The 55,613-nt window shown below is 59.4% G+C and carries 60 protein-coding genes (1 of these 60 running past the window's edge); 27 read left to right on the top strand and 33 right to left on the bottom strand.

The genetic code is table 11. The features are described from left to right. From FHT29_RS00300 to FHT29_RS00210, 19 genes are all read right to left on the bottom strand, one after another. On the bottom strand, positions 1-1,812 hold the 5' portion of the coding sequence (locus FHT29_RS00300; protein ID WP_168598962.1) for an AAA family ATPase. Its footprint begins 330 nt before the window's first position; the window shows 1,812 of its 2,142 coding nt (coding positions 1-1,812); the start codon lies at positions 1,810-1,812; its stop codon lies off the left edge, out of view. Continuing rightward, entirely contained in the window at positions 1,812-2,384 is a 573-nt protein-coding gene (locus FHT29_RS00295) for a DNA cytosine methyltransferase (protein WP_246702963.1), read from the bottom strand. Before FHT29_RS00295 ends, FHT29_RS00300 begins: the two co-directional genes overlap by 1 nt. Before the next feature lie 11 nt (positions 2,385-2,395). Further along, the gene (locus FHT29_RS00290; protein ID WP_168598960.1) at positions 2,396-2,770 is read right to left on the bottom strand and encodes a DUF6511 domain-containing protein; all 375 of its coding nucleotides are present in this window, start codon (positions 2,768-2,770) and stop codon (positions 2,396-2,398) included. Between the two features lie 223 nt (positions 2,771-2,993). Next, entirely contained in the window at positions 2,994-3,935 is a 942-nt protein-coding gene (locus FHT29_RS00285) for a DNA methyltransferase (RefSeq protein ID WP_168598959.1), read from the bottom strand. Beyond that, positions 3,932-5,314, bottom strand: coding sequence for a helicase-related protein (locus FHT29_RS00280; protein ID WP_168598958.1), 1,383 nt, complete (start codon positions 5,312-5,314; stop codon positions 3,932-3,934). The genes FHT29_RS00285 and FHT29_RS00280 overlap by 4 nt, the downstream gene beginning before the upstream one ends. A 50-nt stretch (positions 5,315-5,364) precedes the next feature. Beyond that, positions 5,365-5,580 carry a hypothetical protein gene (locus FHT29_RS00275; protein ID WP_168598957.1) on the bottom strand — a complete coding sequence of 72 codons (216 nt, stop codon included), beginning with the start codon at positions 5,578-5,580 and terminating at the stop codon, positions 5,365-5,367. Further along, a complete protein-coding gene (locus FHT29_RS00270; protein WP_168598956.1) occupies positions 5,577-6,296 on the bottom strand; it encodes a hypothetical protein in 720 nt (239 codons plus the stop codon). The genes FHT29_RS00275 and FHT29_RS00270 overlap by 4 nt, the downstream gene beginning before the upstream one ends. Before the next feature lie 65 nt (positions 6,297-6,361). Continuing rightward, entirely contained in the window at positions 6,362-8,149 is a 1,788-nt protein-coding gene (locus tag FHT29_RS00265; protein WP_168598955.1) for a DEAD/DEAH box helicase family protein, read from the bottom strand. Beyond that, positions 8,149-8,385 carry a hypothetical protein gene (locus FHT29_RS00260; protein ID WP_168598954.1) on the bottom strand — a complete coding sequence of 79 codons (237 nt, stop codon included), beginning with the start codon at positions 8,383-8,385 and terminating at the stop codon, positions 8,149-8,151. The genes FHT29_RS00265 and FHT29_RS00260 overlap by 1 nt, the downstream gene beginning before the upstream one ends. A gap of 41 nt (positions 8,386-8,426) precedes the next feature. Then, entirely contained in the window at positions 8,427-9,080 is a 654-nt protein-coding gene (locus FHT29_RS00255; RefSeq protein WP_168598953.1) for an NERD domain-containing protein, read from the bottom strand. Further along, a complete protein-coding gene (locus FHT29_RS00250; RefSeq protein ID WP_168598952.1) occupies positions 9,080-9,979 on the bottom strand; it encodes an oxidoreductase in 900 nt (299 codons plus the stop codon). Before FHT29_RS00250 ends, FHT29_RS00255 begins: the two co-directional genes overlap by 1 nt. A 301-nt stretch (positions 9,980-10,280) precedes the next feature. Further along, positions 10,281-10,562: a hypothetical protein gene (locus FHT29_RS00245; RefSeq protein WP_168598951.1), complete on the bottom strand. Its 282-nt coding sequence runs from the start codon at positions 10,560-10,562 to the stop codon at positions 10,281-10,283. A gap of 4 nt (positions 10,563-10,566) precedes the next feature. Beyond that, complete coding sequence (gene dnaN / locus FHT29_RS00240; RefSeq protein WP_168598950.1) at positions 10,567-11,631, bottom strand: DNA polymerase III subunit beta; 1,065 nt, start codon at positions 11,629-11,631, stop codon at positions 10,567-10,569. Positions 11,632-11,691: 60 nt separating this feature from the next. Further along, the gene (locus tag FHT29_RS00235) at positions 11,692-12,333 is read right to left on the bottom strand and encodes a hypothetical protein (RefSeq protein WP_210255342.1); all 642 of its coding nucleotides are present in this window, start codon (positions 12,331-12,333) and stop codon (positions 11,692-11,694) included. 226 nt (positions 12,334-12,559) lie between these two features. Continuing rightward, positions 12,560-13,375, bottom strand: coding sequence for an ATP-binding protein (locus tag FHT29_RS00230; RefSeq protein WP_168598949.1), 816 nt, complete (start codon positions 13,373-13,375; stop codon positions 12,560-12,562). An 11-nt stretch (positions 13,376-13,386) separates the two neighbouring features. After that, the gene (locus FHT29_RS00225; RefSeq protein WP_168598948.1) at positions 13,387-13,743 is read right to left on the bottom strand and encodes a hypothetical protein; all 357 of its coding nucleotides are present in this window, start codon (positions 13,741-13,743) and stop codon (positions 13,387-13,389) included. Positions 13,744-13,809: 66 nt separating this feature from the next. After that, positions 13,810-14,385: a hypothetical protein gene (locus FHT29_RS00220; RefSeq protein ID WP_168598947.1), complete on the bottom strand. Its 576-nt coding sequence runs from the start codon at positions 14,383-14,385 to the stop codon at positions 13,810-13,812. Further along, positions 14,385-14,687 (bottom strand): hypothetical protein, encoded by a 303-nt coding sequence (locus FHT29_RS00215; protein WP_168598946.1) that lies wholly within the window; start codon positions 14,685-14,687, stop codon positions 14,385-14,387. Before FHT29_RS00215 ends, FHT29_RS00220 begins: the two co-directional genes overlap by 1 nt. After that, the gene (locus FHT29_RS00210) at positions 14,684-14,953 is read right to left on the bottom strand and encodes a helix-turn-helix domain-containing protein (protein WP_168598945.1); all 270 of its coding nucleotides are present in this window, start codon (positions 14,951-14,953) and stop codon (positions 14,684-14,686) included. The genes FHT29_RS00215 and FHT29_RS00210 overlap by 4 nt, the downstream gene beginning before the upstream one ends. Positions 14,954-15,063: 110 nt before the next feature. Here FHT29_RS00210 and FHT29_RS00205 point away from each other — a divergent pair, with 110 nt between their 5' ends. From FHT29_RS00205 to FHT29_RS00140, 14 genes are all read left to right on the top strand, one after another. Beyond that, complete coding sequence (locus FHT29_RS00205) at positions 15,064-15,687, top strand: hypothetical protein (protein ID WP_246702962.1); 624 nt, start codon at positions 15,064-15,066, stop codon at positions 15,685-15,687. Positions 15,688-16,304: 617 nt separating this feature from the next. Continuing rightward, the gene (locus FHT29_RS00200; RefSeq protein WP_168598944.1) at positions 16,305-17,018 is read left to right on the top strand and encodes an XRE family transcriptional regulator; all 714 of its coding nucleotides are present in this window, start codon (positions 16,305-16,307) and stop codon (positions 17,016-17,018) included. Positions 17,019-17,109: 91 nt separating this feature from the next. Continuing rightward, a complete protein-coding gene (locus FHT29_RS00195; RefSeq protein ID WP_168598943.1) occupies positions 17,110-17,478 on the top strand; it encodes a hypothetical protein in 369 nt (122 codons plus the stop codon). A gap of 127 nt (positions 17,479-17,605) precedes the next feature. Continuing rightward, positions 17,606-18,472: a hypothetical protein gene (locus FHT29_RS00190; protein ID WP_168598942.1), complete on the top strand. Its 867-nt coding sequence runs from the start codon at positions 17,606-17,608 to the stop codon at positions 18,470-18,472. A gap of 55 nt (positions 18,473-18,527) precedes the next feature. Next, positions 18,528-18,797 (top strand): hypothetical protein, encoded by a 270-nt coding sequence (locus tag FHT29_RS00185; protein ID WP_168598941.1) that lies wholly within the window; start codon positions 18,528-18,530, stop codon positions 18,795-18,797. Continuing rightward, positions 18,794-19,276: a hypothetical protein gene (locus FHT29_RS00180; protein ID WP_168598940.1), complete on the top strand. Its 483-nt coding sequence runs from the start codon at positions 18,794-18,796 to the stop codon at positions 19,274-19,276. Before FHT29_RS00185 ends, FHT29_RS00180 begins: the two co-directional genes overlap by 4 nt. Further along, positions 19,273-19,491, top strand: a complete 219-nt coding sequence (locus tag FHT29_RS00175; protein WP_168598939.1) for a hypothetical protein — start codon at positions 19,273-19,275, stop codon at positions 19,489-19,491. Before FHT29_RS00180 ends, FHT29_RS00175 begins: the two co-directional genes overlap by 4 nt. Further along, positions 19,488-19,742 carry a hypothetical protein gene (locus FHT29_RS00170; RefSeq protein ID WP_168598938.1) on the top strand — a complete coding sequence of 85 codons (255 nt, stop codon included), beginning with the start codon at positions 19,488-19,490 and terminating at the stop codon, positions 19,740-19,742. Before FHT29_RS00175 ends, FHT29_RS00170 begins: the two co-directional genes overlap by 4 nt. Beyond that, positions 19,739-20,083, top strand: coding sequence for a hypothetical protein (locus FHT29_RS00165; protein WP_168598937.1), 345 nt, complete (start codon positions 19,739-19,741; stop codon positions 20,081-20,083). The genes FHT29_RS00170 and FHT29_RS00165 overlap by 4 nt, the downstream gene beginning before the upstream one ends. Further along, positions 20,080-20,433: a hypothetical protein gene (locus FHT29_RS00160; RefSeq protein WP_168598936.1), complete on the top strand. Its 354-nt coding sequence runs from the start codon at positions 20,080-20,082 to the stop codon at positions 20,431-20,433. Before FHT29_RS00165 ends, FHT29_RS00160 begins: the two co-directional genes overlap by 4 nt. A gap of 187 nt (positions 20,434-20,620) precedes the next feature. After that, entirely contained in the window at positions 20,621-21,772 is a 1,152-nt protein-coding gene (locus FHT29_RS00155; protein ID WP_168598935.1) for a site-specific integrase, read from the top strand. Between the two features lie 682 nt (positions 21,773-22,454). Next, positions 22,455-23,396 (top strand): site-specific DNA-methyltransferase, encoded by a 942-nt coding sequence (locus FHT29_RS00150; RefSeq protein WP_168598934.1) that lies wholly within the window; start codon positions 22,455-22,457, stop codon positions 23,394-23,396. Positions 23,397-23,420: 24 nt separating this feature from the next. Beyond that, on the top strand, positions 23,421-25,163 hold the full coding sequence (locus FHT29_RS00145; RefSeq protein WP_168598933.1) for a DGQHR domain-containing protein: 1,743 nt from the start codon (positions 23,421-23,423) through the stop codon (positions 25,161-25,163). Between the two features lie 230 nt (positions 25,164-25,393). Next, positions 25,394-26,458, top strand: coding sequence for a D-alanine--D-alanine ligase family protein (locus FHT29_RS00140; RefSeq protein ID WP_168598932.1), 1,065 nt, complete (start codon positions 25,394-25,396; stop codon positions 26,456-26,458). Between the two features lie 99 nt (positions 26,459-26,557). Here the strand turns inward: FHT29_RS00140 and FHT29_RS00135 are convergent, their stop codons facing one another. Beyond that, a complete protein-coding gene (locus FHT29_RS00135) occupies positions 26,558-26,905 on the bottom strand; it encodes a CAP-Gly domain protein (protein ID WP_168595298.1) in 348 nt (115 codons plus the stop codon). Positions 26,906-27,145: 240 nt separating this feature from the next. On the opposite strand from FHT29_RS00135, the gene FHT29_RS00130 reads away from it, so the two are divergent. The 4 genes from FHT29_RS00130 (at position 27,146) to FHT29_RS00115 (ending at position 31,235) form a co-directional block, all read left to right on the top strand. Beyond that, positions 27,146-28,306 (top strand): four-carbon acid sugar kinase family protein, encoded by a 1,161-nt coding sequence (locus FHT29_RS00130; RefSeq protein ID WP_168598931.1) that lies wholly within the window; start codon positions 27,146-27,148, stop codon positions 28,304-28,306. Next, a complete protein-coding gene (gene pdxA, locus FHT29_RS00125; RefSeq protein ID WP_168598930.1) occupies positions 28,303-29,319 on the top strand; it encodes a 4-hydroxythreonine-4-phosphate dehydrogenase PdxA in 1,017 nt (338 codons plus the stop codon). The genes FHT29_RS00130 and pdxA overlap by 4 nt, the downstream gene beginning before the upstream one ends. A 312-nt stretch (positions 29,320-29,631) precedes the next feature. Continuing rightward, positions 29,632-30,105: a VOC family protein gene (locus tag FHT29_RS00120; protein ID WP_168598929.1), complete on the top strand. Its 474-nt coding sequence runs from the start codon at positions 29,632-29,634 to the stop codon at positions 30,103-30,105. Positions 30,106-30,485: 380 nt separating this feature from the next. After that, positions 30,486-31,235, top strand: coding sequence for a metallophosphoesterase family protein (locus tag FHT29_RS00115; RefSeq protein ID WP_246702961.1), 750 nt, complete (start codon positions 30,486-30,488; stop codon positions 31,233-31,235). Positions 31,236-31,304: 69 nt separating this feature from the next. Here FHT29_RS00115 and FHT29_RS00110 read toward each other — a convergent pair whose 3' ends face one another. The 5 genes from FHT29_RS00110 to FHT29_RS00090 form a co-directional block, all read right to left on the bottom strand. Next, positions 31,305-34,457 (bottom strand): efflux RND transporter permease subunit, encoded by a 3,153-nt coding sequence (locus tag FHT29_RS00110; protein WP_162740636.1) that lies wholly within the window; start codon positions 34,455-34,457, stop codon positions 31,305-31,307. A gap of 21 nt (positions 34,458-34,478) precedes the next feature. After that, positions 34,479-35,633: an efflux RND transporter periplasmic adaptor subunit gene (locus tag FHT29_RS00105; protein WP_047555121.1), complete on the bottom strand. Its 1,155-nt coding sequence runs from the start codon at positions 35,631-35,633 to the stop codon at positions 34,479-34,481. A 61-nt stretch (positions 35,634-35,694) separates the two neighbouring features. Then, positions 35,695-36,303 (bottom strand): TetR family transcriptional regulator, encoded by a 609-nt coding sequence (locus tag FHT29_RS00100; protein WP_047555414.1) that lies wholly within the window; start codon positions 36,301-36,303, stop codon positions 35,695-35,697. A gap of 231 nt (positions 36,304-36,534) precedes the next feature. After that, positions 36,535-37,014 (bottom strand): hypothetical protein, encoded by a 480-nt coding sequence (locus tag FHT29_RS00095; protein ID WP_047555120.1) that lies wholly within the window; start codon positions 37,012-37,014, stop codon positions 36,535-36,537. A 115-nt stretch (positions 37,015-37,129) separates the two neighbouring features. After that, the gene (locus FHT29_RS00090; protein WP_034483104.1) at positions 37,130-37,561 is read right to left on the bottom strand and encodes an OsmC family protein; all 432 of its coding nucleotides are present in this window, start codon (positions 37,559-37,561) and stop codon (positions 37,130-37,132) included. A gap of 375 nt (positions 37,562-37,936) precedes the next feature. On the opposite strand from FHT29_RS00090, the gene FHT29_RS00085 reads away from it, so the two are divergent. Together FHT29_RS00085 and dgoD are read left to right on the top strand one after the other, a co-directional pair. Next, on the top strand, positions 37,937-38,731 hold the full coding sequence (locus FHT29_RS00085) for a FadR/GntR family transcriptional regulator (RefSeq protein ID WP_168598928.1): 795 nt from the start codon (positions 37,937-37,939) through the stop codon (positions 38,729-38,731). Positions 38,732-38,762: 31 nt separating this feature from the next. Next, positions 38,763-39,911: a galactonate dehydratase gene (gene dgoD, locus FHT29_RS00080; protein ID WP_037200032.1), complete on the top strand. Its 1,149-nt coding sequence runs from the start codon at positions 38,763-38,765 to the stop codon at positions 39,909-39,911. Between the two features lie 324 nt (positions 39,912-40,235). On the opposite strand, the gene FHT29_RS00075 is transcribed toward dgoD, so the two are convergent. The 6 genes from FHT29_RS00075 to FHT29_RS00050 all read right to left on the bottom strand — a co-directional run bounded on the left by FHT29_RS00075 (position 40,236) and on the right by FHT29_RS00050 (position 44,475). Then, positions 40,236-40,952: a Bax inhibitor-1/YccA family protein gene (locus tag FHT29_RS00075; protein WP_037200031.1), complete on the bottom strand. Its 717-nt coding sequence runs from the start codon at positions 40,950-40,952 to the stop codon at positions 40,236-40,238. A gap of 22 nt (positions 40,953-40,974) precedes the next feature. Then, complete coding sequence (locus FHT29_RS00070) at positions 40,975-41,745, bottom strand: anti-sigma factor (RefSeq protein WP_037200028.1); 771 nt, start codon at positions 41,743-41,745, stop codon at positions 40,975-40,977. Continuing rightward, positions 41,732-42,271 carry a sigma-70 family RNA polymerase sigma factor gene (locus FHT29_RS00065; protein ID WP_037200026.1) on the bottom strand — a complete coding sequence of 180 codons (540 nt, stop codon included), beginning with the start codon at positions 42,269-42,271 and terminating at the stop codon, positions 41,732-41,734. Before FHT29_RS00065 ends, FHT29_RS00070 begins: the two co-directional genes overlap by 14 nt. A gap of 64 nt (positions 42,272-42,335) precedes the next feature. Further along, positions 42,336-43,259, bottom strand: a complete 924-nt coding sequence (locus FHT29_RS00060; RefSeq protein ID WP_168598927.1) for a bestrophin family protein — start codon at positions 43,257-43,259, stop codon at positions 42,336-42,338. A 132-nt stretch (positions 43,260-43,391) separates the two neighbouring features. Further along, complete coding sequence (gene msrA, locus FHT29_RS00055; protein ID WP_047555102.1) at positions 43,392-44,144, bottom strand: peptide-methionine (S)-S-oxide reductase MsrA; 753 nt, start codon at positions 44,142-44,144, stop codon at positions 43,392-43,394. 121 nt (positions 44,145-44,265) lie between these two features. Then, positions 44,266-44,475 carry a SlyX family protein gene (locus tag FHT29_RS00050; RefSeq protein WP_047555093.1) on the bottom strand — a complete coding sequence of 70 codons (210 nt, stop codon included), beginning with the start codon at positions 44,473-44,475 and terminating at the stop codon, positions 44,266-44,268. A gap of 235 nt (positions 44,476-44,710) precedes the next feature. Here FHT29_RS00050 and FHT29_RS00045 point away from each other — a divergent pair, with 235 nt between their 5' ends. Genes FHT29_RS00045 through FHT29_RS00025 form a run of 5 tightly spaced genes read left to right on the top strand, consistent with a single transcriptional unit; the run spans position 44,711 to position 49,747 of the window. Further along, positions 44,711-45,547, top strand: a complete 837-nt coding sequence (locus FHT29_RS00045; protein WP_047555090.1) for a metallophosphoesterase — start codon at positions 44,711-44,713, stop codon at positions 45,545-45,547. After that, positions 45,544-46,707 carry an ABC transporter ATP-binding protein gene (locus FHT29_RS00040; RefSeq protein WP_047555087.1) on the top strand — a complete coding sequence of 388 codons (1,164 nt, stop codon included), beginning with the start codon at positions 45,544-45,546 and terminating at the stop codon, positions 46,705-46,707. The genes FHT29_RS00045 and FHT29_RS00040 overlap by 4 nt, the downstream gene beginning before the upstream one ends. Then, positions 46,700-47,623, top strand: a complete 924-nt coding sequence (locus tag FHT29_RS00035; RefSeq protein WP_047555085.1) for a sugar ABC transporter permease — start codon at positions 46,700-46,702, stop codon at positions 47,621-47,623. The genes FHT29_RS00040 and FHT29_RS00035 overlap by 8 nt, the downstream gene beginning before the upstream one ends. Next, entirely contained in the window at positions 47,620-48,456 is an 837-nt protein-coding gene (locus FHT29_RS00030) for a carbohydrate ABC transporter permease (protein ID WP_047555078.1), read from the top strand. The genes FHT29_RS00035 and FHT29_RS00030 overlap by 4 nt, the downstream gene beginning before the upstream one ends. A 25-nt stretch (positions 48,457-48,481) precedes the next feature. Next, entirely contained in the window at positions 48,482-49,747 is a 1,266-nt protein-coding gene (locus FHT29_RS00025) for an ABC transporter substrate-binding protein (protein WP_047555076.1), read from the top strand. Between the two features lie 69 nt (positions 49,748-49,816). Here the strand turns inward: FHT29_RS00025 and FHT29_RS00020 are convergent, their stop codons facing one another. Further along, positions 49,817-50,800 (bottom strand): substrate-binding domain-containing protein, encoded by a 984-nt coding sequence (locus tag FHT29_RS00020; RefSeq protein WP_047555413.1) that lies wholly within the window; start codon positions 50,798-50,800, stop codon positions 49,817-49,819. A 250-nt stretch (positions 50,801-51,050) separates the two neighbouring features. Between FHT29_RS00020 and FHT29_RS00015 the strand changes: the two genes are divergently transcribed. Next, a complete protein-coding gene (locus FHT29_RS00015; RefSeq protein WP_047555073.1) occupies positions 51,051-51,971 on the top strand; it encodes a 3-hydroxyacyl-CoA dehydrogenase in 921 nt (306 codons plus the stop codon). A gap of 192 nt (positions 51,972-52,163) precedes the next feature. Here the strand turns inward: FHT29_RS00015 and FHT29_RS00010 are convergent, their stop codons facing one another. Further along, positions 52,164-53,750, bottom strand: a complete 1,587-nt coding sequence (locus FHT29_RS00010; RefSeq protein ID WP_037200010.1) for an aldehyde dehydrogenase (NADP(+)) — start codon at positions 53,748-53,750, stop codon at positions 52,164-52,166. A gap of 257 nt (positions 53,751-54,007) precedes the next feature. Between FHT29_RS00010 and FHT29_RS00005 the strand changes: the two genes are divergently transcribed. Beyond that, positions 54,008-55,522 (top strand): mechanosensitive ion channel family protein, encoded by a 1,515-nt coding sequence (locus FHT29_RS00005; RefSeq protein ID WP_037200009.1) that lies wholly within the window; start codon positions 54,008-54,010, stop codon positions 55,520-55,522. The last annotated feature ends 91 nt before the right edge of the window (positions 55,523-55,613 follow it).

Genomic DNA, 55,613 nt, shown 5'->3' with positions numbered 1-55,613 from the left:
CTCATCCACGCCGATCTGAACCGACTTCATGGTGAAGGCCAGGACATCACCGTCCTCACCGTCGTTGGTGCCGTCGCACACCAACCGGTGCTTGGCGCCATCCTTCTTGACCATGAATGACGCGTCGACCGCGCCGTCTAGATCGATGGCGCCTTTGCCGCGCTCACCGCTCCACGCGCTGTGGTGGATCGCCGTGACGTGCGCTTTCGTCTCGGTGAGGATCTCGTCGCAGGACTGCACGAACCGCGTCATGTCCTTGCTGGCGTTCTGATCCCCGCCACCGAAGACACGGGTCAGCGTGTCGATGATGACCCAGACGCATGGCAGGCCGGTGATTGTCTCAGCCTCCCGAATGGCCGCGATCAGGTCGCGTGCATCCTTCAGGTCCTTGGTGAAATCCAGCCGGCCGCCAACAACGAGCAGCGGCACGTCGTGAACGTCATGGTGCTGACGGAAAGCCATCATGCGCCGCTCGGTCAGCTTCTTGCGCTCGGCCGCGACATAGACAACGAGGCCCTGCTTGACCTTTTTGCCGTGCCAGTCCATGCCTGCCGCGATATGGCAGGCGATGTCAGTGACAATGACGCTCTTGCCTGTGCCTGGCAGGCCGGAGATCGTCGTGAACTCGCCAACACCTAGCCAGCCCTTTAGGATCGTCTCTTTGGGCTTTCCTTCCTCGATCTCATCGAACCACGTCAGCTCGAATCGCTCACGCTTCTTTGGCTGCGGTTGTGTGGTGGATGCCGGCTCGCCGATAACGACGGGCTCAGTGACAGCTGGCGCAGCGGCTTTAGCTGCCTCCTTGGCCTTGGCGCGCTCGACGAACGCTTCCACGGCCGCAGGATCTGACCCGTTGTCGTTATCATGCGCCCGCTCTGGGATCTGCCGCGGCGAATTGGCTGTCTTGTCGAGGCCGCGCTTTATCTTGTCCAGACACTTGCGCTCGCCATCGGTAGCAACGAGGCCATTGGCTTGAGCGGCGTCAATGAGGCCCGCTTCAGCTTCGCTGCGGCTTAGGTGGCCGGCCGCCACGAGCTCGCCGATGGAACATGCGCTGGCGAACAGCTGCTGCCCACGCTGCCCCTTTGGCGACGTCGACAACTTGTCGAGCTCCATATCCATGGCGCGCGCCGCGTACCGCGCTGCTCCGTTGTCTTGCGGCTGGTAGGTGTATTCCCTCGGCTTGGCTTCGACAGCAGGCGCAGCCTTCGTGATGACCAGATCAATAAGCCACGCCGGCGCTTCGGCGAACTCAGGCAGCCCGTCGCCGTCATGGTTGATCCATTCATATCGGCGGCCGTCGGCCATGACGCTACCAGGGCCGACAATATAGCCGCCGTCGCCGCGAGTATCTACGCCCGGCGCAAGGGCGGCACGGTTACGGACACCATCGACATGCTTGAAAATGATGTGCGTCCCGCCGTTGGCAGTGCTGGCCCGCGCCGTGTCGGGCAGTGGGCCGTGGACCGCTTCTTGCTCCGCAAGCCATTTGTGGCCGTCACGGTCGCCGTGCCGATCGAGATCCAGCACCCACCCGCCAAGTTTCTCGCCCGTCGGAATGCCGATCACAGCGGCGGGGTGGCGCTCGTTGAACCATATATCAATGATACGGCTGGACCGGGTCGCGTCTTTCAATCCAAAGGTGGTGTACGGTGCCTTTTCGGCGAACTCGATAATTTCGCCCGTGGCATAGTCTACGCCTTCCGATGCTGCTTCACGGCAGGGAAATACGGGAACGCCCGCAGCAATATAGCTACGGGCGACGTCAACCGGAGTGCGGGACGTAGTGGGTGTTTTGAATGGCTGTGGCATTATAGTGCGGTCCTCCGCATTGCTAGGTCAAGCTCCGGAACGTTGTCGTTGGCTGGCATAAAGCGCTGGATGCGGCGTCCTAGCCATGAGAACTTCGGCACAGCCCAGCTATTGCCAAGCGCCTTGTAGCGCGGGCCGTCGGCAGCCATCAGCCACCAGACGCCGTCGATCTTTTCCCACATGTCCTCTGGACGAGTGCGCGTGATACGGCGCGCTTTGTAGCTTCGCATGGGAATGCGCGTGTAGCCGTCAGGGAAGCCTTGCAGTCGCTCGCATTCAGTTGGTGTGAGGCGGCGTACGGCGCTAGTGAGGACGGCAGGATAACCCTGCCCTGGCTTGCCGCCGCACAGGATATCAATACGTCCCAAGGTGGTTACATCTATCTTGGTGAAGTCGCCAAGGTTCGGCACATTTGGATAGTGGTGTCCCAGGACAGCGGACGGAAACTTCTCGATTTCCGAGAAAGCGATAGCCTGCCAGCCAAGCTGCATCCATGCGCGGCTTGCCGCCTCAATGCCGGAGCAGACGGATAGGAAGCGAAGATCGTGGTGGTTGTCATTCGCATGGTGCATGATGGCTCCCATCAGAACGGCGCGCTTTTCAGCGCCTCCCGAAGTCCGCGGGCGCAGCCCTCCCACGCAGCTTTGACAAGCAATCGCTGATCAAGCTCGTCGTAATGCGCCAGGTCGGTCAGGTTGCCTTTGGACTCGATGAACTCGCCCACGGCATCAACGCCGGCGTCGAGTGCCGCGAGCTCGTAGTCATCAAGGCGACGGATTTTCTTGTAGTCGTCGATCGCCACGATGCACCTCTTGCATAAATATTGGGGGTCGCCAGGTTTGTGGTTGGCGCCAATCGCCACGGCACGCATGCCGCAACAAAAGCACGTCGTGGGGTCGCCGATGGCGTCGACAGTGGGTGTGAAAGGTACGGCGGCCTTTCCGGGTAACTTGGTCATGCCGCCACCGCCTTCCTAATCCACGCCAGCACTCGAAGCGCCGGGTAGCTCGACAGCCGACGGCCGTCTTCTTTCACTTGCAGCAGGTTACCGCGCGGAAATCCTGGAGGGGGCCTGAATCCCTTCGGCGTCACGAGAGTTACGCAGGCATCCTTTTTAGGCCAGCCGAATTTACGAGCAGTGTCGAGGCTCGCATTGCAGGTTGCCTCCATCTCTGTCGGGCTCATGCAGCCACCTGTTCCGGCTCATTGTCATTAGCGGCAAATAGGTCCTCGCCAGGCTTCGTCGCCGCAGCCTCGCCTAGGTTCTTCACGGCCTGGCGGAAGTAGTTCGGATTGAGTTCCGTCCCGACAAACCGTCGACCCTGCTGCAGGGAAACGTACCCTTCCGAGCCGATGCCCATGAACGGGGAGAAAACCACGTCGTTGGGATTGGACCACATCCGCAGCGCCCGCTTCGTAATATTGAGCGGCATGGGGCAGAGGTGCTTTTCGTCCTTGTCGGAACGCGCCACCTTCACATTTAGAACGTCGGTCTCTGGCAAATCCTGCTTGCTGAAGTTCCATACCGGCGAAGCGTGGTCCTGCCATTCTTCGACGGGAAAGCTCTCTTTGGTGTGCGTCACTGGCGCGACTTCGTCGCCGTCCTTGGCCCACTTGCGGAATACCAGCAGATATTCCGGCATGCCCATCCGGCTGAAGGTGCTGTCGGCGCGCAGCGTCTTCCACAGCAGGCCATGCGCCTTCGTCTTCTGCATCTCGCGCACTGGATCACGCCAGATCGTGACTCGGGAATGGAAATCCCAACCCTCTTGGATATGCAGACGGGTGCAATCATCAGAGAATGGGCGAAGGCCGGCCGTACCTCTGGCGCTGCTGTTTTGGTAGTAGACGAGATCCTTGACATGGATGGCGGTCAGTCGGCCGGGACGCGTGACACGCAGCTTCTCGCGGACGAGATAGCGGTACTGCTCGAAAAACTCGTCATCGCTGGCGCAGTTGCCCATGTCTGCGACGCTCTCGGAGTAGATGTAGAGCGACGAGAACGGCGGGGAGTAGACGCTGAAGTCGATGCTGTTATCGTCCAAGCCGGTCGTGAACGGCACACAGTCGGCGTTGTAGGCGGCCCAATTCTCGCCGGTGGCTTGATCCAAAACCTTCGTCATGCGGTAGCTCCTCTCATCCATGTAGGCAGTTTGATTTTCTTCGTCGGCTGGTAGTCGATCTTGACCTGCCGGCTTTCGTGCGCCCTGCGCATCGCGGCATACATCTCGACTTTCATCTGCTCGTGATCGCCGCTCTTGCGGTTGATGACGTCCCAAATCGCACGCTCCGTGTCGGCAAGCGCGATATGAACGTCGACCGGTCGTTTCTGCCCGAACCGGTAGCAGCGGCGGATTGCCTGGTAATAGGCCTCATAGCTGAAGGACAGGCCGGCGAACGCCATGCGGGCGCAGTGCTGCCAATTCAGCCCGAAGCCCGCAATGCTCGGCTTGCTGATCAGCACGCGGATATTGCCTTCGCTGAAGCCGACAAGACGCTCTTCTTTGACCGTGTCCGTCATCGATCCGCGGACTTCGATGGCGCCGGGAATGCGCTGCATCAGTGCGTCAGCCTCATAGTCCGTATCGCACCATACGATCCACGCCTCGCCGCGCTCTTCGTTGACGCGATCGGCGATCTCGGCGGCGCGAGCTTCGGCCGTGAGTCTCTTCTCTTTGTGGATCGCCGTGGCGCTGGTGTCCGGAATGCGAAAAAGCCGATCGCCGGCGTCGATCGAGATGTCTGATTTCACCACGTGCCGGAACACATTGAGCGGCGGCAGCTCAAAGCCCTCATCGGAATAGCCAAGGTCGGATGGCTTGGAAATGCACCGCGCCCAGCTGGCCACCCAATTCCAATATGGCTTGACGGCGTGGCCTTTGAGACGATAGCGGCCCATATTGTTCTGATCGGCGATAAACCAGCGCGTCAGCATCTCGTTGGAATTCATGACGCCAAGGAACTGCGAGTGCTGGCCTAGCTCCATATGATCGTTGGGCGCCGGCGTCGCGGTGCAAGCCAGCCGGAACGGCGTTGCATTCCACATCGCCATCATCTTGCGCGTGGTTTGGCCCGTGAAATTCTTGATGATGCTGGATTCGTCGAGCACCACTCCTGCGAAATCGCTCGGATCGAAATGCTCAAGCTTCGCATAGTTCGTGACGTTGATGCCTGGACCTATTTCGCTTCGATCGCGAACGACGCGGGCATCGTCATAGCCGAACTTCTTCGCCTCGCGCACGTGCTGTGGAGCAACGGCAAGAGGCGCCAGCATCAAGATAGGCTTTCCGGCGTGCTCTGCCACGACGCGCGCCCATTCCAGCGCAACGAAGCTCTTGCCCAGGCCAGTGTCAAGGAAAGCCGCGCCTCCGCCGACGCCAAGCAGAAACTCGGTGACGTCGCGCTGATACGGAAACATGTCGCTGTGCAGTGACGGAATATTCGATAAGCCGCGAAGCGGCGCGTCGGCGCTCTTGCGCGCCAACAGATCGGCGTACGTCATCTTGTCTCCTCGGACTGTGGTGGTGTTCCGCGCGTTGGTGGCGCGCTGTGCTAAACGATGCGTAGAAGCAGAGCCTTGATATCGTCGATCGATTTAGAGGCCTCGATATCGGCTATAAGCTCTTCACGCATGACAATGCGTTTGGCTTCTAGCATGCCAATGCCGCGTTCCTCGCGCATCTTGCGGACACGGTCGGCCGCACTGCTCGTGGCTAACTCTGCCTCGACGCGAGTTTCAAATTCATCACCCCACAAACCACCGGTCATGCCGCCCTCTTGTCTTCAGTGACAGAAAAGCCAGGCACTGCACGCGCGCCGCCGCGCACAGCTTCATCGGCCATCTTCTGCGCCAGAGCATTGAATTCGCCCGGCGAACGCGCAAAAGCCCAATCCAACGCCTTTTCTGCGTCCTCAAGCGTTGCCACCCATACCGTTCGCAGGCCGGTTCCGGTCGTCGTGGCCTTGTCCCACCGACGCGCCGTCTTCTCCAACCGCTTCGCCTCGGCAAGTTGCTCCTCTGCCTCCTCACGTGCTGCAAGGTTGCCGCTGCTGGCGCGCATGGCTTCGTCAGCCGCCTTGCGGGCTGCCTCGGCAGCTGCAGCGATTTTGTCAGCTTCAGCCTTCTTCTCGGCCGCGACTTTCGCGCGCCACGCCGCCAATAGGTCGCCGAGCGCTGATTTGCCCAGATCGACCTTGCCGCGCTTGGCCTGGATGTATGGGTTGAACTCGTCCTGAATGGCCTTGATTTGATCGTCTAGCGGCTTTTTCTTCTCGACGCGCAGCTCGTCAGCCTGCTTCCCGAGCTCGTGCAGGCCGTCATACAGCTTGGTGATTGCGTCGTGCATCGCCTCATCGGTGATCGGCTCGCCGTCGGCCCAATTCTTGGCCTCGTCGTATAGATCGTCGATCTGCTGGAAGATGGCTTCATGGGGCGGCAGGTTGTGGTCTTTGCCGGCGATGGCTGTGGGGTCGAAGTCGGTCATGGCGTCTCCTCGATCATGGTGAATTGGTAGCCTGAAGCTGGTGTAAACTTACAAATTTGTCAACGTCAGAATGGTATGTCGTCGTCCATTTGCCGTTCCCAATCGGCCATGCCACGACGCTCGACGTTGTCGTTGGCAGGAGTCGGCACATTGTCGTTGGCCGGCCTTGTTGCGCCGACGCGGTAATCGACGACGTTCCAAAACTTACCGGACGGCTCAACGCTGATCTCGTCGGTGTCGCGCAGTTCCCCTTGCCGTTCCAGCCACTCCAATGCTGTTTTGGGGAATGGTCGACTACCACCATGCGCGTTCCAAAACCTATCACTGTCCGACCTGGCTCTTCCACCGGCCGCCGGCGCGTACCATTTGTTGATGGCAGTGTAGCCTGTAACAAAAACCGTCTTTACGCTGTCGGGCTTTCCGTCCTTGCCAGGGTGATTCAAAAAGCGCCTATCAGTCACGCGCCGCCAATCCTCTTCAGCAACCGTGCCCAAGATAGCGACATCCGTTGGCCGGGCCGTGAACTTCGGCTTCTCCTCAAACACAAACTGATAGTCGCAGTTCGGGCAGATTCTGGCGCTAGCGGCGCATATTTCCTCACAACCAAACTTTCCGGTCGGATCTGCTACATCTGTCGGGCAGATCTTGATTGGTGGCTCACCGGTTCCGCTGCCTGGCTTCTTGGGCTGCACGCAATCGACCGGGCCGTGTCGCTCGATATTCCCAGCAAAGTTCATGTACCGGCAATTGGGCTTCGAACCGCGTGCAATAGCGGCCTTTCTGCCATCGGCGTCCGTCGCGTCCGGATTGAAGCCAGCCGGCCAAACGACGCGAGTGCCGCGGACGGCGCGCTGCACGTATCTGTTCGTGGATTCGGTCGGCGCCATATCGGCGACGAGATCGATGCAGGGAATGTTCGTGCCCGTCGACAAGACATTGTCATTTGTGCAGCCCCATAGGCGGCCGGCCTTCAGGTCAGCGATAATCCTGCGGCGTTCGGTTTTGGGGGTCTTTCCGCTCAAGACTTCGCATAATTTGCCGTGGGCGCGAATTTCATCGCGAACGTGGGTTGCGTGGTCGATGCCATTGCAGAAAATAACGGCTGTGCGGCGATTTTCCTCCTCGGCATAGCGCATGATTTCGAGAACTGCGGCCCGCGTCAGCTCTTCTTTGTCGGTCGCCTTGGCCAGATCTGACTTTTTGAAGTCGCCGCCAAGTCGGTGTACACCGGCCATGTCGTACTTCACGTCACTCGGCTTGCTGGTCAGTCGACTGAGGTAACCGTCTTCAATCCCCTGCGCCAGACTGTAGGTGTAGACCACAATATCAAAAAGGCGGTCATCGCCTTCATCAAGGCGGCCTGAATCCAGACGATACGGCGTGGCTGTGAAGCCAACCAGCTTCATGTCGGGATTGATTTCCATGAGCGCAGCGATAAGCTTGCGGTACATGGTATTATCATCGTTCGGCACAAGGTGGACCTCATCAATAATCATCACATCGATGTGGCCGATTTCTCGCGCCTTATCCCAGATCGTCTGAAGCTGGGCGAATATAACCTGTGATTGCCGATCGCGGCGCCCAAGGCTGGCGGCATAAATTCCAGCGTTTGCGAACGGGCACATCCCTATAAATTCTTTGAAATTGTCTCCGACAAGTTCCTCGACGTGCACGCACGACAGAACGCGCATGTCCGACCATCCTTCAATAAGGCGCTTGATGACCATAGCCATCGTGCCGCTCTTGCCAGAGCCACCTGCCATATCGACAAGAGGATGACCCGGCTCCTCGTTCCAATAGTTGAAAATGGAATCGACGGCCTCGACCTGATAATAACGTGGATTGAATGGCATCAGGCGGCCCTTCGCATGCCGCCAAAGATTTCAATCTCGATCGACTGAGCAACCATGTAAGCAATCGTGGAACGCGCTTCGTCGGTTAGACCATCATGCGCTTGGATCTCCCAATAAGCGCCTCCCTGCGGCGTTCTTGACCAGATGAATGCCTTCTCCAAAAATGAAATGTCTTCAAGTGCACGGCGCGCGTGATCAACTCTTAATTGCATATGGTCAAAGTCATAGAGTGCCATTTGGTCTCCTCTTGTGGTGTGCGGTCAGGCGTTGGTGGCGCCTAAGCCGATAGTCTCATGGGATTGTTGTCGTTTGCTGGGATCGGTGGATCTGCCTCGACACAGATGCGGGTGCGCAGGGCCGTGCAAATCGCGTGCGTGATCTGTTCTCCGGTCAGGTTCCATCGAATTCGGTCGATCGACTCATCCATGTCCAACTTGCTGATCGACTTGATGCCAATGCGCCGTAGAATGGCATGAAGCTCATCGCGCCAAAGCATCCGGATAGCCTCTGGTGGCAGACAGAACGTCGGCTTTCGATATCGCGCTTGGTTGTGCCACCTCTCTCCGCAATGGATGTGGCCGCTGCGTTGTGCCTTCGGATAGATCCAAACAGTTGCGCCTCGCGCCTGATCAGGCGGAAAGGCTTGGCCTCTCAGATCCACGACGAACTTCTCGTGAAGCGCTGCGAAAACGAACGGCGTCACGCCGCGCATAGCTTTGATCTGATCCGGCAGGCGATCGAGCTTGTCTTTCGCAGATTTGATCTCCACGGCAACAAGTCGATCGACGCCGATGGCCAGGACGTCTATTCGATTGCCAAAGCTGCAGGTGTTGATCTCATGAACGATTCTGCAGCCAGGAATCATGAGCCGCAACATTTCGACAACTGGCTGTCGAATTTCAGCCTCTGCGCTAGATCGATATGCTGGCATCAGCCCACCTCCGCTTGTGTTGCGCCGTCGACGTATGTCGTGCCGTCTGGTCTGCGATAGGTGATCGTCTCGTTCTCTTGGTCGACTTCTACCTGCTCAAATCCAGCGAGCATGCTTGGAATGAACAGATGAGCCGGACAGCCGGCGTCTTGCTCCGCGAGCGACAACGGTTTCTGCCAGCGCGCACAATCCCATCCGGCATTGCCGTCCATCAGCGGAGTGCTGTGGAGGCAAGACCGGCAGTGAGCACGCGGCATCATATCGCCCCAGCAGACGGCGGCCTGCCTGCAGAACGCACCGCGGAAGTCGTCACGCTTGGTGCAAAGCCGTGACGGCGGCTCTGGCATGTTGATGATTCGCTCGATCCTAGCTACGGCGCGCGCCGCATACTCAAAATCGTATTCGACGCGCTCGAAATGCAGATCCTCGTCGTTCTTGTTCGACATCATGTAGTAAACGCGATCGATGCCGAGGCCGTGCATATAGAATTGGAAGGTGGCGTAGTGCTCCGGCTTGCCGATCTTTACGCCATGCTTTTTGACCTTGGCGAATATCTCCTGTTTGGCTGACTTGCATTCGACGACGTGCTCTTTCTTGGGCGCTTCCAGCAGCCCTAGAGCGCGGCCGTCTATCTTGCCGCGCAGATGTCCACCGCAAGCGCGCACTCGGTCCTGCTCGCCCCAGACGTTCACGCCTACCATTCTGAGGAGATCTAGGAGGCGTTCTTCCTCTATGTTGCCTCGTTCGAAGATGCGCCGCTTCTGCCATGTGATGACTTCAGGCACAGACGCGCGCCGAAAGGCCAGCCAGACGGCGCGGTCGCATTCCACGCCGATGTCGCCGGCAGGAACGCCGACGGACTCCCACTCGTCGTGACCAGCTTCGAGGGCTTCCTGCACAGCGCGGAGCGTGGATGGCGTGACCTTTGGGATAGGTGCCATTATATGCCGGCCTCCCGTGCCAGCATCCTGGCAATGGGATTTCTGGCTGTCAAAAGGCCGCCTTGCATATCGAGGTACGAGCCGTTGGCCTGAAGACCTCCCCCGAACTCTAGATCGTATTTTTCCGACTCTGACCATCCGCACGCACAGCCGTAGGGGCCGTGGATAACGCCGACGCCGACATCAACACTATCGCGCCAGGCACCATCGCCGCACCGAGGGCATATGCCCTCGGACATCATTGTCTCATGAACTTTGGTCATGCCGCCACCTTGAGAGCCATAGCCAACTGGTAGGCAGACTCGCAAGCTGCTTTGCTCTTCCAGCTAGGCAAGAACTCACGCTCGAGCGCGGTGATGCCATCATTGATGCGGCCCGATCTGATCATGACGATGGCGGACAAAACCACGTCGCGTGGACTTCCGGAATGGCCGATTCTCTCGGCCATATCCAAAATCTCTTCGTCGGTCAGCGCCTCGACGATCTCATCCATTTCGACGTCGACGCTGACCGATATGCTTTTGCGGGGGTGCTTTGCCATTCGCCTAGACTCGCATCGGCATGCCGACGAGCGTAAGCCCCTCAAAGCAGGCAGAGGTGAAGAGCCCCGGCGAGCCGCTATCGGCGAGAGCAATCGTGACCTGGCCGGATGGCATCGCGCCGAACATGTCGCGAAGATACGCGGCATTGAAGCCGATCGATATTGGTTCGCCGCTGTATTCTGCCTCTATTTCGTCGGTCGCGCTGCCCGAATCCGGATTGCTGACGGTGAAAGTAACTGAGCCCGGCGCGATGCTCAGCTTGACAGCACGACCGCGCTCGCTGCTAACCGTCGACACGCGATCGGAAGCCTTCATGAACTCGTCTCGATTCACCGAAATGAACTTGTCGTTGCTCTTGGGGATGACACGCTCGTAATCCGGAAACGTTCCGTCGACCAGTTTCGACGTCATGACGAAGTCACCGGCCGTGATCCGGATCTTGGATTCGGAAACTGCAACGGTGACGGTGCCTTTCGGCAGAAGGCTGACGGTCTTGCGCGGAACGATGACGCCGGCGAAGATTGGACCGGCGTCGCCCACGTTCTTGGCAAGGCGGTGACCATCAGTCGCTACCGCGATCGTGCTTTCTTCCGTGCCAATGAAGAAGACGCCATTGAGGTAATAACGCACCTCTTCGCTGGATATTGCGAATGAGACCGGCGCGAAGAATGCCGCAAGGTCGATATCGAACTCCGTCGTGAATTCGCCGGCGCCAGCGATATCGGGGAAGTCCGATGCCGGCAGCGTGGCAAGGGTGAACTTGCTTCGGCCGGATGCGAAGATGAGACTGTCGCCCTTCTTTTCGATCGAGATATCGTCGGAGCCTGCCTTCTTGACGATGTCACCGAGCAGCTTGGCGCTGACTGTGAGGCTTCCAGGCTTGGCGATCTTGGCCGGTGCGCTTGCCGTGGCCAGGATATCGAGATCCGTGCCTGAGACGGTGAGCGTGTCTTGTCTGGCATCGAGCAGGACGTTGCTCAAGATCGGGATGGTGTTTCTGGCCTCGACGACACGGCCGACATTGGTAATGACGCGCGCCAAGTCGGCACGCTGAATGGTGAGCTTCATAAAAATCTCCTCTTGTGGTGGAAGACGGCGGGCCGCTGGTGACGACCCGCCAAGCGGTAGTTACTTGCTGCCCCAAGGCCGACGGCCAGGCGTAGCAGCAGCAGCTTGCGCTGCAGGGAGTGCGTTGTTATTCGCAGCAGCACGTTGCGCCGGCGCTGGCCTGTTGTCGTTGGCCGGCGCCGGTCGATCCTCGTTGCGCTTCTTGCCTTGCGTCCCGTCGCCGATGACGCCGAGCTCCGGAACGGGCTCTTTGGCCGCGTCATCGGTGTAGAAGAAGCGCTCGATCTGGTTCTTGTCCTTGTAGAACCCACCGGCAGGATTGGCGTTACCGACCTGAATCCCGACCTCGGCAACGAACGATTTGAACAGAAGGTCGTCGGTATCGGTGTCTGCCGTGATCTCCTCGCCGACGGCACGACCGAATCTGTCGAACATGGGCTTTCCGTACTTGTAGGCGCCGTGCTGGTAGCCATCGGAATGGACAATGGTCCAATAGGCCCAGAACTTGCGACCCTTGAATTCCTCAGGCGCGATCACCTCGAATGTGATTTCAGCCTGAAAGCCTTTCTCGTCTTTGGTAGGCGGGAGATTGATCGCCTCCGCCTGAAGCTGGGCGTACATGTGGGGCAGGATGCCACCACCCCCGCCCTGCTTCTCGGTGTTCTCGTATTCTGCCTCGTAGTTATTGCCGATCTTGGCCATGCAAGTCTCCTTCGTGTGGTGGTGGTTTAAGCAGCCCGCGATAATTCGCGAGCGCGGATCTGAGCGAGGCGCTTATCGGTGTAGATCACCGGCTTGTCGCCATCCACGACGTGCGCCCATAGTCCACGTTCGACGTTCGCCTGGATGCCGAAAAGGGGTTCAGCTTCCGTGCTATGCCAAGGGTGGACGCGGTGCTTTCGGCCTTGGACCGGATTGCAGAACGCGATCATGCCGCCTCGTCCTGCTCGTCAGGTTCGACTTCCGCCGTGACAACGTCAGGCTGCGGAGGGAAGTAGGTGTTCAACACCGCAAACCCCTGCCCCTGCTTGTATTCAAGGATAGCCTTGGGGATTTGGTACCTGTTACCCGCGATGAAGCCGGGCCGCTCCTGCACGGCGATATTGACTTCGCCGCCGCCCGAACCGCGCTTCGCTGTCTTCTTGAAGCCGAGATCCTCCTTTTGGATCGACACGCGTTGATGCAGGAAGCCAATCAAATCCGAAGCATCGCATACCGCACTGCCGGCGTCGTCGCGCAGGTTGAGCATGTACCGCGGATAGCTGTCGGTGGTGACGCCTGGAACGGTCTTGGCTTTGACGTGCGAGATGAGCACGACGTAAAAACCCGCCTTCTTCAACGCCAGCACCTTCTTGATGAACTCAAGCCAGATGGCGTGAGCTGCGGCATATCCCTTGCCAAATCCTGGCTCCTCGATATCGGCCCAGCCATTGCGAGCGCAGGCCTCGGTGTTGATAAACACCTCCAAGCCGTCCAGCGCGTCGAGCACGAACGTGCGTCGATCGTGTTCCGCCTCAAGCATGAACTCGATCTGATCGAGAACGTCGCCATAGTTGTCAGAGACACCGAAAGATTTCATCGGCGTGCCGGCGCTCTGTCGTTCGCCTTCGCCGGTTCGGCAGTAATATGGCGACGGGAACTCAGAGGCGAGTGTCGTTTTTCCCAGCTTCGCGCCGCCGTAGATCGTCGTGATCGGCGGATCGGTATCGGACGTATCCTTGAGCTCTTCCCAAGAAATTGCCATGCATTTCCCTCCTAGATAATAAGGATGACGCCGAGGATTAAGGCCAAAGCCACAAGGGTCACCCACCAGCTGAACGGATCGGGACCATTCGCGGGGGTCTTGACGCACTCTTTTTTGTTGAGATAGTCGGCAAGCTTGTCAGCGCTCCAAATCACCGCAACCATTGCGGAAATGGCAATGATGCCAGCACCGAAGGCCGGAAAAGCGAAACCGCTGACTACCAAGGCGGTAATCAGGGCGGCGACCAACGCCCGGCGAAGGATCGGCGCCGTAAAAATCGTGGGTGTGATAGCGGTGGCTGGTGCGTCGATCGGCACGTAGTCGATCGGTTCGCCGGTAATGGGTCTACCCCATGGTGAATCAGTCATGGCAAAAGTCTCCTCTAGCCGTGCGCTTGGTGGGCGCACGGCGTTGCTGTGGTGGCTGTTTGGTGGTTAGGCGGCGCGCAGCACTGCGCGCGTCACGGTCTCCGTGACGGTGTCAGCGATCTTGCTATCCGCAAGATCGCTGACACCGAATTCCGATCCGGGATAAAGGAGAGCAAGGCGCTCTGCTTCCTTCGCGGCGCTGTCCTGATCGGCGTGAACCTTCGGCCGTGTCGCCGGCTTCAGCTGGCCGCTCTCGATCAGTGCGACGATGGCGGTGGGTTGGGCGGCGGTGACGAGTTCGATTTCTTCATATGACAGGAATGTGCTGTCGCCAGCGCGATCAGTTGCCCATACGCCACTGTCCAGAACAGTTGTCACAGGAAGAATGTCGCCGGGTTCCGTGCTGCACCAATGAACGAGAGACCGCACCCGGTCGCCGACCTTCGGCGGCCAAGCCACTGGCTGCTCGACGAGCTCGATCTCGTCTTCAAGCACGGCCCAATAGTCGGAGAGCTTATCCCAATCGACATACGGCACTGTTGAATCTTCACGGACAGTTCCGCGATCTCCGACTTGCAGGTTGTAGTCCCGCATCGTATCTTCGGTTAGCCGCACCCGATCTCCAACCTTGAATTTGCTCATTACGCTGCTCCTCTCGTGGTGGTGTCTTTGCGGAGCTCGCGCTCCTTGGTGAAGTCGACGACATTGCCATCGTCGATCGGCAGCTTCGCGCCGGCGGCGCCGGTTGCTGGTCGGTCCATATGCCGAAGCGTCACGGCATAGAACAATTTCGGCTCCATCGAGCCGGCGAGCTGCACAGTGTAAAACCGGCCGAAATCAGATTCGCCGACGACGATGCCAAAAAAATCGGTGTTGAGTTTGCATTCGACCCAATCGCCTTCATCGAAGCAATCACAGTCGCAATTATTGTCGGCCGTGCTCATGCTGCCACCGCATCTAGGGATGGCAGACGCGCCACACTCACTGGCATCCTGCCGCTTGCCGTTGAGCAGCCACCGTTGTGAGGCATCATCTTGATGATCTTGTTGTCGTTCGCGGCAACCGGAGCGCGGCTGCGGAGTGGCGTGCGGCTGCCGCCTAGGCGAAAATAAACCGATTGGTGGCTGACACCCAGTCTTTCGCCGATCGCTCTTAGGGAAAGTCCTTCTTCCCTCATTGAGCGCATAATTTCATTCACAGAGTTGTCCATATAGTCTCCTCATACTCGTGGTGGTGATCTCGGCGCTGGTTGACGCCTTGACAAATTTGTAATATGCGAATGTCTAGTGTAAACATGCCCTCCTATGCAAGGTCGAAACGATGGCCAAAGTCTCCGGCAACTCTCGCTTCGCGCAAATGTTGCTGAACGAACAGACCAGGCGCGGCCTGACGGATCGTGAGATCGCCGAAAAGCATAACTGGCTGCAACAGACGTTCAGCCGTTGGAAGATGGGCAGCTTGCCGCGCCCTCACATGTACGCGTCGATCGCCAATTTCCTGCAGATCGACACGGCCATTATCCGCGAGCTCGTCGACGAGGCGAAGTCCAGCACCGGCAGCAGCAAACTCCCCAAAGTCGGAGCGTTCAGCACGGCGCGTGCCTACGGCAAAGTCGTCGATCGCAAAGATGGCAAGTATGCCTTTGAGGCGTTCAACCAAGGGCGTAAGCGCATTCCTGAAGGTCGCTACGCCATATCGATCGACACTAAAGTCATGGAGCCCGCCCTTCTCGTCGGAACGAAGGCATGGATCGACCCGGCTGTTTGGCCGAAACCAGGCAACGAGGTGATTGTTCATGCCAAGAGCGGGGCGGCGTGGATCGGCCGACTGGTTTCCGTGGCGGACGGACAGGCTACCCTTGAGCGCCTGTCGGCGGGGACGATGACGGTTCGAGACGTAGAGGCTGTACATGTCATCGTCCTTTCTGAGCGGCTAGCGCAGTAGGCGAGCCGATAAAACTTGACAAATTTGTACAATGTTGGTAAACATCGCGCGTCGCTGTGGTGGCGATATGGAAATCCGGAGTTTACGGCATGGCCCTGCCAAGTCTCCTCCTCCGAGATAGTACGAGCTGTATCCGCAAGCCGTTAAACGGGTGGTGCCGGCCTTCGGGTCGGTTTGCGAATGCGGCGAGCTTCTTCAGGGAATATCCGAGAGACAATAAAAACGCCGCCAAATGCGTCACTGCACCCGGCGGCGTTTATGTAAGTCAACTTGATGTTGGTTGAATTTCTCATGATGTCCCCTTTTGTTGGTGCTCCTACAAAAAGGGAAAGCCGCCTCGATGGGCGGCTTCTCTTCTTCTGGGAGGACCTGCGCCTTTCGGCGCTAATGCTCTTCTGACGGTGGTTTCCTTTTTATTTTGCCGCATGCTCACTCCTGAAATGTTGCCCTGTTAAAATTGTCCAATATGAATGCCGGTTGGCTAACGCCGCCCTTTTGAAAAAGTCTTCATTTCTTCAACGAGGAAATCAATCGCATAATCCATTGATTGATTCAACCACTTTCATTGATTTTTGCTGTGTATTTTGATAAATAATTGATCAACAAGGAGATTTTTAATGTCACGGCTTACGGAAAGGTTGCACGAGCAATCTGAAAAACTCAATGTGAAGCAGATTGATATCGCGACTCGGCTGAGCATCACGCCGCAAGCTGTGAACAATCTCTTCAATGGCAGGGCTGCGTCATCGGCATATTGGAAAGAAATCGCGCAAATGCTTCAGATTTCGGAGGTGGAAATGCGTTCTCTGATGACTGAAGCTGGCCGCGATCCCGAGGCGCACAACAAGGCCCCAATAGCCGCCATATATTCCGAGGTGGAGCAATCAAACGCAAAAGTCTTGGAAAATCAAATTCCAACTACGCGGCCGGGCCGCATGCTGCCAGTCCTCGGCGAAGCAGTTGGCGGCGATGACGGGGAGTATATCTTCAACGGCCAGGTCGTCGATTATATCGCGTGCCCGCCTTCTCTTGTAAACGTTCCGGACGCCTACAGTGTATATGTCGACGGCGAGTCTATGTCGCCGCGCTATAAGCCTGGCGAGACTGTTTACGTTCATCCACGGAAGCCACCGAGGCGCGGGGATGACGTAATTGTGCAGATCCGCGGACGCGACGAATCATCGCCTCCACGTGGCTTCATAAAGGAGTTTGTGGGATGGGCTGGAACGAAGCTCGTTCTATCGCAATACAATCCAGTTAAGCGAATCGACTTTGAGCGTGATGATGTGGTGAGCGTTCATTTGGTTGTGCTTTCAGGAAAATATGCATAAAACTAAATCAGGCAATTGACTAAACTAAATTGATTGATTATTGATCTCCTCACCGCCAGTACCGTGGCGGACACCACTGAGGAGACCAACAATGTTAGACAGAAGATTCGTCGACGAACTCGAGACTGATTACACACCCACCAATGCCGCCGGCTCCGTAGAGCCAATGCAGCGCCCTGACCATAAGGCAAAGAAGCGCGGCCGCCCAAACGGCAAGCCTTCCTATATGCGTCGTTTTCCCAAGAACCCTCGCGATGGTGAAGCCGTCGGCGGGGGTCATTTCGTTTTTCGGCGCGGCGATAGCACCGGCCGAATTCGCCCGTGCATGTGGCCCTTCGAACATCCCGATTTCGATTCTGCCTCGAACGAGGCCTCGCGCCTCGCAGGTGAGCACGGCGGCACGTTCGACGTTTTTTCCCGCTCTTTGAGCGTCAGCGTCACCAAGGACGCAGCTGAGTGACAATTCGCGGCTTTGTTCAAGACATATGCGCTGGCTTAGCCGCCGGCGCTTTTGTCTTCACCGTCACCATTTGGGCGTCGTACCTGACGCACTGATCACCACCACACCACATTGAGGAGACTGACTTATGGCCAAGAAATCCACGAAAATCGACGCGACTGCAGAAGCGACACTGACGACCTACAAGGGTTTCGGCAAGGACTGGAAGTGCAACCCAGGCGGCGTATCATTTCAATATGAGATCGGCGCCACCTACAAGACCGACAAGCAGGTCGTGCGTTGCGGCGCCGGTGCGTTTCATTCGGTTCTGATGCCGTTGGATGCCTGGAACTACTACGGGCCAGCTACGAGCAAGTTCGCATCGACCTCGGTCGGCGGCAAAGTCGTCGATGATCCGGATGGCGATAGCAAAATCGCATCGGCCGAGATCACGATCAATGCGGAGCTGCGCCTGCCCGAATTCATTCGAGCTGCGGTAAAATGGATCGTCGATGCGGCGAAAGAGAGCGTTACTACCGGATACCGTGCGCACGCCGCCAGCACCGGGAATGGTGCGCACGCCGCCAGCACCGGGAATGGTGCGCACGCCGCCAGCACCGGATACCGTGCGCACGCCGCCAGCACCGGGGACTATGCGCACGCCGCCAGCACCGGGGACTATGCGCACGCCGCCAGCACCGGGGACTATGCGCACGCCGCCAGCACCGGGAATGGTGCGCACGCCGCCAGCACCGGGAATGGTGCGCACGCCGCCAGCACCGGGAATGGTGCGCACGCCGCCAGCACCGGGAATGGTGCGCTTTCGGCCGCTCTCGGAGCAAGATCCACGGCCAAGGCCGAGGTAGGTGGTGGCATCGTTCTCGCCGCATATGACGAAACCGTCTTCCCGGCAAAGCTCGTTGCCGTCCGCGCGTCTCTCGTTGGCCAGAACGGCATCGAGGCCGGCAAATCGTACCGCCTGACCACCGCAGGCGAATTCGAAATCGTCGAGTAATAGGCATCGGCGGCCGGCACCAACCGGCCGCATCCACCACAATGAGGAGACAACAATGAACAAGCCAAGAAGATTGACACTTGCCGGCCACGAACAGCCGACGCCATATGTCGCACCGCGACGTCCGCTGCCTGCCGTCCCGCTTCTTACGATCGACCGTGCCATTGCAGACGGCATGTCGCCCCTGCAGCTGCGTTGGGTCGCTGAGGCGAACCGGAAGGTGGCCAACGGGAAGAATGCGCGCCTTGAGCGCCAAGCGGCCAATCTGGTGGCAATCGCCGATCGCATGGAGCTGTTGGGTTACCGCACGAAGGTGGCGGCATGACCGACATGGTGCGGATAGCAGAAATAGATCATCGGCCGATCGCCTCCCCCTCCGATGCTGAACGGCATGAGAGGGCGGTACCGGACGGCTGGCAGTTGGTGCCGAAAGTGGCGACGATGGAAATGGTCGCGGCCGGAAGTAACTGGTCGGGTCTTCCGGCGCAAACGTGGACCGACATGATTGATGCCGCCCCACCCCCACCCGTAGCGGTGCAAGACCCGGTGGCCTTGAAGGTGCTGGAGTGGGTGGAAGCGTCAAGCGGATACTGGAAAGCCTATTCCGTAGGCGGCAGGTACAGCACTTATCGTGTGAGCCACGCGCTCGGTTTTGATCTTCGCCGCGATGGCGAAAGCATAGGTGAATATCACCTGTCGCTTGAAGCAGCCAAAGCCGCCGCCCAAGCCGACTACGAGCAGCGTATCCGCTCCGCTCTCTCCACCTCCCAAAGCGACCCCGCAAAGACGGAGGCAGACGGATGAGGATCATCGAAAAGCGCCGAGGCTACTTTCTCGGCACCCACAAGGGCGCAGAGATCGAGATTGATCGTGATCCGTGCCCGGGCGCACCAGAACGCAAATTCTACATCATCGTCCGTTGGAAAGATGGCGGTTATCTCTATCAGGGATGGTCCCCCGAAGGGGTCAATACCATGGCTGAGGCCAAGCGCGACGCAATCAAGGGAGCATGCCTGTGAACAGCAAGGAAGTTCGAATTTACTTTGTTACGTGGCCGGATGGCAAGCTGTTTGAAGGTACGCAGACTAGCACGAGCGAAAGCATCGCCGTTGGTCGCGCCATCCACACTTGGCTCACCCCCCAATTCTTTCCCGCTATTGATCTAGGCGGCCTACACCATGGGCCTATGCGTCCCCTTTGGGAAGCGATGTTGCGTGCCGGCTTCAAAGTCCAGTCTGTTGAAGTCGAAGCACAGGGAATAAGCGCATGACAAATCTGACAGGAAGCGATGAAATCCCGTATCAGTGCGATGCCTGCTCCACACCCGGTTATGGGCTAGACACAAAGTGCGAGTGCTCCCCAAGCGACCCCGCACCCGAGATGGCCGCGCTTAGGGCGGCTCTTGCACCGCTCGTGGCAATAGCTGATGCCTATGACGACAATGCCTTGGACGACGAGGCGCGGAAGTTCTGGGGCCTCAATTCTGAGCACGAGAACGATCGCCGACCGGAAAACATTGAGCTCTATGCTGGTCGTGGTGGGAAACGCCTGCTGACCCTGGCCGACTGCCTCGCAGCCCGCAGTGCGATCAACAAGGAGAAACGCCCATGACGGACATCTTTGTATTCGGCTCAAACCTTGCCGGCATCCATGGTGCCGGTGCAGCTCGCTTCGCTGTCCAGCGCCACGGAGCTATCTATGGTCAAGGCATTGGCCTGCAGGGTCGCAGCTATGGCATACCGACGAAAGATGAGCGGATCGAGACGCGCGGCTTGGTAGAAATCGAGCGTGACGTTATCGAGTTTATGGCCTTCGCTCGATCTAGGCCTGACTTGACCTTCTACGTCACGCCGATCGGCTGCGGACTTGCCGGCTACAAGCGTCCGCAGATCCGGCCGATGTTCGACGGAATGCCGCCCAATTGCAGATTTGCCGAAACATGGGAGGATGCCGACTTATGACCAGAGAACCGGCGAACGACAACGCTCCTAATGGAAGCGTCCACACGCTGGACGAGGCAGCGTCGCATTTGCGTCTCACCAACCGAGGCGTGGCAAAGATCGCCAAACAGCACGGACTGTGCCTGGTGCGCGGTCGGGATATTCTTTTCACTGATTCCGACATTGAAGCAATCAAGGATGTACTGAGATGCCCCTCAAAATCTACAAGCGCGGTAAAGTCTGGTGGATCAGCGGCACCGTCCATGGACAAACTGTCCGCGAGTCTACAGGCACTAACGAAAAAGAAGTCGCGGAAGCGCTCCGTGTCAAGCGAGAGGCGGGCCTCGTAAGCGACCACGTCTTTGGTCCAAAGGCTACCCGCACCTTCGCGCAGGCGGTTGAGTCATATCTGAAGGCTGGCGGAGACCCTCGATTCATTGGGACGGTTGACGCCGGACTGCTTGCTCATTTCTATAGTTGGCCGCTGAAGGACATTCAACAAAACGACCTCGACGACGCGGCGCGCACACTATACCCGACCGGGCAGCCAGAGACGCGCAATCGGCAGTGTTACACACCTTTCGTCGCTGTCTGGAACCACGCTGTCTTGAATGGATGGGCAGACCTCCGGAAGTGGTCTCGCCCGAAGAAGGCAAAGGGCACCAACGTGGTGCGCATTAAAAAGCGCCGTGCCGGCACGTTCCCGGTTGAGTACGGTCACGCGGCCAAATTCATCGCCGCAATGTCGCCGGGGCCGGCCATGCTCATGACGACACTTTTCTATACCGGCATGCGTCCGATCGAGCTGTTTGCGCTTGAAGCCAACGAAGTGAATGTCGCCGGGCGATGGATCACGCTCACGCACACGAAGACAGGCGAGCCCCGCGGCGTGCCCATGCATGAATTCTTGGTGCCGATATTCGAGTCGCTGCTGAAGCGCAATTCGCTGGCAGATGATCCGCGTCTGTTCCGAACACCACGCGGTGAGCCTTACGAGGTCATCGTAACGGATGAGGAAGGGAAAGGAGGAGGAGGTCTTAAGTCCGCTATCAACGGAGCGCGTCGACGTTCCGGCATCAAAGATATCGCGCCCTACACCGGTCGGCACTCTTGCTCGACGGGCCTTGTCGTGGCGGGTGTCCACCCGCACATCAAGGACCAGATCCTTGGCCACGCCGCAGACGACATGAGCCGACACTATACGAACGTGCCGCAGGCGCCGTTGATTGAGGCAATCAACAAGCTGCCGGTGCCAGAGACTTGGCGCGCGCTGGCGTGGCTGGAAGATCCGCTTGCGTGGTCTGGCAAACTCGCGGAGGGAACTGGCCGCCGGACGGATTTGGAGAGGAAGAAGGGATGAGTGTGTGGCGATATTGCAGCCACTGCGGCAATGGCCAAGACAGGATAACGCTCGACGACATTGAGCGAGACGTTTACAGCGACACGTCCCGCGTCAGATGTAGCCACTGCGATGAGGAGCGAGACGACGACACGCCGTACGAGCGGTTTGCCCTGCTGCTGGAAGAAGTGAATAGGCTACGGTCGATCCTGGCGCCGCCTCAACAATAACCCCGCTTCTGCGGGGTTTCTTTTTGCCAATTGCCCAAGTTGTACAAAATATGTACGGTCCTCTGAGGCGCACCATCTAAATACTATGTAAGCATTACACAAATATACATAAGACTAAACCCTTGGTAAGGGAGAGGCCGAGAGTTCAAATCTCTCTAGCAGCACCAGTTTTTCCCAACAATCGTAACTGCAAGACTGTTGCGTGAATTGTGATAAGCGAACGCGAGACTGCATGAAACGTGGCGTGAATTGCACAGCTATATGCGCAATATCCGTGCAACAAGTTCCTGTAACCTTCGTGCGCCGCCCGCAATCGGGCCGCAAATCTTTCATTTCCGGGCCACCGATGCCCCAAAGAAGCCGGTATCAACAGAATCGAGATCTGGCGGCTAAAATGATGGATCCATTGTCCAAATTTCTATAGGGTTGCACCTTGCAAACCGAATGACTTACTAGTCTATTTAGGGTAGAAAATGATTCTGAATATAGAGGAAATCGTGCAGCAGGTCCCTCTGCCAATGATTGTCAAAGATGACGCCAGCCGACAACTCAAGGGCGTTCCCGCGAAGAGCGTCGATCTAGTTGTTTGCTCGCCGCCTTATAATATTGGCAAAATATACGAGCGTGATCGTAAACTTTCCCTCTCCGAATATCTTGATTGGCAGAGCAGTATTGTTGCCGATTTAGCCACAGTAGTGAAACCCACTGGGAGCGTCTGCTGGCAGGTTGGTAACTATATCAAAGACGGCGCTCTTACCCCACTCGACATACCGTTTTATGAGATCTTTCGCTCCCAGGGGTTCATTCTCAGAAATCGCATCATTTGGCGGTTTAATTTTGGGCGAAACTCAGACCGACGGTTCTCAGGACGGTACGAAACCGTTCTGTGGTTCACCAAAAGCGATAGCTACAAATTCAACCTGGACCCCGTGCGAGTGCCTCAGTTATATCCAGGGAAAAGGCACGCAAAATCGAAGGGCTCATCGGCAGGACTACCCAGTGGCAATCCTAAGGGAAAGAACCCGTCAGACTACTGGGAATTTTCAGCTGAGCGCGACTTTTTCGAAAATCCTGTTTGGGAGATTCCGAACGTAAAGGCTGGCCACCCGGAGAAGACCGAGCACCCTTGCCAGTTTCCTATCGAATTGGCGGAACGATGCATCCTCGCACTGACCGATGAAAACGACTTCGTGTTGGACCCCTTTGTAGGCACGGGTGCAAGCATGATCGCCGCAGCAAAGCTGCGCCGCCGTGGCTTAGGAATCGACAAAGACGCAGGCTTTGCCAAGTTAGCATCCGACCGAATTGCAGATTTCTCGAACGGTACTCTCAAGATGCGGCCGTCAGGAACGCCAGTACGCCGCCCGGTGGCGGGAGAGAAGGTAGCCAAGATACCTGAGGAATGGCAAATGTAATATTAGGGTTGATGGCTGGGGAAAATGAGCACACCGAAAAAGCCAAACAAAAATAAACCAAAAAAATCCGCTGAAGAGAAGAAACAAGAGCGTATCCAACGGGACCATGAGACACTGGTACGTGGCGCTTTTCGGAATGCTGGTTTCGTAAGCGTACCGGCCGCATCGAACAAGAACTTCACCTTCGAAGGCTCGACGACTGATATCGACGAGGTTTTTGTTTTCGAGAACATAATCGTTCTATGCGAGTATACGATCAGCCGTCCCGATGATATATCCACACATCTAAAAAAGAAAAAGATACCTTACGACAAGATACTCGACAATATAACGGGTTTTATTTCGTTTTTTAGCGATAAATACGCGGCATTTAAAGCCGCCCTTGGGAACAAGTATAGTATATATCAATATAGACTGGTAATTGTCTACTGCTCTCTTCGGGGAGTTCGCAGCGAGACGAAATCTGAAGTCCCGAGGCTCAAGTACTTCGATTACAACGTGGCCCACTATTTCAGCATAGTTAGCAAGTCGATGCGACGATCCGCTCGCTTTGAGCTGTTTGATTTCCTAGGCCTGACATCGAAGGACGTGGCCGATGGCGTACTGACGTCCAAGCAGGGCACCTCTACATATCCAGGATCAATCTTGCCCGAATCCCATTCTAATTTCGGTTCGGATTTCAAGGTTGTATCCTTTTATGTTGATCCTCAAGCATTGCTTGAGCGTTGCTATGTATTGCGAAAATACGGATGGCGGGAAGGCGGCGCCGTCTACCAACGAATGATATCCCCGAGCAAAATAGCTTCTGTTCGAAAATACCTTCGCGACCAGCGTCGCGTCTTCATCAATAACATCGTCGTAACTCTACCGGACGACACTAGACTGTTAGACCCAGATGACTACACGATTGATCCAAAAACAATCCAAGATACCCAACCCGGCAAAATCCAGATACCTGATCGATTTAACACGATTGGTATCATTGATGGTCAGCACCGCGTGTTTTCCTATCACGAAGGCGGCGCTTTCGATGACGACATTTCGGTCCTAAGAGCCCAGCAAAATCTGCTTGTGACAGGTGTGGTCTTTCCAAAAGGGATGTCGGAGGGCGACAGACTCAAGTTTGAAGCAAAGCTTTTCCTTGAAATCAATTCCAATCAGACAAACGCCCGATCCGATCTTAAGCAAGAAATCAGCCTTGTCATTAACCCGTTCTCCCCGGAATCGATCGCAAAGCGTGTTGTAAACTATTTGAACGACAAACATGGCCCGCTTACCGACCACTTTGAGAGATATTTTTTCGAAAAAGAAAAGCTCAAGACGACGAGCGTGGTTTCTTTTGCGATAAAGCCGCTCACCAACCCGCAAACTAAACAATCCCTTTTTCAGCTTTGGAATGATGAGCGAAAAGAGAGAATGCTGGAAGAAGAGAACCACGAGGCTCTTAATGCGTATGTTGCATTCTGCGCATCAGAGGTTAGCAAGATCTTTTCGGCGGTTAAAGAGAATCTGTCGAAAGAACGATGGAGCGCAGACCGAAAGCTTCCCGACAGCTTTTTGACTACGGCCAATGTTAATGGGCTGCTCAGTTGCTTGAGACGGTTGGTGGTTGCTGGAGAACTGTACGAGTTTGAGGATTATAAAAAACATTTTTCGGACATCGCGACTTTCGCCTTCGGCTCCTTCCGTTCTAGTCAATACAATAGAATGGGTGGGAAACTTTACGAACTATACTTTGCGAAGACATCCAATATACCTACTAACTGATATTGGAATCTGAGTGAACCTAGCGCAGCAGACGGAAAAGAAGTACTGATCGAGATTGATTTTGATACTCAGAATACCGTTATCGCTGAAGCTACCAAAAGGGCATTCGGCGCCAGCGAAGATGTCGTTTGCGAAGGTGTAATTAACGCCACACCCTCCCCAATTCCGCTGCAATCCCCCGTTTAAACCCTCCCATCCGTCACACCCTCTTGCCCGGGAGAGCAGCCCTCATGTCGAAACTCCGCGTCGCCGTTTTGTTTGGTGGCCAGTCCAGCGAGCATGATGTTTCCATCATGTCGGCCCGCAATGTCATCCGGGCGATCGATGCCGGGACATATGAGGTCGTCCCGATCCTGATCGATCGCGCCGGGCGCTGGCTGCTGGTCGAGGCGGAGGGCGGCGTGTTGGCGGAGCCGATTGTCTATGAAGGCACGGAGGTTTGCCTGTTGCCGGGGGCGAAGGGTCGGCTGCTGGCGCTGGAAGGCGACGGCGCACGGGAGATCGCGGCCGTCGATGTGCTGTTTCCGGTGCTGCATGGGCTTTATGGCGAGGATGGCTCCATTCAGGGCCTTGCCCAGATGGTCGGCGTTCCCCTTGTCGGCTGCGGAATATTGGGTTCGGCAAACGCGATCGACAAGGATATCGCCAAACGGCTGTTGCGGGAGGCAGGCCTGCCGGTTGCGCGCTCCGTCACTGTCGTGCGTGGCGAAAAGCCGGATTTCGAGGCAATCGTGAGCGCGCTCGGCTCGCCCGTTTTCGTCAAGCCTACCCGCCAGGGGTCGTCGGTCGGCGTCAGCAAGGCGCATGATGCCGGGGAATTCGAAAGCGCGCTGGCCGATGCCTTCCGGCATGACCGCAAGGTGCTCGTCGAGGAATTCGTCCGCGCCCGGGAAATCGAATGCGCCGTGCTGGAGCAGCCGGATGGCGCGCTGTTCGTCTCCGTGCCGGGCGAGATCGCTACTGCGGCGACGCACGGCTTCTATTCCTATGATGCGAAATATATCGATCAGGACGGCGCCGTGATCACCATCCCGGCGGATATCCCCGCCGAGACTGCGGAGACGCTGCGGCGCATGGCGGCAGATGGCTTCCGGGCGCTGGGATGCGAAGGGCTGGCGCGGGTCGATTTCTTCGTGCGGCCGGATGAGAGCGTTGTCATCAACGAAATCAACACCATGCCGGGCTTCACCAATATCAGCATGTACCCCAAGGCCATGGGCGCCTCGGGCATTTCCTATCCGGAACTCGTCGGCCGGCTGATCGAGCATGGGCTTGCCAGAGCAAGGCAAGCCTAAAGCAATTCCAGGAAAAGTGCTGAGCGGTCTTCGTCCGCAATTGCATCAAAACAGACAGCGAGGGCGGCAGGGGTTTCGCCGCCGCCCCTTCCCTGCCCGTCAGACCTTTTCTGTCTTCTTGACCTTCACCTTCGGCTCGGCCGGCGCATCGGGCGTCGGGGCCAGCAGCTTTCTGAGCGAAGCAATCTTGTCCTTCACCAGCGGACGGAAGCGGGTGGCGCGATAGGGCATGTCGTCGGCGCCATAGCCTTCGGGGCCGTCATCATTGCCGCGATGGATCTCCTCGAGCTTCACGCCAATGAAGGTGCCGTCGACATAATGCGTATATTCGCCGACCCAGCGGATCGTGTAGATTGTGCCCTTGCGGATCAATTGGTCGATGCTGACATGCTTGAACTTGTCATCGATACAGACGACCTTCTGGCCCACATGGAAATCGTAGCTCACTATGCTCTCCTTGAATCGACAGAAACCTATAACCCTATCGCCAGGGCACGACCATAGCCGCATATCGGCTTCAGAGTAAACGTGGCGAATGGCGCGACCCGATCAATGCAACGGTGACAAAGCAACCCGTTGACAAGCCTCATGGAAGGCTGAAGATTGCGCTTCGCTCGAGCAGCCGTAAGGCCTTGCTTTCATGCCCACATCCGATACCCGCAAAGCCCGCTGAAGGCTCCCTCCATCATGCCCACCCTCCGCCTCCTTGCTGACGATCTCACCGGCGCGCTCGATACGGCGGTGGAATTCGTCGGCTTGTGCGGGCCGATCGAGGTGCGGCACGGGGATGCACTTCCGGCGAAACTCCCCGATGGTTTTGCGATCGATACCGGCACCCGCGAGAAATCGGCGGCCGAAGCAGCAATGATCGTTGGCGGGCTTGCGCCGCTGCTGAAGGGCGCGGATATCGCCTTCAAGAAGGTGGATAGCCTGTTTCGCGGCCCCTGGGCTGCGGAACTGGCGGCCTGTTTCCGGCTCGGGCACTGGCGACATTGCATCCTCGCCCCGGCTTTTCCGCATCATGGGCGACATACCCGGGGCGGACGGCAGGTGCTCTTTGCCGGCAACGAGACATGGCGCGATGTCAGCGGCGATCTGGTTGCGCAGCTGAGGGCCGAGGGATTGCCAGCCTTCAACACTACACTGAGCCAAAACCGTGTCGATGCCGAAGAACATAAACCTATTCCAGATGGCATCCATGTTTTCGACGCCCATTCGGATAACGATCTGGACGCCGTCATCTCGTGGATATCAGCGCGAGTGCGAGGGCCGGTTCTGTGGTCCGGCACCGGTGGGCTGGCGCAGGCGCTGGCACGGAATGGCAATTTGGGAATGCATCCCGCACCCTCCGTGCCCGTTTCACGCAGACTGCAAAGACCGGTGATAGGCCTCTTCGGCTCCGATCAACCGATCACGCTGGCGCAGCTTCAGGCCTGCGGTCCCTATTGGCTGAAGCTTGCGGAAGGCGCGGGCGCTGACGTGGTCGATGCGCGCCTCCACCAGGGCGGCATCGCAATGGTCAGCGTCGATCTGCCGGTGGGGCTCGAACGAGACGACGCGGCAAAGCGGATCGAGACCACTCTCGGCGGCATTGCCAAGGCTCTGCCCGCGCCGGCCACATTGATCGTCGCCGGCGGCGAAACCCTGCGGAACCTTTGCACTGCCCTCGGCGTCACCGCTCTCAAGCTCACCGGCCAGGCCGCGCCGGGCTTGCCCTGCTCCACGATCATCGGCGGCCCCTGGGAAGGGGTGTCCGTGATTTCAAAGTCCGGCGCCTTTGGCGGCCCGACCCTGTGGCGCGATCTATTGGATGAAAACGCATTGATCGTCGGAGGAGAAGAGCCATGACGCGGCATTTGGCAATCACAATGGGTGACCCCGCCGGCATCGGCCCGGAAATCATCCTCAAGGCCGCGGCGCGCCTGAAGGATCAGATCGAAGAAGGTAAGTTAAAACTTACAATCATCGGCAGCGGCCCTTCCCTTCGCCTGGCAGAACAGCAGCTTGGCCTCGACATCAAAATTCCTGAGACGCAGATGGATGGCGACTGGCCGAACCTCTGCTTCATCCAGGCCGATGTCGAGGGCGAGCCGATCCTGCCCGGCCAGCTTTCCGCCGATGGCGGCCGCATGGCCTTCAAGGCGATCAAGAAGGGCGTTCAGCTCGCCATGGCCGGAAAGGTCGGCGGCATCGTCACCGCGCCGCTCAACAAGGAGGCGCTGAACAAGGCCGGCTTCCACTATGCCGGCCATACCGAGCTTTTGGCCGAGCTCACCGGCGCGCGTGGCTCGGTGATGATGCTCGCCCACGGCAACATGCGCGTCAGCCACGTCACCACCCATGTCGCACTGGAGGATGTGCCGAAGCGCCTGACGCCTGAGCGGCTGCGCCTCGTCATCGACCTCACCGACAAGGCGCTCAAGCATCTCGGCATCGCCAGGCCGAAGATTGCGGTTGCGGCGCTCAATCCGCATGCCGGCGAAGGCGGCCTCTTCGGCCGTCAGGATATCGATATTTCCGCCCCCACCATCGCCACAGCCGTGGCCGATGGCTTCGATATCGTCGGCCCCGTTCCCGGTGACACCGTCTTCGTCAAGCTGCGCGCCGGCCAGTATGATGCCGTCATCGCCATGTATCACGATCAGGGGCATATCCCGGTCAAGCTGCTGGGCTTCGAGATCGATCCGGCAACCGGCAAATGGTTGGATCTTTCCGGCGTCAACATCACCCTCGGCCTGCCGATCGTCCGCACCTCCGTCGACCACGGCACGGCCTTCGACATCGCCGGCAAGGGGATTGCCAACGAGCGCAGCCTGATCGAGGCGATCGAGTTTGCCGAGAGGTTGGCGACGGGCGGTTGAATTGGTTGTCGTCTCGGCCAAATGCCTCTCTCGTGTGCCGCGCGTCTGTCGCTTTCGCGACATCTTCCCCATGTGGGCAGGGCAATTGCATAGGGAGCATGCCGATGCCGTAAGCTCCTTCTCCCCTCGGGGAGAAGGGGGATAATGCGCCCTCCGCAAATTCCACAGTCGATATTGGCAACAACAACCCCACCTGCCCGCATCGCCTTGAAAAGCATTTTTTTGAAACTCTCCTTGTCGGCATCCCTCCCTTTCAAACGTCCTCTGGCTGCCTGGCTAGAACGAGACCCATCCAGGAGAGGAGATCACCCGATGTCAAAAATTGCCCCATGCCTGTGGTTCGCACACGAAGCCGAGGAGGCTGCGAAATTCTACGTCTCGCTGTTTCCGGATTCCCGGATCGACCATGTGCAGAAAAACCTCGTCGACACCCCGGCCGGCAAGGCCGATCAGGTTCTGGTCGTCGGCTTCACCCTTGCCGGCCAGCGCTTCATGGCGTTGAACGGCGGCACCCGCTTCGAATTCACCCATGCGATCTCGCTGGAGGTGGATTGCACCGATCAGGCAGAAGTCGACCGGCTCTGGGAGGGGCTCGCCGATGGCGGGGCAATCGAGCAATGCGGCTGGCTCAGGGATCGCTATGGCGTCTCCTGGCAGATCGTGCCGACCGTGCTTAGCAAGCTCCTGGCCGATCCTGATCCGGCCGAGGCCGCGCGCGTCATGCAGGCGCTGATGCAGATGGTCAAGCTCGACGTTACCGGGCTGCAAGCGGCATATCATGGGTAGTGTGAAAAAGTCTCGAACCTGAAGCTCCCGGTCGCCATCTGTAGGAACCGCAGCGCACGCGGCGACCGGGAGAAGCCCTTGTTCATCACGCATCCCGTCGCAAAACGCTCCACCACACCAGCCGCCAACAGCCGCACCGGTCAGATTGACACGTAGCCGCGCCGATCGTCTTCCGTCTCTTAACCGTAGCAACCTCAGCGCAAGCATCATCCGCTGGCGCAGCTTGCGCAGGGCCACCGGCTGGAATACGGTCGCGCCATCGCCTAAGTAGGCGGAATTATTGACATATCCTCAAAGAGATCATGCCGTCACGCCAGCGCTTGCGGATGTCGACCATGCGGTTATTTTATCGACTTTTCGGCGGGAGAACGGCGAAGGTCATGGAACAGCCCCAGCGTGCGCGCATCAGCCTTCCCGCACAGGACTATGCAGCCATCTATGCGTTGAGCGACATCCATGGATGCCATGACGCGTTGCTCGAAGCCGAGAAGCGCATCGTCGAGGATGCGAGCGCTATTCCCGGCCGGAAGCTCCTGATGTTCCTCGGCGACTATGTCGATCGCGGCCCGCGATCGAGCGATGTGCTGCAGCATCTTTGCGAACCGCCGCCATCGGGCTTCGATCGCTACGCTCTCCTCGGCAATCACGACGACGTCTTCCTGAAATTCCTGGATGATCCCGGCAACAACAGTGATTGGCTGTCCTTTGGCGCCGGCCCGACGCTCGCCTCCTATGGCGTCGACGCGAAACATCTGCTGCGGGAAGAAGGCAAGAGCATCGAAGAGTTCGGCGAAATCGTCCGGCAGGCCGTTCCGCAAGCCCATATCGAGTTGCTGCGCTCGCTGCCGGTCGCCGTGACAGTGGGTTCCGTCATCTTCGTCCATGCCGGCATCCGGCCCGGCATACCGCTCGCCGAACAGACCGACGAAGAGCTGATCTGGATCCGCGAGCCTTTCCTCTTCGAAGGCCCGCGATTGCCGGTGCTGGTCGTCCATGGGCATACCCCGGCACCACGTCCGGTTTTCGGCATCGGCCGCATCGGTATCGACACCGCCGTTTCCATGGGCGGGGACCTCACCGTCCTCAAGATCGCCGACAACAGGCAGACGATCCTGACGCCGGGCTTTTGAGCGATCACATCGCCGAAATAAAAAAGGCCCCGGCATAGACCGAGGCCCCTTTGATTTTATCCGCGCCTGCTATTCCGCAGCGATGGCCGGTGGCAGATGATCGACGGCGTCGTTGCTCTCCTCCTGCTTGGCTGCTGGCTCCGCCGACTTGTTCTTCGGCTCGCGGCCGAAGAACAGGGCATAGCCTGCAGGCAGCACGAAGATGGTCAGCACGGTCGCAACCAGGATGCCGCCCATCATGGCGTAGGCGAGCGGACCCCAGAAGACGCCGCGCGAGATCGGGATCAGCGCGAGCACCGCCGTCAGTGCCGTCAGCATGATCGGCCGGAAACGACGTACGGCAGAGCCGATGATCGCCTCCTTCCGGTCCATGCCCGCCGCGATATCCTGGTCGATCTGGTCGACGAGGATGATCGAGTTGCGGATAATGATGCCGAGCAGCGCGATGACGCCGAGGATCGCCACGAAGCCGAAGGGCGCACCGCTGATCAGTAGGGCCGCTGCCGCACCGATGATGCCGAGCGGTCCGGTGGCCAGCACCAGCATCGCCTTGCCGAAGTGCTGCAGCTGAACCATCAGCAACACGACGATGATGACGAGCATGATCGGCGCCTTGGCAGCGATCGAGGCCTGGCTTTCGGCGCTGTCTTCGGCACCGCCCTGGATCTCGATCTTGTAGCCGGCCGGCAGACTGTTTCTGAGATCCGCCATGCCGTTATAGAGCGCGGCGGTCACATCGTTCGACTGCACATTGTCGGGCAATGTCGCCCGCACGGTGATGGTCGGCAGGCGGTCGCGACGCCATTCGATGCTCTGCTCCATCACGGGCACGACCTTGGCGACCTGCGATAGCGGCACGAACCCGCCGGTATCAGTCGGGATATAGACGGAGTTGACCGATGTCAGCAGATGACGGCTGGCGTCCGGCTCTCGGGCGACGATCCCGACAGTTTCCTCGCCTTCGCGGTAGTTGTCGAGCGTGAAGCCGGACATCGAGGCCTGCAGTATCTGGCGGATGCGCTGCGAGGTGACGCCGAGCGCGCGGGCGCGATCCTGATCGATGACCAGCTTCATGGCCGGCACCGGCTCGAGCCAATCGTCGTGGATGGCGCCGAGCAGCGGATTCTGGGAGAAGCGCTGCTTCACCTCGTCGGCAATGTGGCGAACCTCCTGCCGATCCGGACCCATGACGCGCAGCTGCACCGGCCAGCCTGTGGGCGGACCGAGGAACAGGCGGTCGACCTTGCTGCGGACGGACGGGAAGTCCGCCGCGAGGATGGAACGCAGCTTGGTGATCAGCCGCTCACGTGCCGGTTCGTCCTTGGCCATGACAAGCATCTGGGCATAGTTCGGGTTGGTGAGCTGCTGGTCGAGCGGCAGGAAGAAGCGCGGCGCGCCCTGGCCGACATAAGTAGCGATGAAACGCTTGTCCGGATCATCGGCCATGCGCGATTCGAGCGCCTGCGCCTGCCGTTCCACTTCCTTGATGCTGGTTCCCTCGGGCAGCCACAAATCCACCAGGATCTCTGGACGCGACGATTGCGGGAAGAAGTTCTGCGGAATGAACTGGAAGGACCAGAGGCTGCCGACGAAGGCGGCAAGCGTCACAAGCAACACGATGATGCGATGGCGCACGGCCCAGGAGACTGAGGACCGCAGGCGACGATAGAAGCGCGTGTCGAAGACATCGTGATGCTCGCCGGCATGATGGCGCTGCTTGAGGATCATGTAGCCAAGCCATGGCGTGAAATAGACGGCGACGAACCAGGACACCACGAGCGCGATGCCGACGACATAGAAGAGCGTGCGGACATATTCGCCCGCCGTCGATGCCGCAAAGCCCACCGGAATGAAGCCGGCCGTGGTGATCAGCGTACCGGTCAGCATCGGGAAGGCAGTCGAGGAATAGGCGAAGCTGGCCGCATCGAGCTTTACCAGCCCCTCCTCCAGCTTGCGCTCCATGAGCTCGACCACGATCATGGCGTCGTCGACCAGCAGGCCGAGCGCGATGATGAGCGCGCCGAGCGAGATGCGCTGCAGGTCGATGCCGAGCTCGTACATGATGGCAAAGGTCGCGGCCAGCACCAGCGGAATGGCGATGGCGATCACGAGGCCGGAACGCCAGCCGATCGACACGAACGAGACGATCAGCACAATGACAAGCGCCTCGCCGAGCGCATGCATGAACTCGCTGATGGCGTCGGTAACGACCTCAGGCTGGTTGGCGATCTGGTCGACCTGAACGCCGACCGGCAGCGAAGCCTCGAAGCGCTTATAGGTTTCCTCCACGGACGCACCGACATCGGTCACCTTGTAGCCGTTGGCCATGACGACACCGAGCTGCACGCTCGCGTGGCCATTGTAGAGGAATTTGGCGGTGTAGGGATCCTGCAGCCCGGCTGTGACGGTGGCGATATCGCCGAGGCGGGTCACCTGGCCGCCAGCGGTCAGGCGCAGATTCTTGATGTCCTCGATCCTGTTGACATCGCCTTCGACCGAGATGCGCACGGAGCGCGTGCTGGTATCGACGTTGCCGGCCGGATCGACGTTGTTCTGGCCGACGACGGCGTTCTTCAGGTCGTTGAGCGTCAGTCCGCGCTCGGCCAGCACCTTGGAGGAAACATCGATATAGATCTGCTCCGCCTGGTCGCCGATGATGGTGGCCTTCTCGACGCCGGGCGTGGAAAGCAGCATGTCGCGCGCCTGGATGGCGAATTTCTTCAGTTCCGGATAGGTGAAGCCATCGCCGCTGATCGAATGCAGCGTAATGAAGGTATCGCCGAATTCATCGTTGAAATAGGGACCCAGCAGGCCGGATGGCAGCTCGTTGCTGATATCGCCGACCTTCTTGCGGATCTGGTAGAAGGCGTCCTTCACCTGTGCGGTGTTGGTGTCACCCTTGATCTGGACGGTGGTGATGGCAAAGCCGGCGCGGGTATAGGATTTGACCCAATCGAGATGCGGCGTTTCCTGCAGCTTGCGCTCGATCTTGTTGACCACCTGGTCTTCCATGTCCTGCAGGGAGGCACCGGGCCAGACGGTCTGCACGACCATGACGCGGAAGGTGAAATCCGGATCTTCCTTCTGACCCATATGGGTCAGGCCCAGCGCACCGGCGATGATGATGAGACCGAACAGGAACCGCGCAATGCTCGGATGGCCGATCGCCCAGCGCGACAGGTTGAAAGGCTTCTTCTCGCCGGACGTGTTGTTGATGGACATGATTTCGCCCTCTCGGTTCCGTTAGCGCACGATGTCCGCCGCCGAAGCGGCATGGGTATCGGCGGCGGCCTGCTGAGCTGAAGCGGCCGAAAGCTTGACCTTCATATTCTCGGTCATGAACTGCGTGCCGGCCGCGACCACGACATCGCCGGCCCGGAGGCCATCGGCAACGCGGACGCCGTCATCGGCGAAATCCGCAACCTTGACAGCTCGGGAATGCACGATGCCGGCACTACGGTCGACGAGCCAGACGATCTGCTGCCCATTCCTTTGCGCAAGGGCGCTCAGAGGAATGGAAACATAGGGCTGAGTATTGTCGGCCTGCGCCTCGATCGTCGCCGTCATGCCGAGGAGCACACGCGGATCGTTCGGCAGGCTCACGCGCACCGCAAACGTGCGCGATTGCGTATCGGCACTGCCAGCCACCTCGCGCACCTTGCCGTCAAGCACCAGCGCATCATCGGACCAGAAGCGCGCCTTGACATCCTTGCCGACCTTGAACTGCGCGATATCCATTTCCGGCACGGCGATCAGCACTTCCTTCTCGCCGTCGACGGCGACGGTGATAACCGGTGTGCCGGAGCTGACTACCTGACCGACATCGGCATTGATTGTGGTGACGATGCCGTTCATATCCGACGTCAGGTCGCTGTAGGCGACCTGGTTTTTCGCCTCGGCCAGCGCCGACACAGCGGAATCGCGCGTCGAGACGGCCTGATCATAGGAAAGCTCGGCCTGTTCGAGCTGCGATTTCGAGCCGACGCTCTTGTCGAAGAGCAGTTGGGCGCGGTTGCGGGCAAGCTCGGTCGTCTGCACCTGCTTTTCCGCCGAATCCAGATCCGCCTGCGAGCGGCGCACCGCCAGAACGTAATCGGTGGCGTCGATGCGGGCGAGCACGTCGCCGGGCTTGACCTTCTCGCCGATATCAACCTTGCGCTCGACGATCTTGCCGTTGACGCGGAAGCCGAGGTTCATATCCGTCCGTGCCTTGACAGAGCCGGAATAGTCGAGCTTGCGCGTCGTATCCGCCTGGGCGATCTCGACCACTTTCACCGGCCGGATCACTTCAGCCGTCTCTTCCTTCTTCTCATTGCAGCCCGAAAGGGCGAGCCCCAAGGCGGCAAATAAAGCAGCGCCGGCAACGGTCCGTAGGGTGGTGGTTGTCAGCGAAACCATGTCGCTCTCCTAAAGTCGAACAAAGAGTGGGAGCGCGCCGGCCAATGCGGTGCGCGGAGTGTTATTTCTTCAAGGCTCTGATGGCGAATTCGATAAGATCCTCGGGCTTGGCCTGATATGTCTTGCCCAGGCATTGTGCGACCATCTGCGGATGACAGAGATCGACGGTCGCCGAAGCGAAGCACTTGGCCGCGATAACCGGATCCTGCTCGACGAACTCGCCGGCGGCTATGCCTTCGGCGATGATCTCGGCAACCAGATCCTGAATACGAACGATGTGCTTCTCGATGACATGCCATGCGCTCTCGATGGCGATGACAACCATCTCATGAACCTTCTGCTCATCGAGCATGGTCTCCAGCGTCATCTTGTACTGGCCCATGGCGTAGGCCCGTAGTCGATCGGATGCGCTGATCGGCTGATTGCGGATATTGAGGGCCATCAGGTAACTTTGTTCGAGCATACGCCCGCAGAGAGCCTGATGAATCTCGCCCTTGGAGGCGAAGAACCGGTAGATATTCGCCGTCGACATGCCGAGATCGCGAGCAATGTCGGCAACGGTCGTCTTGCTGTAACCATAGTGGCGAAACAGCTTTTCGGCGGCAACGAGAATTCGCGCGATGTTTTCCTGACGCGCAGGATCGGCGCTGATATCGGGAAGATCGAGCATGAGCATAACCTGATGATTTACGAGTGACGATTTTCAATTTTCGTCACTCGTAAATCATCAGAGCGCCGATGTCAAGAAAGCCGCCCACAACTGCAGGCAGCTTTCAGATGCTATTGAATAAACCGAGAATGCGCCGGACAACTTGAAACAAGAGTTAAATCATCGACAACGCGCTTGGCGGAACGGAGTCGAAAGTGTCCGACATTTTGTCGCGGAACGATCGACGCGTGATCAGGCGCCCAAAAGCGCCGGGCGGAAGCGGCGGATGCTCAAAAAGCCGACAAGCACGCACACGACCAAGAGCGCCGCCTGGGCCGCAAGTATCGGCGGCTCGTTGCCATTGGGCGCCAGTGCATTGAGCACAGGTATCTTCTGGAACGATTGGACGATCAGCACGAGACAGTTGAAAAAGAGAAGCACCATGGCCCCGATGATGAAGACGGGACGCCAGATGCCTGCAAGATGAAAGCTGTAGCGCGCCAGCGCGGTCGGTATGAAAATGAGAACGCAGAGACTGCCGACGATGATTGCCGGCGTGACAGTGTGAAACGGAAACAGAAAACCCGTCAAACTGGTAAGAATGGTCGTGACCATATAGACCAGCGTCGATCGCTCGTGACGATTGGCCGTGAGAAAACCAGAGGCAACGACAATGCCGCTGACGATGGCAATCAAACTTATGACGACGTGAATTAAGAGAATTCCAGACATTCGCCCCTCCGTTGAGTGTTGCATTTCGTGAAAATGACAGCCCAATGCGCGAATGCGGAATATACATGAAACGCGCCGCGCGAACCAGCGCGGCGCTAAGCCGTGAAATGGCCGCTTAGGCGGCGTGGACTTCCAACGAAATCGGAACGGAGGCGAGTGCCTTCGAAACCGGGCAACCGGCCTTGGCCTTATTGGCAAGCTCAGTGAAAGTGGCTTCATCGGCGCCTGGAATCTTGCCCGTCAGCGTCAGATGGATCGCGGTAATGGCAAAACCGCCTTCGACGCTTTCAAGCGTCACCTTGGCCGTCGTTTCCATGCTCTCAGCAGTAAACCCGGCCTCGTTGAGGATCAGCGACAGGGCCATGGTGAAGCAACCGGCATGCGCAGCCCCGATCAGCTCTTCCGGATTGGTGCCGGCAACGCCTTCGAAACGGCTGGCGAAACCGTAAGGGTAGTGATTGAGCGCGCCGCTCTGCGTCGAGATCTGGCCTTTGCCATCCTTCAAACCGCCGGCCCATTGAGCCGAACCTGTACGATTGATCTGCATGTCGTCCTCCTTATCGTTGAAATGAGCTTTGGGAGCGGAATCGCCGCCTCCCCGCAATGACCGACGGCAAACAGCATTCACGCCATCCGCCCGGACACCATAGTCCTTCTATCCGTCGAAGACGACGCCGCCATAACAAGAGCGGCGTCGTCTTCGACAAAGCGCGGCACAGCGGATTGTTCCCACCGACAATCGCGCAAGGTTTCCAAATCATCATACAATATTATTGCCAATGTATGATGATTGGCGTATCTTGGCTTCGACGCGAAGGGTGCACGAAACGCACGCCGGATGTCGGCCGCATGAAAGCCCCGCGCATGTCCCTCGTCGCGAGAGGTTTACGGGGCAACATGCGACAGGTGTGGAGGAGATAGGGTGGATTCGCTTGAAGGACAGGAGCACGGCGCGTCAGCCCAGCCCGAGCGCCGTCCGCGCGTCCGCAGGAACGTAACAGCGTCGATCGCCGAAGACATTTGCTCCGAACGCTATCCCTCGGGCTCGACCCTGCCGCGCGAAAACGACTTGTGCGTGATGTTCGGTGTGAGCCGTACGGTCATCCGCGAATCCTTGAAAGTGCTGGAATCGAAGGGCCTCGTGCGCGGCAAACCACGCGTCGGCACCACCGTCTGCGACAAGGATGATTGGAACATCCTCGATCAGGACGTGCTGGAGTGGATGGGGCCTCATATCGCCGAATTCAATATTCTCGGATCCATCTTGGAGGCGCGCCGCACCATCGAGCCCGCCGCCGCCGAATATGCGGCGGAACGAGCCACCGCCCAGGAGATTGCCGACCTCGACCATGCATGGCGGCAGATGCGCGATAGCGCCAATGATCCGGAAAGCTTCACCGAGGCCGATGTAGCCTTTCACAAGGTGCTGCTGAGCGCCAGCCACAACCAGGTGTTCCGCCGCCTGTCGAGCGCCATGCATGCCGGCCTCAAATACGCGCTTCATGCCTCGAATGTCGCCGCCCACAGCCGCGACGAGGCGATCACGGTCCATGGCGAATTGGTGGAGGCGCTGCGACTGCGCAACGGCGCCGCCGCCCGGAATTGCGCCCATCGCATGCTCGATCTCGCCGCCCGCGATCTTGCCGTCGAACGACGGCTGGACGATGGCCGGAGAATGAAACCAGAAACCCCGAAATCCGCGGCTGCAGACCGCTGATATCATCCAAAGCCGAAATGGAATCATACCCATGAAGATCACGAAACTGACCACGTATATTGTACCGCCGCGCTGGATGTTCCTGAAGATCGAGACCGACGAGGGCATTGTCGGCTGGGGCGAGCCTGTCGTGGAAGGCCGGGCGCTGACCGTGCAGGCAGCCGTGCATGAACTGGAAGACTATCTGATCGGCAAGGATCCCTTCCTGATCGAGGACCACTGGAACGTCATGTACCGCGCCGGCTTCTATCGCGGTGGCGCTGTCCACATGTCGGCGATTGCCGGCATCGACCAGGCGCTCTGGGACATCAAGGGCAAGGCGCTCGGACAGCCGATCCATTCGCTGCTCGGCGGCCAGGTGCGCGACAAGATCAAGGTCTATTCCTGGATCGGCGGCGACCGCCCCTCCGACGTCGCCAACAATGCGAAGGAGGTCGTCGCCCGCGGCTTCAAGGCGATCAAGCTCAACGGCTGCGAGGAGATGCAGATCGTCGACACCTACGACAAGGTGGAAAAGGCAGTCGAGACCATCGCCACCATCCGCGAGGCGATCGGTCCCTATATCGGCATCGGCGTCGACTTCCACGGCCGCGTCCATCGGCCGATGGCCAAGGTACTGGCCAAGGAGCTGGAGCCCTACAAGCTGCTGTTCATAGAGGAGCCCGTTCTCTCTGAAAACCGCGAAGCGCTGAAGGAAATCGCCAATCATTGCTCGACGCCGATCGCGCTCGGCGAGCGGCTCTTTTCACGCTGGGACTTCAAATCAGTGCTGTCGGACGGCTATGTCGACATTCTCCAGCCCGACCTCTCTCATGCCGGCGGCATCACCGAATGCCGCAAGATCGCTGCCATGGCAGAAGCCTATGACGTGGCGCTGGCGCCGCATTGCCCGCTCGGTCCGATCGCGCTTGCCGCCTGCCTGCAGGTCGATGCCGTCAGCTACAATGCCTTCATCCAGGAACAGAGCCTCGGCATCCACTACAACAAGGGCAACGACATCCTCGACTATATCTCAAACAAGGAAGTGTTCCACTATGCCGACGGCTTCGTCTCGATCCCGCAGGGACCGGGTCTCGGCATCGAGGTGGACGAGGCCTATGTCATCGAGCGTGCCAAGGAAGGCCATCGCTGGCGCAACCCGGTCTGGCGTCACGAGGACGGCAGCGTCGCCGAGTGGTAGGATCACAGTCCTTTCCTGACGGACGAAGGACCTCATATCCGGAATAACTAAGGGCCTGATGGCAGCAGATTTGCGCCATCAGGCCCTTTCTTTAAACAGTGCTCTCTTAGCCCGGCACCTTTCCCCTTTGCCGCGCTGCGGCGAAAATGGCTGCGAACTCGGTTTGCCACTCTCAAAAAAGTTGCGCCTGCAGTATCGGCGCAGATACTGCAGGCGCGTCATGCGTCTCAACAAGCCCCCAGGGAGACGCATTACCGGAGCATGATCACCAAAAGGGTGGAGTGCCTTTCGGATCCGACCATGCCCAAGCGGGCAATTTCAAACCTATTCCCGTTCACCGGTGAGATTCAGCAGCAGCTGAAAGATGTTGACGAAGTTCAGGTAGAGCGACAGGGCACCGAAGACGGCGAGCTTCTGCTGCGATTCCTGATCATGGTTCTCGGCATACTGTTCCTTGATGTTCTGCGTGTCCCAGGCGGTCAGGCCGACGAAGACGACAATACCGATCACCGAGATAGCGAACTGCAGCGCGCTCGAACCCAGGAAGATATTGACGACGCTGGCGATGATCACGCCGAACAGTCCCATCATCAGGAACGAGCCGATGTTGGCAAGATCACGCTTGGTCGTATAGCCGTAGAGGCTGGTGGCGCCGAACATGGTTGCGGCGATGAAGAAGGTGCGCGCGATGCTCGTGCCGGTGAAGACCAGGAAGACCGAGGCCAGCGACAGGCCCATGACCGCACAGAATGCCCAGAACATCATCTGTGCCGTGCTTGCCGACATGGTCTGGATGCGGAAAGAGAAGAAGAACACGAAAGCGAGCGGCGCCAGCATGACGACCCACTTCAGCGGCGTCTGAAAGATCGGCACGTAGAGGGCCGGCGTCGTACCGACGACCATCGCGACGATACCCGTCAGCACGAGGCCGATACCCATGTAATTGTAGACGCGCAGCATATGCCGGCGCAAACCCTCGTCGAAGAGCGCCTGCGAGCCGGCGGCGGCTCCGTAGCCGTATCGCGGATTGGTCGGGTTCATGGTCGTTCTCCTTTAATTCAAACTAGTACAGGCTGCGGGCGAGCTTTTCGGCATCGCCGTCGAGCTGAGCCGCCTGGCCATCGCCGATCAGCGCATAGGCGACTTCACCGATCTGCCAATAGGCAGTCTGGACGTCGTCACGCTTGATGTGACTGACCTCCTTGACGGCGAAATTCCCCGGGCGAACGGCGAAAAGTGACAAATGTCCGTCCCTGCCGGCATCAACAGTCATTTCGACGCTCGGACCGAATTCGGACGGATAGATCTGGGCATCGGTGACGCGCCAGTCGCCCGGCAGCTCCGGCAGGACGATCGCCGTCGATGCGCGGATTTCTTCCGGATTGTAGTTCGCGGCCGCCGATTGCGGCTTGATTTGTTCCCGCACGGCAGTCGTCTTGTAGGCGCGCACGGCGTCATCGATGAAAGCCGGCGGCCGTGAGGATGCGTTGACCTCGCTCGCGGTGAATGCGCCGAAGGACGTATGCGCCACCCAGCCGGTCGCCACTAATACGGCAACGGCGGCCACGCGCTGGAAAGATGCCAGCATGCGCCCATAGACCAGTCCGCGCTCCAGCCGCCGGGCGGCCTCGCGGGTCTCTGCCCTGAGCACATGGCTCTCACCGGCCAGCGCCATGCGCAGCTCGCCACGGATGCTCATATCCGCCATGACCTTGGCGGCAATCTCGGGATGCTCCGACAGATAGGATTCGACCTCGACACGGCGCGCGACTGGCAACTCGCCATCGACATAGGCGTCGAGATCGGTATCGATGATCGGATCAACCGTTTTCATTGCCGCCTCCCTCGATAAGCCTGAGATGTGAAACCTTGGAGGTAGCCTCCTCGAAATTGCGCAGGCTCGCCCGTGCCCTTGAGATGCGGGACATCAGCGTGCCGACAGGAATGCCAAGCGCGGACGCCGCTTCCTGATAGGAAAGGTCTTCGATCGCCACGAGATGCAGCGCTTCGCGCTGTTCCTCAGGCAGACTGAAAAAGGCCTCGCGCACCTGGCTCAGGCGGACCGTATGGTCCTGCGACGCCGGTAGCGCCACCTCAAGCTCGGCGGCCGCCTCTTCGTGGCGACGATTCAGCGATTTCTTCTGACGCAGGCGGTCGATATGCACATTGTGCAGGATCGACAGCAACCAGGTCCGCAGGTTGCCGCCGCGACGGAAGGACGCCTTGCGCTCGTATGCCTTGACCAGCGCGTCATGCACCAGATCTTCGGCCTCGTCCGCATTGCGCACGAGCGAGCGGGCATAACGTCTCAGCGAACCGAGCTGCCCCAAAACATCGAATGTGCGTCCTTTGCGATCCATACACCTATATACGGAAGCGCTCCGGATTCTATTCCATCGCTTTGCGAAATTTTTTGCTGACGGCCTACATCAGCACGAAATCCTGGGGCTGCGGCAGCGGCGGCAGATCGGTTTCGCCAAGCGCCTCGCGCAGATTAATCTCGATCGTATCGGCAAGGGCGCCGATGGCGAGTGCATTGGGGCGATTGCCGAAAGGATCTTCCAGCTCATCGCCCAGCGCATCGAGCCCGAAGAAAGTATAAGCGATGAGAGCCGTTACGAAGGGCGAACCCCAGCCGAGCGTATCGACGAAGCCGAAGGGCAGCAGGAAGCAGAAGAGATAGGCGGTGCGATGCAAAAGCAGCGTATAGCCGAACGGCAGCGGCGTATTGCGAAGGCGCTCGCAGGCGGCCTGCGCCGCACCCATCTGGCCGACGCTGATATCCAGCATCTGATATTGGATATCCGAAATCGCGCCCTTCGCCTTCAGACGTGCAAGATCGGATGAGATCAGGCGCAGGATGAGATTCGGCCGGTTCTGCGCTGCGCGATAGAACTCGGCCTCGCTCGATGTCAGAAGGCGCAACACTTTGCTGTCGTCGCTACCCGATCGCAGAAGGCAGACCAGCGCCTGCGCAAAAGCCATGGTCAGACGCAGCAGGGTCTTCCGCGCCTCGATACCAGCCTCACCTTCCGCTTCAAGGATCAATGTCTGACGGGCAAAGCCGCGGGCAACATAGACAAGCTGACCCCAGTCGCGCCGACCCTCCCACCAGCGGTCGTAGGCGGCATTGTTGCGAAAGCCGAGGAAAATCGAAAGCGCGATGCCGAGCAGGGAAAGCGACGATCCGTTGAAGGACACGACCAGATTCGGCCGCTCCTCATGTCCCCAAACGATCAAAGCCGACAGCAGGAAGATGGCGACGATCTGCGGCAGGATGCGCAGGATGATCGAACCGCGAACAATGAAGAAAAGCTGGAAGAGATTCGGCCGGTCGCGGACGATCATGACGAAACGCACTCTCGATATGTGTCTGGTGTCAGGCAGCAATACACCAGACGAGCCGCGAGTAACGAGCTTTTCTTGCAATGCGGCCGTGACCGGCGATCATCGCTCGCCGGTCACGCGACCAAGTGCTGGTCAGTTCGCGCTGGCGTTTGCCGTTACCAGAACCGGGTCAGCGCGATAATCCTTGGGAAAGACATGCTGCAGATTCTTGATCTTCGGCATGTCGTTGATGACGATATAGGGATAGTTGGGATGCGTCGTCAGAAAATCCTGATGATAGCTCTCGGCGGCATAGAATTGCTTAGATGGCTCGATGCGGGTGACGATCGCGGCGTCGAACACCTTGGCGTGATTGAGCTGATCGATATAGGCGCGGGCAATATCGGCCTGTTCCTGACTGCTCGGGAAGATCGCCGAACGATACTGCGTGCCGCTGTCCGGCCCCTGATAATTCAGCTCCGTCGGATCATGCGCGACCGAGAAATAGATCTGCAGCAGATGTCCGTAGCTGACCTTGCGCGGATCGAAAACGACGCGCACGGATTCGGCATGGCCGGTATCGCCGGTGCTCACCATTTCGTAATGCGCCCCATCCTTGCCGCCGCCGGCATAGCCTGACGTGGCGCTGATCACGCCGTTGACATGCTGGAACACGCCCTGCACGCCCCAGAAGCAGCCGCCGGCAAGCACGACCGTCTCCGTGCTGGCGGAACCAGCCTTCTCGTCCATGCTTGGCGCGGGAATGACGCGCGCGTCCTCGGCCGAAGCGCGGCCGGCAAATTGCAGCGCCATACCGCCGACGAGCACCGCCGCGACCGTGAGGCCGGCGAAACGGGCGACACGCGCTGAGCGAATGCGGATCATGTCCGTCGATAAAGTCTTCATGAGGATCTCCTCTCGACCGCGATTGTAAACGCTCCGGTCACAAGGAGATACGGGAAGACGGGGCCTTTTGTTACACACGCCCGCGTGAAACACCGAAACGTGAATGATCCAGCCGAACTGATCAGTAGTGCGGCGGCTTGGTGATCGCTGGCGCGTCGAGCGACTGCTCCTCCAGCATCAGAAACCGCTCCGCGAGCCGATCGAGCTTGTGCCTGGTCTGCTCGACCACCTTCCATTGCTCCGCAATCTGGTCGGACAGTTCCTCGATGGTCTTCGCCTGGTAGGCAACCGTCTCCTCGAGTGTCGTGATGCGGCTCTGCTCGTCTGACATGTCCAATCCCCTTCGGCAGCGATCTATATCACCGAACCCATCACGTACAGGTCCCAATTCGCCACAAGGCCAGCGATGACGTTGTTTGACGGTGATGTGACAAAACTGAAAAACATGTGAAAAGACCCGTTACTCAACTGACATGGGGGCCTTCTAAAGAGTGCGCAGAGACGCGCCTGTTTTGAAGGGAATCCCCTCGCTGGCGCATTGCTTCTGAAGACTCCGGAGACGCGCCTTGAAGATCATCCAGATCACCGACACCCATTTGAGCCCAACCAAGCCGCATTTCAACGGCAATTGGGAGCCGCTGGCGACATGGATCGAGGCGAGCGGCGCCGATCTTGTCGTCCACACCGGCGATCTCAGCGTCGACGGCGCCGACAAGGACGAAGACCTTACCTTTTCCATGGACCTGATGCGCCAGGTCTCCGTGCCGATGCTGATCGTGCCCGGCAATCATGATGTCGGCCACCTGCCGGGATCGTATCAGCCCGTCAACCCGGAACGGCTGGAGCGCTGGCGCCGCCTCGTCGGCCCGGATTACTGGGCGAAGGACGTCGACAATTGGCGGCTGATCGGGCTCAACAGCCTGCTGATGGGCTTCGAGGATGCCGAGGAGAACAAGCAGTTCGAATGGCTGCAGGAGAAGCTCGAAAGCCGTGATGGTCGCCGCGTCGCCCTCTTCGCCCACAAGCCGCTCTTCGTCGACGCACCCGACGAAGGCGATACCGGCTATTGGAGCGTACGTCCGGCGCAGCGCCGCCGACTGTATGATCTGATAGCAGCCCACGACGTCGCCCTGCTCGGCAGCGGTCACCTGCACTGGACCTGGGAAGGCCGCTTTAACGATACGGCCCTCGTCTGGGCACCACCCGCCGCCTTCATCCTCGACAAGATGGAACGCGAAATGCCCGGCGAACGACTGATCGGCGCAGCAATCCATGAACTCGGCGAGAGCGTATCGACCGAGATCGTCGCAGTATCGGGCATGACCGCCTACTTCCTCGATGATGTCGTCATGGAGGTCTATCCGCAGGCCGCCCCGAAGCTTCAGAAGGAGGCGACCGAATGAGCGCCCTTTCACTTCGCGGCATCGCCAAATCCTTCGGCGGCAACGCCATCCTTAAAGGTGTCGATCTCGACGTCGAACCAGGCGAATTCATCGCCCTCGTCGGTCCTTCCGGCTGCGGCAAGAGCACGCTGCTGCGCATCCTGGCAGGCCTTGAGCATGCCGACAGCGGCGAGATCGTTCTTGGCGGCACCGACGTCTCCGGCGTCGCAGCGGCCGACCGCAACATCGCCATGGTCTTCCAGTCCTACGCGCTCTACCCGCATCTGACCGCATCTGAAAACATCGCCGTGCCGCTTGCCATGCGCCGCCTGACCCGCGTCCAGCGCCTGCCCTTTATCGGCTCGCTGATCCCCGGCCAGCGCAGCACCCGCCGCGCCATCATCCGCGACGTCCGCGAAATGGCCGTTTCGCTGAAGATCGACCATCTGCTCGACCGCAAGCCCGGTCAGATGTCCGGCGGCCAGCGCCAGCGCGTGGCGCTTGCCCGCGCTATGGTGCGCCGCCCCAGCGTCTTCCTGATGGACGAGCCGCTTTCCAATCTCGATGCCAATCTGCGCGTCCATGCCCGCGGCGAGATCGTCGATCTGCATCGCCGTGCCGGCGTGCCGACTGTCTATGTCACGCACGACCAAGCCGAGGCACTTTCCATGGCCGACCGCGTCGCCGTGATGATCGGTGGGCAGTTGCTGCAGCTGGCCTCGCCGCAGGTGATCTATGACGATCCGAGCCATGTCGAAGTCGCTCGTTTCGTCGGCCAGCCGCGCATCAACCTTTTGCCGGCGCTCGCCGAAAACGGCTTCGTCGCCTTCGGCGGCATCCGGCTCGCACTCGAAGACGGCAGCTTTGCCGGCAAGAATGTAACGCTCGGCATCCGGCCGGAATTCGTGAGCCTCACGCAGGGACGGCAGGATGCGCTTGCCGCCCATATCGAGCGCATGGAATTCCTCGGCTCCGAGGTCATTCTCTATGCCAAGCTCGATGCCATCGGCGAAACGATGATCGTCAAGCTTACACCCGCAGAGGCCGCGGGGCTCTCCGCCGGCATGCCAGTGGCGCTGACGCTTGCCCCGGAACAGGCCATGGTCTTCGCCGAGGACGGACGCCGCCTGCGCACCGTTCCCGCGACAGTCGACACCGCCAGGGAGAAGGCGCATGGCTAGCATTGCCGCCACTTCCCTGCCGATGCAGACGGCGGCGGCGCGCGAACGCAGCGAAGCCCGCACCGCCCTCCTCTTCGCGCTGCCAGCCATCATCCTGATCGTGCTGTTCATCCTGGTGCCGATCATTGCCGTCGTCGTCCTCGGCTTCACGGATTTCCAGCTCGGCGACAAGAGCCTGCGCTTCGTCGCCTTCGAGAATTATGCGCATCTGCTGAAGGATCGCGCCTTTATGAAGTCGCTCTGGAACACGACGGTCTACACGGCCATCGTCGCTCCCATCTCGATCGTGCTCGGCCTCGGCGTCGCGCTGCTGATCGAGAGCGAAGGCATCGGCCGCAGCTTTTTCCGCACAGCCTACTTCCTGCCCGTGGCTTCGCTGATCGTCGCGATGGCGACCGTCTGGCAGTACCTCTTCCATCCCACAATCGGCCCGATCAACGCTCTTCTCGCCGAGATCGGGGTGCGCGGCCCGAACTGGCTCGGCTCTTCAGCAACCGCCCTCTACAGCCTGTCGATCATCGGCGTCTGGCAGTCGGTCGGCTTCAACATGGTGCTGTTTCTCGCCGGTCTCACAGCCATCCCGCGTGAACTTTATGCCGCAGCCGAAGTGGATGGCGCGAAATCGGCGTGGGACCGCTTCTGGCTCGTCACCTGGCCGATGCTCGGACCGACCACGCTTTTCGTCACCACCATCAGCATCATCAACGCGGTCAAGGTTTTCGACACCGTCAAGGCGCTGACCGAGGGCGGCCCGAACCATGCCTCGGAGGTGCTGCTCTTCACCATCTACCAGGAAGGCTTCGTCTACCTCAGGGTCGGCTATGCCTCGGCGATGACGACGGTCTTTCTCGCCATTCTCGTCGTGCTGACCTTCCTGCAATATCGCGTCCAAGACCGGCAGGTGCATTACACATGACCTCGACAGGCTTCACTCCCGGCCGCATCCTGCGCCTCTCCTTGCTGATCCTCGGCTCGCTCGTCTTTCTTGCGCCCTACATTTTCATGATCTCGACCGCCGGCAAGGCGCAGGACGACATCTTCACCTCGGCGCTGCGGCTGATCCCGACGCATTTCTTCTATATCGAGAATGTCACCAAGGCGCTGAGCAAGGTTGATATGGGCAGGCTGCTGTTCAACGGCGTCCTCGTCTGCGGCCTGATCTTCTTCTTCCAGGTGCTGATCGCCATTCCCTGCGCCTATGCGATGGCGAAACTGAAATTCCCGGCGGCACGCACGATGATGGTGCTGGTCATGCTCGGGCTGCTGATCCCAATCCACGCGACCGCGCTGCCGCTCTATGTCGGCTTCAACAGCCTGTCGCTGCTGAACAGCTACACAGCCCTGGTCGCGCCCTTCTCGATCTCGGTCTTCGCGATCTTCATGTTCCTGCAGTTCTTCCGCGCCATGCCTGATGATCTCATCCACGCCGCCCGCCTCGATGGCATGTCGGAACTCGGCATCGTCGCCCGCGTCATCGTGCCGAATGCCTGGCCGGCGGTAACAGCCTTCGCGATCTTCTCGGTCGTCGCGCACTGGAACGACCTCTACTGGCCGCTGATCGTCATCAGCAAGCAGGACTACGCCACGCCGCCGCTGGGCCTCATGTATTTCCGCGCCGCCGAAGCCGGCGACGACTACGGCGCGCTCATGGCGGCAACCCTGATCATCACCCTTCCCCTCGTCGTCGCATTCCTGTTTGCACAGAAGCGTTTCGTCGAGGGCATCACCATGACCGGTCTCAAAGGCTGACCGGTTCGAAACAGGAGAACGAGCGATGAAGCATATCACCCAGATTCTCGCCGCCGCGGCCATTTCGATGGTCGTGTCGGTCCCGGCCTATGCCGAGACGACCTTGACGGTTCACTACCCCATGCCCGGCTTCTTCAAGAACGTGATGGACACGATCTCGAAGAAATTCATGGAAGAAAATCCCGATATCAAGATCCAGTTCGCCGCTCCCTCGGCCACCTATGAGGAAGGCATCCAGACCATTCTTCGCCAGGCCGGCACGAGCGAGATGCCCGATGTCACCTTCATCGGCCTCAACCGCCTGCGCATGATGGACGAGCGCAATGTCGCCGTCGATCTCGGGCCGCTCGTCAAGAAAGACGGCAACATGGCCGAGCAGGGCTTCTCCGACACGATCCTGAAGCTCGCCCAGGTCAAGGGCAAGCAGATCGGCCTCGCCTTCGCGACGTCGAACCCGATCATGTACTACAATGCCGACCTGGTAAAGGCCGCCGGCGGCGACCCGAACAACCCTCCGAAGACCTGGGACGAAGTCATCACGCTCGCCGGCAAGATCAAGGCGCTCGGCAACGGCGTCGACGGCATGGACTTCCGCTGGCAGGGCGACGACTGGATGTTCTCCGCCCTGCTCTTCGGCGCCGGCGGCAAGATGCTGAGCGACGACGAAAGCAAGGTCGCCTTCAACGGTCCTGAGGGACAGAAGGCCGTCGAACTGATCCAGCGCTTCGTCAAGGAAGGCGGCATGCCGGTCTTCACCAAGGCCGCCGGCGAACAGGCTTTCGCCGCCGGCAAGGTCGGCTTCGAATTCCAGACCACCGGCGCACTGGTCAACACGATCAAGAACGTCGGCACCAAGTTCGACCTGCGCACCGCCAAGATCCCGCTGATCGATCCGGTCAACGGCCGCCTCCCCACAGGCGGTAACGCCGTCGTCATCCTGACGCATGATCCGGTCAAGGAAGAGGCCGCCTGGAAGTTCGCCAAGTTCGCCGCCGGCCCCTACGGCGCGTCCGTCGTCGTTCCCGGCACCGGCTACGTTCCGAACAACGAACTTGCCGCCAAGTCGGCCAACTATCTCGGCGACTTCTACAAGAAGAACCCGCTGTTCCAGGCCGGCCTCAGCCAGATGTCGGTCATGATCCCCTGGTATGCCTTCCCCGGCGCCAATGGTGTCAAGGTCACGCAGACCATCGTCGACAACCTGTCGCGCATCGTCGATGGCTCGGCCGCGCCGAAGGAAGCGCTTGAAGATGCAGCTTCCGACGTCGAAGGCATGCTGCCGCGCAGTTGATTGCCGGATCGGGTTTGAAATCCGCGCCGCCTCTCTTCGGGAGGCGGCGTTTTCATGTGCAGAGATCCGTCAGGATTGAATGGCGAGATTGCGCACGGTTCCGCCCGGCCGCAACCGGTAGGGAACGGTCAGATGTCGCGCCGGTGCGGCATTCTCCGCCATGTCGAGCAGTAGCGAGGCAGCAGCCGCACCCATTGTCCCATCCGGTATCTCCACCGTCGTCAGCGAAACCTCGGTCAGCAGTCCGAGGGAGATCCCGTCGAAACCGGCGACAGAAATATCGCGCGGGATCGAAAGGCCCTGACGCCGCAGCGCGCCCATAACCCCGAGCGCCAGAAGATCGTTGGAGGCGATGATCGCCGTCGGGCAAAACTGCGAAACAACGTCCGAGAGATCGAGCTGCCCCAAGCTGCTGATGAAGGAAATCTCCAGGGCGTCGAGAGGCTGTAGACCTGCGGACTCCATCGCCTTGAGATAGCCGAGATAGCGCAACTTTGCCCGATCCGATGCGGAAAAATGGCCTGAGATGAACAGGATGCGCCGATGCCCCTTCTGCAGGAGATGATCCGTCAGATCGCGGCCGGCGCCAAAATTGTCGGTCGCGACGGCGGCGGTGAAGCGGGCGGTCGGCAGATTGCCGAGCAGCACGGTCGGCGGCAGGGCGGAAGACAGAGCCGGGCTGCGTTCGGGATCGCAGACCGTGAGGATGAGGCCGGTCGGCTGCTGCTGGAGCAATGACGCGACGGCATCCGCCTCCTGTGCCGGATCGTAATTCGATTGCGCGATCAGCACGCTGTGACCCGCATGAAGAGCCCGGTTCTGAATGCTGGACAACGACGCCGCGAACACCGGATTGGTGATGCTGGGAATGAGCACGCCGATCGCCGGCCGTCGATTGCCGGCGCGGCCGCCGGCGCGATAACCGAGCTCCGCCGCCGCCCGACGCACCCGACGCACCATCTCATCGCTGACGGGACCGTTGCGGTTCAGCACCCGGCTGGCGGTCGCAACAGAACAACCGGCACGAAAAGCGACCTGCTGGAGCGTCGACAAGATATCAAGCACCTTCGGCTTCGGATTTCAGCATCGAGGCTGACATCGCCCATAGGGAATGGCGGGGATTTATATCAAATCGATTACAGTTATTTGACGCTCGTCCGATACAGCCGTGACATCTGCGCCCTTGATCTTTGCTGCGGCGCAACAGATCTTCAACGGATCACGGCGCGAATGATGCTGTCATCAACCGATGCCATGATTGCCGCTGTGATCCGCAGATCCGACCCTTTGAAAGGATGCTCTCATGTCTGAAGCAGAAGCACGGACGCCTGCCGCCCCCAGAGAAAAGACCGAACGGCTGTTTTTCCTCGATATCAACGACGGCCGAATTCTATCCTCCGCCATCGACGGAAGCGACCTCAAGCTGATCATCCAGCGCCCGGGCCGCAGTCCGGACGGCATTCTCGTCGACAGCGAGAACGGCTGGCTCTACTGGACGGAAATGGGCACCGACTACAACGCCCATGACGGCTCGATCGAGCGCATTAATCTCGACGGCAGCAACCATGTCACGCTGATCCCGCCGGGCAGCACGCTGGTCACGCCGAAGCAGATCCAGATCGACCAAGACAACGGCACGCTCTACTGGTGCGACCGCGAGGGCATGCGTGTCATGCGCGCCAACATCGACGGCTCCGACATCGAAACCCTGGTGCAGAACGGCGACAGTCCGCAGGACAGTGCCGATATCGAACGCTGGTGCGTGGGCATCGCCCTCGACCTGCCGCTCGGGCAGATCTACTGGACGCAGAAGGGGCCGCCGGACGCCGGCCTCGGCCGCATCCTCCGCGCCAGCATCGACATTCCCGAAGACGAGACGGCAACGAGACGCAGCGATATTGAGACCCTGCTAGACAAGCTGCCGGAACCGATCGACCTCGAACTCGATCTCGCCACCCGCACCGTCTACTGGACCGACCGCGGCAATCTCCCACGTGGGAATACCGTCAACCGCGCCAGCATGGACGACGTCGCGGCAACATCCGAAGTTGTCCTGGAAGGACTGGACGAAGGCATCGGCCTTTCGCTCGACCTGCCGAACAATCGAATGTTCTTCACCGATATCGGCGGCAATCTCTATTCGGCGAGCCTCGACGGCTCGGGCGAACGCGAGCTGCTTCACCACGCGGGTTCGTTCACCGGGATTGTCTACGCGATGGTTTGAGATTTCCAATCGGCTTCGGGTCGTGGGATTGCCCCTCACCCCAGCCCTCTCCCCGTTTTGATGGGGAGAGGCAACGACCTCTGTACCCTCGTCCAACAGGTAGCTGAATGGAAGGCTGCGGGAGCGACTATCCCCTTCTCCCCGCAAGCGGGGAGAAGGTGGCCGACAGGCCGGATGAGGGCTCTCCAGCCTTCAATGTGCCTTGCGCACGCCATCCAGCAGATGCGGCAGCGTCTTGATGCCTTCATCCCTCAGTTCGGCCGGCAACATCCCTTCCGGCAGATCCTGATAGGATACCGGACGCAGGAAGCGACGGATGGCGAGCGTACCGACCGACGTCGTGCGGCTGTCCGATGTTGCCGGGAACGGTCCGCCATGTACCATGGCATGGGAGACTTCCACGCCGGTCGGCCAGCCGTTGGCGAGAATGCGTCCGGCCTTGCGCTCCAGCACCGGCAGCAGCTTTGCGGCGACGGCATGGTCGCCAGCCTCGATCTGCAACGTGGCAGTCAGCTGGCCCTCAAGCTTTTCGGCAACCGCAATCATCTGGTCGATGTCCTTGCAGCGCACCAGCAGGCCCGCCGCGCCGAAGACCTCATGCCCGAGCCGCTCGTCGGCAAGGAAAGGCTCGACATCGGTCTCGAAGAAGATGCCGGGGCTGCGGTTGACTCCCTCGGCCGGTGCGCCATGAGCGACGGTCTTGACCGCCTCATGCTCCGCGAGCGCAGCCACGCCCTTGTCGAAGGCGGCGTGAATGCCTGGCGTCAGCATCGGCGCCGGCGCGCGACCGGTCAGTACCGCGCTGGCAGCCTCGATAAAGCGATCGAGATCGGGGCCATCGATGGCGAAGAGCAAGCCGGGATTGGTGCAGAATTGGCCGGCGCCGAGCGTCAGGGATTCGATGAAGCCCGTGCCGATCGCTTCGGCGCGCGCCGCAAGCGCCGCCGGAAAGAGGAAGACGGGATTGACGCTGCTCATCTCGGCATAAACAGGAATCGGCTCCGGCCGGGCCGCGGCGATGGCGCCGAGCGCCAGGCCGCCGCCGCGCGAGCCGGTGAAGCCGACAGCCTTGATACGCGGATCGCGCACCAGCGCCGCGCCTGTTTCGTTGGCGCCGGTCAGCAGCGAAAAAGTCCCTTCAGGCAGGCCGCAGGCCGCAACGGCAGCGCGGATGGCGCGTCCCACAAGCTCGCCCGTGCCCGGATGGGCGAGATGCCCCTTGACGACGACCGGGCACCCAGCGGCAAGCGCGGACGCGGTATCACCCCCGGCGACCGAGAAGGCGAGCGGGAAATTGCTGGCGCCGAAGACGGCGACGGGGCCGAGCGGGATCTGACGCAGGCGCAGATCGGGCCGCGGCAACGGCTTGCGCTCCGGCAATGCCGGGTCGACGCGGAGATCGAGCCATTCGCCGGAACGAACCACCTGCGCAAACAGCCGAAGCTGGCCGACTGTGCGGGCGCGCTCGCCCTGCAGACGTGCCACCGGCAGGCCGGTCTCTTCCGTTGCCCGCTCGATCAGCGCATCGCCGATATCGATGATATTGTCAGCGATCTTTTCGAGAAATGCCGCCCGTTCCTCCGGGCTGGTCGCGCGGTAGACGTCGAAAGCCTGGCCGGCCAATTCGCAGGCCCTTGCCACGTCGGCCTCGCTCGCAATCGCAAAAGCCGGCTCGAGATTTGCGCCGGTCGCCGGGTTGATGGCGTGCGCGGTTCTGTTGTCGCCGGTCGACTCTGCGCCGATCAGCAAATCGCCGCTAATCACAAAAGACTGTGTCATGGGTATTCCTTGATGATGTCGAAGCGCCGGGAGGTGCGCCGTCGAAGGCTGATAGCAGGACGGGATGACAGATGTAAGATGATAATCGTCATCCAATTATCAAGGCTTCGGTCGCGGGATCAAGTCCGTCGGGACACTTGCACCGAAGACTTGGCTTGGCTGCATCGAAGATGTCGCAGTTCGTCGCTATATGGCATTGTAAACTCTTTCATGCCAATTTAGCGCCCATCCGATAGATTGAGTGCGGCCAAACCCCCATGTCTCTTGCACTTCTCGATGATCCGATCGTCCAGTTCTGCATCCTGGTGGTCATCGGCACATTCGTCAGCCGCGTCATGCTGCGCCATCAGCGCGCCGGACGGCTGATAGGGCAGGCTATCTTTTTCGTCTGCCTGACCGTGCTTCTGCTCTATCACGGCATCATACCCTACGAGCCGAGCCCGCCGCAGGTGTCGGTGTCGCTGCGCACCTTCACCGGCTTCGCCAAGATCATCTGGTGGATCAACGGTGCCTGGGTGCTGATCGCCTGCGTGCGCCTGTTCCTCATCTTCGAGCGCAAGCCGCGCGAGGGCCGGCTGCTGCAGGATCTGATCGTCGGCGTCATCTATCTCGGCGCCATTCTCTCCATTGTCGCCGACGTCTTCAGCGTTCCGGTGGGCACGCTGATCGCCACCTCCGGCGTGTTCGCCATCATTCTCGGCCTGGCATTGCAGAGCACGTTGAGCGATGTCTTCTCCGGCATCGCGCTCAATCTCGGGCGGCCCTATTCCGTCGGAGACTGGATCGTCCTCGAAAACGATATTCAAGGCCGTGTCGTGGAAACCAACTGGCGGGCCACGCAGCTGCTGAACGGCACCAACGATCTGGTCGTCATCCCGAACAGCGTCCTTGCCAAAACGCGGCTGACCAATCTCTCCTCGCCCGACGAGAGCCACGGCGCCACCGTCACCGTACGCGTTCAGCCGACCACCCTGCCAAGCGTCGTCGTCGATGTGATGCAAAGCGTGCTGATCAGTTGCAACTCGATCCAGAAGACCCCCGAACCCAGCGTCGCCATCAATTCCGTCGACGGACAGGCAATCGAACTACAGCTGACGTTCCGCGTGCGCGATATATCGCAGACGATGGCCGCAAAGAACGAGATCTACGACCTCCTTTACCGCCATTCGAAGGCGGCGGGCCTGAAACTCGCCGGCCCTTCCGATACGATCGTCATTCCGGCGGAACACAAGGCAGAAGCATCGGGCGAGCAGCAGCACGCTCCCGGAACGCCATGGCGGCTGGTCAGCAACATCCCGCTGTTCTCATCGTTGACCGAGGACGAAAAAGAGCATCTGGCATCGCACATGCAGCGCCGCACTTATCGCAAGGATGCGGTCATCGCCGAACAGGACGCACAGCTTCGCGCGCTGACGATCGTGCGATCGGGCGTCGTCAGCATCACCCGCCGCGAGGGGCATCGGCAGATCGAGCTGACGCGGCTCGCGCCCGGCGATTATTTCGGCGAAAACGGGCTGTTGATGGGAACAGGCGAAGTCGGGACGGTCCGCGCCCTGACCTTTGTCGTCACCTATGAAATCGGCGAGGACTGCCTGTCGCCGCTCTTGCATGACAGACCCGCCCTCGCCGAAGAGCTAGGCGCCATCATGGCGAAGCGCATCGAGGCCGAACGCCATCTGTTCGCCAACACCGATATCCTGGTCAACGGCGCTCCCGTAAGTTCGCTGAGCTCGCGCATCAAGCATCTCTTTCAGTTGCAGCAGCACGACTAGCACTACTTTGGCAGATTAACCGGCCATTTACGATGATGGGCCATCTTGGGCGCTTTCATAGGGGTGCGCGAGATGGCGGAATTGGACGCTG

The organism is Rhizobium sp. SG741 (assembly GCF_012275435.1).
Taxonomy (GTDB): domain Bacteria; phylum Pseudomonadota; class Alphaproteobacteria; order Rhizobiales; family Rhizobiaceae; genus Rhizobium; species Rhizobium lusitanum.
The sequence above is the reverse complement of the archived record's forward strand: the minus strand, read 5'-3'. Positions and strand labels throughout refer to the sequence as shown.

Excerpts from the sequence above, each read along its gene's own strand:
- FHT29_RS00295 (WP_246702963.1), bottom strand. The coding sequence starts at position 2,384 with ATGCACCATGCGAATGACAACCACCACGATCTTCGCTTCCTATCCGTC.
- FHT29_RS00290 (WP_168598960.1), bottom strand. The coding sequence starts at position 2,770 with ATGACCAAGTTACCCGGAAAGGCCGCCGTACCTTTCACACCCACTGTC.
- FHT29_RS00285 (WP_168598959.1), bottom strand. The coding sequence starts at position 3,935 with ATGACGAAGGTTTTGGATCAAGCCACCGGCGAGAATTGGGCCGCCTAC.
- FHT29_RS00280 (WP_168598958.1), bottom strand. The coding sequence starts at position 5,314 with ATGACGTACGCCGATCTGTTGGCGCGCAAGAGCGCCGACGCGCCGCTT.
- FHT29_RS00275 (WP_168598957.1), bottom strand. The coding sequence starts at position 5,580 with ATGACCGGTGGTTTGTGGGGTGATGAATTTGAAACTCGCGTCGAGGCA.
- FHT29_RS00270 (WP_168598956.1), bottom strand. The coding sequence starts at position 6,296 with ATGACCGACTTCGACCCCACAGCCATCGCCGGCAAAGACCACAACCTG.
- FHT29_RS00265 (WP_168598955.1), bottom strand. The coding sequence starts at position 8,149 with ATGCCATTCAATCCACGTTATTATCAGGTCGAGGCCGTCGATTCCATT.
- FHT29_RS00260 (WP_168598954.1), bottom strand. The coding sequence starts at position 8,385 with ATGGCACTCTATGACTTTGACCATATGCAATTAAGAGTTGATCACGCG.
- FHT29_RS00255 (WP_168598953.1), bottom strand. The coding sequence starts at position 9,080 with ATGCCAGCATATCGATCTAGCGCAGAGGCTGAAATTCGACAGCCAGTT.
- FHT29_RS00245 (WP_168598951.1), bottom strand. The coding sequence starts at position 10,562 with ATGGCAAAGCACCCCCGCAAAAGCATATCGGTCAGCGTCGACGTCGAA.
- dnaN (WP_168598950.1), bottom strand. The coding sequence starts at position 11,631 with ATGAAGCTCACCATTCAGCGTGCCGACTTGGCGCGCGTCATTACCAAT.
- FHT29_RS00235 (WP_210255342.1), bottom strand. The coding sequence starts at position 12,333 with ATGGCCAAGATCGGCAATAACTACGAGGCAGAATACGAGAACACCGAG.
- FHT29_RS00230 (WP_168598949.1), bottom strand. The coding sequence starts at position 13,375 with ATGGCAATTTCTTGGGAAGAGCTCAAGGATACGTCCGATACCGATCCG.
- FHT29_RS00225 (WP_168598948.1), bottom strand. The coding sequence starts at position 13,743 with ATGACTGATTCACCATGGGGTAGACCCATTACCGGCGAACCGATCGAC.
- FHT29_RS00220 (WP_168598947.1), bottom strand. The coding sequence starts at position 14,385 with ATGAGCAAATTCAAGGTTGGAGATCGGGTGCGGCTAACCGAAGATACG.
- FHT29_RS00215 (WP_168598946.1), bottom strand. The coding sequence starts at position 14,687 with ATGAGCACGGCCGACAATAATTGCGACTGTGATTGCTTCGATGAAGGC.
- FHT29_RS00210 (WP_168598945.1), bottom strand. The coding sequence starts at position 14,953 with ATGGACAACTCTGTGAATGAAATTATGCGCTCAATGAGGGAAGAAGGA.
- FHT29_RS00205 (WP_246702962.1), top strand. The coding sequence starts at position 15,064 with ATGGCCAAAGTCTCCGGCAACTCTCGCTTCGCGCAAATGTTGCTGAAC.
- FHT29_RS00200 (WP_168598944.1), top strand. The coding sequence starts at position 16,305 with ATGTCACGGCTTACGGAAAGGTTGCACGAGCAATCTGAAAAACTCAAT.
- FHT29_RS00195 (WP_168598943.1), top strand. The coding sequence starts at position 17,110 with ATGTTAGACAGAAGATTCGTCGACGAACTCGAGACTGATTACACACCC.
- FHT29_RS00190 (WP_168598942.1), top strand. The coding sequence starts at position 17,606 with ATGGCCAAGAAATCCACGAAAATCGACGCGACTGCAGAAGCGACACTG.
- FHT29_RS00185 (WP_168598941.1), top strand. The coding sequence starts at position 18,528 with ATGAACAAGCCAAGAAGATTGACACTTGCCGGCCACGAACAGCCGACG.
- FHT29_RS00180 (WP_168598940.1), top strand. The coding sequence starts at position 18,794 with ATGACCGACATGGTGCGGATAGCAGAAATAGATCATCGGCCGATCGCC.
- FHT29_RS00175 (WP_168598939.1), top strand. The coding sequence starts at position 19,273 with ATGAGGATCATCGAAAAGCGCCGAGGCTACTTTCTCGGCACCCACAAG.
- FHT29_RS00165 (WP_168598937.1), top strand. The coding sequence starts at position 19,739 with ATGACAAATCTGACAGGAAGCGATGAAATCCCGTATCAGTGCGATGCC.
- FHT29_RS00160 (WP_168598936.1), top strand. The coding sequence starts at position 20,080 with ATGACGGACATCTTTGTATTCGGCTCAAACCTTGCCGGCATCCATGGT.
- FHT29_RS00155 (WP_168598935.1), top strand. The coding sequence starts at position 20,621 with ATGCCCCTCAAAATCTACAAGCGCGGTAAAGTCTGGTGGATCAGCGGC.
- FHT29_RS00150 (WP_168598934.1), top strand. The coding sequence starts at position 22,455 with ATGATTCTGAATATAGAGGAAATCGTGCAGCAGGTCCCTCTGCCAATG.
- FHT29_RS00145 (WP_168598933.1), top strand. The coding sequence starts at position 23,421 with ATGAGCACACCGAAAAAGCCAAACAAAAATAAACCAAAAAAATCCGCT.
- FHT29_RS00140 (WP_168598932.1), top strand. The coding sequence starts at position 25,394 with ATGTCGAAACTCCGCGTCGCCGTTTTGTTTGGTGGCCAGTCCAGCGAG.
- FHT29_RS00130 (WP_168598931.1), top strand. The coding sequence starts at position 27,146 with ATGCCCACCCTCCGCCTCCTTGCTGACGATCTCACCGGCGCGCTCGAT.
- pdxA (WP_168598930.1), top strand. The coding sequence starts at position 28,303 with ATGACGCGGCATTTGGCAATCACAATGGGTGACCCCGCCGGCATCGGC.
- FHT29_RS00120 (WP_168598929.1), top strand. The coding sequence starts at position 29,632 with ATGTCAAAAATTGCCCCATGCCTGTGGTTCGCACACGAAGCCGAGGAG.
- FHT29_RS00115 (WP_246702961.1), top strand. The coding sequence starts at position 30,486 with ATGGAACAGCCCCAGCGTGCGCGCATCAGCCTTCCCGCACAGGACTAT.
- FHT29_RS00110 (WP_162740636.1), bottom strand. The coding sequence starts at position 34,457 with ATGTCCATCAACAACACGTCCGGCGAGAAGAAGCCTTTCAACCTGTCG.
- FHT29_RS00105 (WP_047555121.1), bottom strand. The coding sequence starts at position 35,633 with ATGGTTTCGCTGACAACCACCACCCTACGGACCGTTGCCGGCGCTGCT.
- FHT29_RS00100 (WP_047555414.1), bottom strand. The coding sequence starts at position 36,303 with ATGCTCGATCTTCCCGATATCAGCGCCGATCCTGCGCGTCAGGAAAAC.
- FHT29_RS00095 (WP_047555120.1), bottom strand. The coding sequence starts at position 37,014 with ATGTCTGGAATTCTCTTAATTCACGTCGTCATAAGTTTGATTGCCATC.
- FHT29_RS00090 (WP_034483104.1), bottom strand. The coding sequence starts at position 37,561 with ATGCAGATCAATCGTACAGGTTCGGCTCAATGGGCCGGCGGTTTGAAG.
- dgoD (WP_037200032.1), top strand. The coding sequence starts at position 38,763 with ATGAAGATCACGAAACTGACCACGTATATTGTACCGCCGCGCTGGATG.
- FHT29_RS00075 (WP_037200031.1), bottom strand. The coding sequence starts at position 40,952 with ATGAACCCGACCAATCCGCGATACGGCTACGGAGCCGCCGCCGGCTCG.
- FHT29_RS00070 (WP_037200028.1), bottom strand. The coding sequence starts at position 41,745 with ATGAAAACGGTTGATCCGATCATCGATACCGATCTCGACGCCTATGTC.
- FHT29_RS00065 (WP_037200026.1), bottom strand. The coding sequence starts at position 42,271 with ATGGATCGCAAAGGACGCACATTCGATGTTTTGGGGCAGCTCGGTTCG.
- FHT29_RS00060 (WP_168598927.1), bottom strand. The coding sequence starts at position 43,259 with ATGATCGTCCGCGACCGGCCGAATCTCTTCCAGCTTTTCTTCATTGTT.
- msrA (WP_047555102.1), bottom strand. The coding sequence starts at position 44,144 with ATGAAGACTTTATCGACGGACATGATCCGCATTCGCTCAGCGCGTGTC.
- FHT29_RS00050 (WP_047555093.1), bottom strand. The coding sequence starts at position 44,475 with ATGTCAGACGAGCAGAGCCGCATCACGACACTCGAGGAGACGGTTGCC.
- FHT29_RS00040 (WP_047555087.1), top strand. The coding sequence starts at position 45,544 with ATGAGCGCCCTTTCACTTCGCGGCATCGCCAAATCCTTCGGCGGCAAC.
- FHT29_RS00035 (WP_047555085.1), top strand. The coding sequence starts at position 46,700 with ATGGCTAGCATTGCCGCCACTTCCCTGCCGATGCAGACGGCGGCGGCG.
- FHT29_RS00030 (WP_047555078.1), top strand. The coding sequence starts at position 47,620 with ATGACCTCGACAGGCTTCACTCCCGGCCGCATCCTGCGCCTCTCCTTG.
- FHT29_RS00025 (WP_047555076.1), top strand. The coding sequence starts at position 48,482 with ATGAAGCATATCACCCAGATTCTCGCCGCCGCGGCCATTTCGATGGTC.
- FHT29_RS00015 (WP_047555073.1), top strand. The coding sequence starts at position 51,051 with ATGTCTGAAGCAGAAGCACGGACGCCTGCCGCCCCCAGAGAAAAGACC.
- FHT29_RS00010 (WP_037200010.1), bottom strand. The coding sequence starts at position 53,750 with ATGACACAGTCTTTTGTGATTAGCGGCGATTTGCTGATCGGCGCAGAG.
- FHT29_RS00005 (WP_037200009.1), top strand. The coding sequence starts at position 54,008 with ATGTCTCTTGCACTTCTCGATGATCCGATCGTCCAGTTCTGCATCCTG.